Origin of the sequence: Micromonospora psammae, assembly GCF_036902725.1 — a bacterium.
In the GTDB taxonomy this organism is placed as follows: Bacteria; Actinomycetota; Actinomycetes; order Mycobacteriales; family Micromonosporaceae; genus Micromonospora.
On sequence record NZ_JBAKHM010000005.1, the window covers coordinates 56,746 to 113,782 of the forward strand.

Here is a 57,037-nt window from a genome sequence, read left to right on the forward strand (position 1 = left end):
GGCTGCGGCACCGGGTTGCGCGGCGGCGGGCCCTGCTTGCGCCAGTTCAACCGGCGTACGCACTGCCGGGCCAGCCGGATGCCGTCCCGCTCGTCAGAGGCCAGGAAATCGGCCAGGCCGGACTTCGCGGCGTGCATGGCGGCCCCGCCCAGCGACTCGTCGTCGGTCACCTCACCGGTGGCCATCTTCACCAGCGGCGGTCCGGCCAGGTAGACCTGCGACCGGTCCCGGATCATGATGGTGAAGTCGGACATCCCCGGCACGTACGCGCCGCCGGCGGTGGCGTTGCCGAAGACCACGCTGACCGTGGGGATCTTCGCCGCGGAGAGCCGGGTCAGGTCGCGGAAGACCCGCCCGCCGGGGATGAAGATCTCCGCCTGGGTGGGCAGGTCCGCCCCGGCCGACTCCACCAGGTTGACCATCGGCAGCCGGTTGGCGAGGGCGATCTCGCCGGCCCGCCGGGTCTTCGCGAGCGACCACGGGTTGACCGCGCCGCCGCGCACCGTCGGGTCGTTGGCGACGACCAGGCACTCCACGCCCTCGACCACGCCGATCCCGGTCACCACGCTCGCCCCGACGGGGAAGTCGGTGCCGAAGGCGGCCACCGGGGACAGCTCCAGGAACGGGCTGTCGGGGTCGAGGAGCAGCTCGATCCGCTCCCGGGGGAGCAGCTTGCCGCGCCGGCGGTGCCGGGTCACGTACTTCTCGCCGCCGCCCGCCCGGGCCTGGCCGAGCGCGGCGTCCAGTTCGGCGAGGCGGTCCAGCAGGGCCTCGCGGTTGGCCCGGTAGGCCGGCGAGGACGGGTCGATCGCGCTGTCCAGTGTGGTCACAGGCCCATGCCCTTCGCGATGATCTCGTTCATGATCTCGGTGGTGCCGCCGCCGATACCGAGGATCCGGGCGTCCCGGTAGTGCCGTTCCACCTCGGCGTCGCGCAGGTAGCCGAAGCCGCCGTGCAGTTGCAACGCCTGGTCGACCACCTGGTCGCAGGCGGCGACCGCGACGTTCTTCGCCATCGCCACCTCGGTCACCACGGGCTCGCCGGCCGCGACCCGGGCCGCCACGTCGTGCACGTACGCCCGGGCGGCCTCCGCCCGGGTGTGCATCTCCGCCAGCCGGTGCCGGACGAGCTGTCGACCGGCCAGCGGCCGACCGAAGGTGGTCCGGTCCCGGCACCACCGCACGGTCAGCTCCACGCAGCGCTGCGCCGTGGCGTACGCCTGGGTGGCCAGCGAGAGCCGCTCCGCGGCGAAGTGCTGCATGATCGCCAGGAAGCCGGTGTCCTCCTCGCCGATCCGGTTGCTCACCGGCACCCGGACGTCGACGAAGGAGAGCTCGGCGGTGTCCGAGCAGTGCCAGCCCAGCTTCTCCAGCCGGCGTCCCACGTTGAAGCCCGGCGTGCCCTGGTCGATCACCAACAGGGTCAGCTCGCCGCTGCCGGGGAAGTCGGCGCAGACCGCGGTGGTCACGAAGTCGGCCCGGACGCCGCTGGTGATGTACGTCTTCGACCCGTTCACCACGTAGTGGTCGCCGTCCCGGCGGGCGGTGGTGCGGATCGCGGCGACGTCCGAGCCGCCGTCCGGCTCGGTGATCGCCAGTGCGCCGATCATCGTCCCGGCCAGGGTCGGGCGGACGTACCGGTCGATCAGGTCGTCGTCGGTCGCCCGCTCCGTGCCGAGCCGGCCGCCGAGTGAGCCACCGAGCCGGCCGCCGGCCGCGGCGACCATGTGCGGCAGCGCGATGCCGTGCGTGAAGAGCGCCGCCACCAGCCCGGACGAGCCACCCGAACGGATGATCTCCTCGGTGACGATGATCGAGTCGAGCAGGTCACCGCCGCTGCCGCCGACCTGCTCGGGGAAGCCGATGCCGAGCAGGCCGATCTTCGCGGCGGTGGCGTGCAGCTCGCGGGGGACCTCACCGGCCCGCTCCCAGTCGTCCAGGTGCGGCAGCACCTCCCGGGTCACGAACGCCCGGGTCAGTTCCCGCAACTGCCGCCGCTCCGGCGTGTCCACGATGGTCATACCGCCACCTCCCGGGCGGTCCCGGAGCGGCTGGCGGCGGCCTGCTCGGGCGGGTCGGGTGACAGCTCGACCGGCAGCTCCACCACGCGGGAGCGCAGCAGCTCGCCCAACGCCTTGGCCTGCGGGTCGAACCGGGTGGAGGCGGCCACCCCCGGCCCGAGCAGCCCGCGGATCACGAAGTTCACCGCCCGCAGGTTCGGCAGTTCGTACCGTTCGACGGTCAGCTCGGCGGTCTCCGGCAGCAGCCCCGCCAGCCGCTCGACGGTGAGCCAGCCGCGCAGCCAGGCCCAGGTGGCGTCGGTGCGCGCCCAGACGCCGAGGTTGGCGTCGCCACCCTTGTCGCCCGAGCGCGCCCCGACCAGCTCACCCAGCGGCCCGCGCCGACCGGTGGTCGAGGACGGGGCCTCCGCCGACGCCTGCGGCTGCGCCGGCGGCTCCTGCGCGCAGGTGACGGGCGGCGGCGGGATCGGCACCCGCTCGCCGTCGGGCAGCACCGCGACGTGGGGCACCGCCTCCTGCGGCACGAAGTCGGCGGTGAAGACGCCGTACGGGGTGGCGTCGCCGGGCAGGGTGGTCAGCGTGCAGCCCGGGTAGGAGGCCAGCGCCAGCTCCACCGCGGCGGCCGAGAACGCCCGCCCGGCCCGCGCCTTGTCACCGTCGCGCAGGTGTACGTGCAGCAGCGCGCTCGCCGCCTCGGTGTCGCCGGTGTCCGGATGATCGGTGCGGGCCAGGGTGAACTCCAGCCCGTCCGCGCCGACCGCCTCCTCGAGCTGCCGGCGGACCAGGGCCGCCTTGGCCGGGATGTCGAGCCCGCAGAGCACGAACGTCATCGAGTTGCGGAAGCCGCCGAGGTTGTTGATCCCGACCTTCAGGGTGTCCGGCGGCGGGGTGCCCCGCACGCCGCTGACCCGTACCCGGTCGGGACCGTCCGGCCGGAGGGAGACGCTGTCCAGCCGGGTCACCACGTCCGGGCCCAGGTACGCCGGTCCGGCCACCTCGTACAGCAGTTGGGCGGTGACCGTCTCCACGGTGACCGCGCCGCCGGTGCCGGGGTGCTTGGTGAGCACCGAGGAGCCGTCCGGGTGGATCTCCGCGATCGGGAAGCCGGGCCGGTGGCCGCCGTCGGGTAGTTCGGTGAAGAAGCTGAAGTTGCCGCCGGTGGCCTGCGCCCCGCACTCGATCAGGTGCCCGGCGACGGTCGCCCCGGCCAGCGCGTCCAGGTCGTACCGTCCCCAGCCGAACCGGGCGATCGCCGGCCCGACCGCCAGCGAGGCGTCGGTGACCCGCCCGGTGACCACCACGTCCGCCCCGGCGTCGAGGCAGGCCGCGATGCCGAACGCGCCGAGGTAGGCGTTGGCGGTCAACGCGTCCGGCCGGGCCAGCGCGTCGCCTTCGACGTACCCGATCCGGGCGGTGAGGCCGAGCCGGTCGGCGAGCGTGCCGATCGCAGCGGCCAGGCCGGCGGGGTTGAGGCCGCCGGCGTTCGTCACGATCCGCACACCCCGGTCCAGGGCGGTGCCGAGGACGCCTTCGAGCTGGCGGAGGAAGGTCCGGGCGTAGCCGAGGGACGGATCCCGCATCCGGTCCCGGCCCAGGATCAGCATGGTCAGCTCGGCCAGGTAGTCGCCGGTGAGCACGTCCAGCTCGCCGCCGTCGAGCATCTCCTGCCAGGCGGCGAACCGGTCGCCGTAGAAGCCGGACGCGTTGCCGACCCGCAGCACCGCGCTCATGCCCGCGCTCCCGCCCGGCGCCCGGCCCCCGGCTTCCGCCCGGCGCCGGGCGGTCCCGCGAACGCCTGCGCCACGTCCAGCCACTCGTCGGCGGTCGGCCCGGTGGCGACCAGGGCGAGGTCGGCGCGGTGCCGGCGCTGGGTGACCAGCAGGCAGAAGTCGAGCGCCGGCCCGGCGACCTGGTCGGCGGCGTCCGCCGGCCCGAAGGCCCAGGTGGATCCGTCGGGCGCGGTCAGCGTGACCCGCACCGGCGCCGTCGGCGCCGCGCGGCCGTGGGCGGCGAAGCCGTGCCCGAGGGTACGGAAGCCGAGGTGTGCGACGTGCCGGAGCCGGGCCGTCGGAGTACGGGTGACGCCGAGCGCTTCGGCGACGTCCTCGCCGTGCGCCCAGGTCTCCATGATCCGGGCGGTGGCCATCGAGGTGGCCGACATGCGGGTGCCGTACCAGGGCAGCTTCTCTCCGGGCGGGACGGCGGCGAGGGCCTCGGCGAGCGCGGTGCGGCCGGACCGCCAGCGGGCGAGCAGTCGGGCCGAGGGCGCGAGGAACTCCGCCGCGCCGTCGTCGACCAGGCGGGCCGGGTCCGGCGCGGCGATGACCGAGCCGTAGAAGGCGGCCGGGTCGGTCGCGGCGAGTCGGGCCACGTGGTCGGTCCAGGCCAGGTGGGCGATCTGGTGGGCGATCGTCCAGCCGGGCGCCGGTGTGGGCCGCCGCCAGGCGTCCGGGGGCAGCGCGACGACCAGGGCGTCGAGCTGCGCGGACTCGGCGGCCAGGTCCGCGAGCAGTGCTGTCAGGTCGACCATGGTGCCTCCGGGCTGGTGATGCCGGTCAGGGCGGGTGGGTCACTGCCTCACACGGTCGACCCGGCCGGGCGGCGCGGCCGCTGCCGGCGCCGCCGCGTCCGGGACTCTCGCCGCCGATCGGTGCCCCTCGACCGGCGGTGAGTCGGGCGTGAGGAGGGTGGCGAGCTGCCGCTTCCAGGTGTGCAGCAGGGCGGTGCGGCGGGCCGAGTCGTCGTTGAGCAGGTTGGCGACGCCCAGCCCGCGGAGCAGGTCGAGGGTGGCCTGGACCGCCTCCCGTACGCCGGGCCGGCGTTCGTCCACATCGAGCAGCGCGACGGTGAGTCGGTGCATCTCCCGGCCGACCCGGGCCTCCAGCGGCACCAGGGCGTCGCGGAGTTCGGCGTCGGTGCGGGCGGCCACCCAGAGTTCGAGGGCGGCGACGAAGAGCGGCCCGGTGAAGGCCGCGCCGAGCAGGTCGATCACCCGGTCGAGTCGTTGCGGCCCGGCGGGCAGCCCCTCCGCCTCGGTGCGCAGCTCGTCCGCCCGCCGGTCGGCGAGGTGCGCGACGGCGGCGGTGACCAGGGCGGCCTTGGTGGGGTAGTGGTGCAGCTGGGCGCCGCGCGAAACCCCGGCCCGGGCGGCGACGACTGTGGTCGTGGTGCCGGACCAACCGTGCTCCACCAGGCAGTCGACGGTCGCCTCCAGCAGCCGGGCCTGGGTGGCGCGGCTGCGCTCCTGCTGAGGGACGCGCGTCGATGCGGTGGACACGGGGACAGCGTGCCGCCCCCGAAACAAACAGTCAAGACTGACTTTTTCCCACCCCGCCCGTCGCCCACCCCGCCCGTCGCCCAGCCCGCCCGTCACCCGCTCCGCCCGGCCATCGCCCTGCCGCCGCTGCTGCTCCGGCCCTTGTCGTGGTGTTGCCATCCTTTAGAGCTGATGACGTAAACGACTCAGCGGGCGATCCGTTTACGTCATCAGCTCTAAAGGATCCGCCAGTGAACTGGGCGATGGGATGAGCACCGGGCAGCCGCCCCCGCCCACTGCGCGCCGCGCTCCACCGCAGCGCCCGCGCGGGCCGGATCGGTCGCACGGCACGGCATCGGCCTTGCCACCGCGCCGCGCCGCTCTCACGCCGTCGCGCGGGCCGGCCGCCGTCGCACGGGCCGCAAAGCCATCGCACGGCCCACGCCATCGCACGGCCCACGCCATGGCGTGGGCCGCAAAGCCATGGCACGGGCCGCACGCCATGCACCCGCTCGGGAGGTCCGCCGGGGGTCAGCGACCGTCCCGGGGGCCGAAGGCGGTGAGTGCGTCGGCGTCGCTGTGCCGGGAGCGGAGGTACTCGTCGGCCCACTCGGCCGCGTCGGGGAAATCCGACTCGGCGGCGACGCGGACGCAGGCGGCATCCACGTCGTACGGGGTGCGGCGCAGTTGCACGCCCGGTCCGAGCAGGGCCCACCACGCCCCGGCGCCGCCGTACGGCATGCCGACGCTGCCCGGGTTGACCACCAGCCGGCGGTGAGCCAGGCGGGTGAACGGCATGTGGGTGTGCCCGCAGACGACGGTGCCCACCTCGGCCGGCACCCCGGCGAGCACCTCCGCCCAGCGGTCCATCCGGGAGTCGACGAGCACCACCTCCTCGTCGTCCCGGGGCGTGGCGTGGCAGAAGAGCACCGGACCGAGGCCGGCCACCTCCAGGGTCACCGTCAGCGGCAGCGCCGCCAGCCGGGCCACCTGGTCGTCACGGAGCTGCCCGGCGGCCCAGTTGGAGATCTCGATCGAAGCGGGTCGGCCGGCCCGGGCCCCGACCAGTTCCCGGTCGGCGTTGCCCCCGACCCAGCAGGCCCGGTCGCCGAGGCCGGCGAGCAGGTCCAGGACCTCGACCGGCTGCGGGCCGGCCGCGATGTCGTCGGTGAGCACGACCAGGTCGGCGGTGGCGACGTCCGGCTCGGCCAGCACGGCCGCCAGCGCCCCGTGGACGTCGGAGAGGACGGCTACGCGTTCCAGCATGCGGCCACCGTGCCGGGCGGGCGCCGTCGGTGTCGAGGAATTCTGCGGCCGGCAGAGCAGCCCGGACACGACGAGGCCAGGGACACCTCGCGGTGTCCCTGGCCTGGTCGTCGATCGGTCAGACCCGCGCGCGGCGGGCCAGGCGCTCCGGGTCGAGGATGATGATGCTCTTGCCGTCCAGGCGCAGCCAGCCACGCGAGGCGAAGTCGGCGAGCGCCTTGTTGACGGTCTCCCGGGAGGCGCCGACCAGCTGGGCGATCTCCTCCTGGGTCAGGTCGTGGGTCACCCGCAGCACGCCGCCGTCGCGGGTGCCGAAGCGGCCGGCCATCTGGAGCAGGTTCTTGGCGACCCGGCCCGGCACGTCCGTGAAGATCAGGTCGGCCAGCGAGTCGTTGGTCCGGCGAAGCCGGCGGGCCAGCACCCGCAGCAACTGCTCGGCGATCTCGGGCCGGTTGTTCAGCCAGGGCCGCAGCGCCTGCTTGCGCAGCCGCACCAGTCGGGTGTCGGTCACCGCGGTGGCGGTCGCCGTACGCGGACCGGGGTCGAAGAGCGACAACTCGCCGACCATGTCCGACGGGCCCATCACCGCGATCAGGTTCTGCCGGCCGTCGGCCGCCCGACGCCCGACCTTGATCTTGCCCGACAGGAGGATGTAGAGACTGTCGCCGGGCTCGCCCTCGTTGAACACGATCTCGCCCTTGCGGACGTCGATCGTCTCCATCTCCTTGGCGAGCGCCTCGGCAGCCTCCGGGTCGACACCCTGGAAGATCCCGCTGCGGGCCAGTACCTCGTCCATCGCGCACCTCCGGTTGCGCGTGCCGTCCGTCGGCCGGGTCCGCCGTCCGCTGATCCCTCGCGCGCCGCCAAGTCTAGGCGCACGTGAGCACGAATCAGACCCGCACCCCTGGAATCTTGATCGTTGGACGTAACCTCCGCGCCCTGATCAGGACTAGTATCGCCCGCTCCCGCCCGGGTGGTCACCGGCCGTCGCCGCCGCGGGTCGTAGGGTGACCGGCGTGCTGAGCGAGCCCGTGCTGACCACCCGCCCCGAGGACGGGTGCGATCCGCCGTTGCTGGTGTGGCGCGCCGACCGACCGCTGCGGGCGATCAGCTCCGCCGCGCTGGGCGGGGGCATCGGCGTACGGCGGTGGGTGGTCAACGCGACCGTGCCCATGTCGTACCACCGGGACGACCCCGCGGCCCACCTGGCCGGGCTGGCCGACGGCCTCGGCCTGGCCGGGCCCGGGGTCGGCCTGCTCACCGGGGTCGACGTCGCGGAGGTGGTGGCCCGGGCCGACACCGGCGTGCGGGCCTGGGCGACGGTCGGGCTCGGCACCCCGGTCTGGGCCGCGGCACCCGCCCCGGCGGCACCGGCCCAGCGAGTCGGCACGGTCAACATCGTGGTGTACGTCCCGGCGGCGCTCTCCGACGCCGCCCTGGTCAACGCCGTCGCCACCGTGACGGAGGCGAAGGCGCAGGCGATCTGGGAGCTGGGGCTGCCCGCCACCGGCACCCCCACCGACGCGGTCACCGTGCTCTGCCCGGTCGGCGGCCCGGCCGAGCCCTACGGCGGTCCCCGGTCCGCCTGGGGCGCCCCGCTCGCCCGTGCCGTCCACGCCGCCGTCCTCGACGGCGGTTCCGTCCCCTGCGTCCCCTGGTCCGACAAGCGGACGGGCTGAAGTTCCGTCCGATCGGCCCGTCGTCGGAGCGTTCACCGCCCGGTAGCGTCGCGGGCGATGTACGCTGCCGCCCCCCTCAGCCCCCGCCGTCGCCCGCGAGCCCTGCTCGCCCTCGGTGTGCTCCTCGCCGTGCTCGTCGCCGGATGCAGTGGGCCCGACACCACGGCCCCCGCCTGGCAGCCGGGCGGAGGTGGCGGGACCACCAGCTCCCCGGCGCCCGGCGACAAGCCGACCGACGCGCCGGCCGGCGGCGAGATCACGCTCTCTGCAACCGGTGACATCGTCATGGGCATGGCCCCCTCCCGGCTGCCCGCCAACGGCGGCAAGGGCTTCTTCGACGAGGTCAAGGGCGCGCTCGAGGCCGACCTCGTGATGGGGAACCTGGAGGAGCCGCTCACCGAGGACACCGGCGCGGGCAAGTGCGGTGCCGACTCCACCGCGTGCTTCCAGTTCCGGGCCCCGCCCGGCTACGCCGCCCACCTGCGCGACGCCGGCTTCGAGCTGCTCAACCAGGCCAACAACCACGGGTACGACTACGGCAAGGCCGGCTACGAGAACACCCGGCAGGCGCTGGAGGAGCACGGGCTCAAGCACACCGGCGCGCCGGACCAGATCACCGTGGTCGACGTCAAGGGCGTCAAGGTGGCCGTCCTCGGCTTCTCCTCGTACCCCTGGTCGAACAGCCTGACCGACATCGACGCGGCGAAGGCGGTCGTCGAGAAGGCCGCCACCCAGGCCGACGTGGTCGTGGTGCAGGTGCACATGGGCGCCGAGGGCGCAGACAAGACCCGGGTCAAGCCGGGCACCGAGATCTTCTACGGCGAGAACCGGGGCGATCCGGTGAAGTTCTCCCACGCGGTGATCGACGCCGGGGCCGACCTGGTGGTCGGGCACGGTCCGCACGTGCTGCGCGGGATGGAGTTCTACCAGGGTCGGCTGATCGCCTACAGCCTCGGCAACTTCGCCGGTGGCGCCCGGTCGCTGAACCCGTCCGGCCGGCTGGGCTGGGGCGGGGTGCTCAAGGTGTCGCTCAAGCCGGACGGCAGCTACGCCGGCGGCTCGTTCACCTCGACCCGGATGAACTCGGTGGGCAAGCCCACCATGGACCCGGCCGACCAGGGGCTCGGGTTGATCACGCAGGTCAGCCGCAGCGACTTCCCGCGCACCGGGGCCCGGTTCGACAGCTCCGGCAAGATCAGCGCGCCCTCGGCCGGCTGACCCGGCGGCCACCGGGCGTGGGCCCGGCGGGTGGTCGTCCCGGCGACGTAGGCTGGCCGGCGTGACCGAGAGCTTCCCCGGCCGGGCCGAGACGGACCTCGGCCGTACCCGTCGCGCCCGCCGGATCGGCCGGGCGCTGACCGAGGCGCACCCCGACGCGCACTGTGAACTGGACCACTCCAACGCCCTGGAGCTGGCCGTCGCCACGATCCTCTCCGCGCAGTGCACCGACAAGAAGGTCAACGAGGTCACCCCGAAGCTCTTCGTCCGCTACCCGACGGCGGCCGACTACGCCGGGGCCGACCGGACGGAGCTGGAGGAGCTGATCCGGCCGACCGGCTTCTACCGCAACAAGACCGACTCCCTGATCAAGCTGGGTCAGGCCCTCGTCGAGCGGTACGACGGACGGGTCCCCGGCAAGCTGGTCGACCTGGTGACGCTCGCCGGGATCGGCCGCAAGACGGCCAACGTCATCCTCGGCAACGCCTTCGACGTCCCCGGCATCACCGTCGACACCCACTTCCAGCGGCTGGTGCAGCGGTGGCGGCTGACCGCGCAGACCGACCCGGTGAAGATCGAACACGAGATCGGGGCGCTCTTCCCGAAGCGGGAGTGGACCATGCTCTCGCACCGGATCATCTTCCACGGCCGGCGGGTCTGCCACGCCCGCAAGCCCGCCTGCGGCGCGTGCACGCTGGCGAAGCTCTGCCCCTCCTACGGGACCGGGCCCACCGAGCCGGCCGCCGCCGCCAAGCTGCTCAAGGGCCCCCGCGCCCGGGACCTCGCGGTCGCCGCCGGGGTGGACCCGGAGCTGGTCCCGCAGCAGGCCGTCGCCGCGGAGGTGCCGTGAACCGCCGATTCGCCGCCCTGCTCGTCCCGGTGCTCCTCGCCGTCGCCGGCTGCACCGCCACCGAACAGGGCGCCCCGCCCCCATCGGCCACTCGGGCCGAACGGCCGTCCCCGTTCGCCGACTGCGCCACGCTCACCAGCGCGCCCGCGGCGACCGGCGCCGCCACCTCGGCCTCGACCGGCGACGCCGGTGCGCGCCTGCCCGAGCTCTCCCTCTCCTGCTTCACCGGCGGCGCCCCGGTGGCGCTGCGCGACGTGCGCGGCCCGCTCGTGGTCAACCTCTGGGCGTCCTGGTGCGCGCCCTGCCGCCAGGAACTGCCCGCCTTCCAACGGCTCAGCGAGCGCTCCGCCGGGAAACTCCAGGTGCTCGGCGTCAACAACCGGGACAGTCGGGGCGGCGCCCAGTCCATCGGGGAGGACTTCGGCGTGCGGTTCCCGATGCTGTTCGACCAGGGCGGTGCGCTGCAACGGGAGCTGAAGCGCAACGCCATGCCGCTGACCTTGCTCGTCGACGTCGGCGGGCGGATCCGCCACGTCGACTCCAGCGGCGCCCTCGACGACGCCCGCCTCACCGAGCTGGTGCGCCGGCACCTCGGCGTGGAGGTGGCACCGTGAGCGTGAGGAGTGAGCCGGGTTTGCGAGCCCCGCAGTCGCGAACCGAGGAGGCACCGTGAGCGGCCGCCCACCGGGCTGGATCGACCCGCTGCTGAACCGGCTCGGCACCGCCCGGACCGAGGACTTCACCCGGCTCACCACCCCCGAGGAGGGCGGCCGGGAGAGCGCGGTGCTGGTGCTGCTCGGCGAGGAACCCGCGACCGGCCCCGACGTGCTGGTGCTCCAGCGGGCCGCGACCCTGCGCAACCACGCCGGTCAGCCGGCCTTCCCCGGCGGCGCCGCCGACCCGGAGGACGCCGACGCGTCCGCCACCGCGCTGCGCGAGGCGAACGAGGAGGTGGGCCTCGACCCGGCCAGCGTCACCGTCCTGGCCGAACTGCCCCGGCTCTGGATCCCGGTGAGCGACTTCGTGGTGACCCCGGTGCTGGCCTGGTGGCACGCCCCGCACCCGGTGCACCCTCGGGAACCGGCCGAGGTGGCACACGTGGCCCGGCTGCCGGTCGCCGAGCTGGTCGACCCGGAGAACCGGCTGCGGGTACGCCATCCCAGCGGTTGGATCGGCCCGGCCTTCTCCGTCCGGGGGATGCTGGTCTGGGGCTTCACCGCCGGGGTGATCGCCACGCTGCTGGAGATGGGCGGCTGGGCCCGCCCGTGGTCGCGGCACCGGGTGATCGAGCTGCCGCCGCCCGTCGCCGCTCCGGCGCCCTCCGCCGGCACCGACGAGGTCGACGAGATGGCTGGTCCGCTTACCTGACGGTCACGTTCCGCAAGCGGTGGCCGTGCCCGGTGCCCGGTGCCCGTACCCTTGACCCGTGTCCGCCGTGGATCTCGTACTGCTCCTGCTCATGCTCGTGTTCGCGATCAGCGGATACCGTCAGGGCTTCGTCATCGGAGCGCTGTCGTTCTCCGGGTTCTTCCTGGGCGCGCTCGTCGGCCTCCAGGTCGGCCCGATGATGGCCCGCCAGTTCGTCGACAGCGGCACCCGGGTGCTGATCTCGCTGATCGCCGTCTTCGGGCTGGCCGTGCTCGGCCAGGCGCTGGCCGGCTGGCTCGGCTCGCACCTGCGCCGCACCATCACCAACGACGTGGCCAAGCGGGCCGACGACGTGGGTGGGGCGTTCGTCTCGATCTTCGCGGTGATGATGGTGGCCTGGCTGGTCGCCGTGCCGCTCGGCTCGTCGTCGTTGCCCTGGCTGGCCGCGTCGGTCAAGAACAGCGCCCTGCTGAACGTGGTGGACACCGTGCTGCCGGACCGGGCCCAGGAGCTCTCCACCGCCCTGCGGGACACGGTCGACACCAACGGCTTCCCGGAGGTCTTCAACGGACTCGGCCGTACCTCGGCGCGGCAGGTCTCCCCGCCGGACCCGGCGCTCGCCGGCTCCCAGGTGGTGGCGAACAGCCAGCGCGCGGTGGTCAAGGTGCTGGGCTCCGCGCCCAGTTGCGCCCGCCGCATCGAGGGCTCCGGTTTCGTGTACGCGGACGACCGGGTGATGACCAACGCGCACGTCGTCGCCGGCACCCGTTCCGTCGCGGTCGAGCTGCGCGGTGACCGGTACGACGGCCAGGTGGTCGTCTACGACCCGGACCGGGACCTCGCCGTGCTGTACGTGCCGGGGCTGCCCGGCCCGTCGCTGCGCTTCGCCGCCGGGCAGGCCGGCAGCGGCGCCGACGCGATCGTGCTGGGCTTCCCCCTGGACGGCCCGTACGACGCCCGGCCGGCCCGGGTACGTGACGTCGACCGGATCACCGGGCCCGACATCTACTCCTCCGGGGACGTGACCCGGGAGATCTACACGATCCGGGCGCTGGTGCGCAGCGGCAACTCCGGCGGCCCGCTGGTCTCCTCGAACGGCCTCGTCCTCGGGGTGATCTTCGCGGCCGCCGCGGACGACCCGAACACCGGCTTCGCGGTGACCGCCGCGGAGGCCCGGTCGGTGGCGCTGGCCGGCGCGGAGCGTACCCGTGGGGTGGGCACCGGCGAGTGCACCTGAGGCACGTTCCGGGTCACCAGCATCCGCCGGACTACGCTCGCGGCCCGTCCGGGTCGGCCAGCTCCGGCTCCACCCCCTCGGTGGCGGGTCGCGTCGGCCGCAACCCGACCTGCCCCCGCCAGGTGGTGAACGCGGCGGCGGTCCCGGCCACCACCGCCACCCCGAGCACCCAGCCGCCCACCACGTCGCTGGTCCAGTGCACGCCGAGCGCGATCCGGCTCCACCCGGTGACCACGGTGAGCAGCACCGCCGCCAGCCACAACGCGAGGCGCGACCCCGGCCGGTCCCGGGTGAACGGCAGGAAGACCAGCAGCAGCACCCCGGCGGCCAGCGCGGCGTTCAGCGCGTGCCCCGACGGGAAGGCGAAGCCGGCCGCCCGGGCCACCGGGTCCAGCAGGTCGGGGCGGTGCCGGCCGACGAGGAGCTTCAGCAGCGCGCCGAGCAGCCCACCGACGGCCATCGTGGTGACCACCCAGAGCGCCAGCCGCCGCGCCCGGCGATGCCACAACCAGACCACCACGGCGAGCGCGGCGATTCGCAGCGGCCCCGGACCGAAGACGTTCGTCCACACCGTCATCGCCCGCACCCAAGCCGGATGGTCGAGGGCGTAGCCGTGCAGCGCGTGGGTGACCGTGGCGTCCAGGTCGTGCAGCGGCGGCCACGCCCCCAGCACCAGCACGGCGAGCAGCCCGAACGGCACCAGCACGAGGAACGTCGCGACCGAGGCCAGGGTCAGCCGTAATCCCAGCGAATGGTCCGCGTCGAGGCGCCGCTCCCACCAGGACCGGTCGCCGGGGCGAACGGGTGTGTGCTGACCGGGCGAATTCATGCCGCGTCCACTACCCAGCCGGGAACCGGATCAGACCGGCTCTCAGCGACCTCGCAGCCGGAACCGGCGGATCATCAGCGCGGTGCCGGTGACCAGGGCGGCCAGGATGGCGACGCCGGTCCAGAGCCGCCGGGGAGCCGGTTCCTCGCCGGCGCCGGCCGGCTGAGCCGTCCACCGGGTCTGCTGCCGGGGAGCGGTGAAGCCGAGCGGGTCCGCGCCGGTGCCTCCGGCTTGGGCGTCGTCGGCGGAACCGGGCGCCGGGCCGAACCCGACCACGCCGGGGGAGTCGTTGTCGTCCAGGGGGTTGTGGTGCACCAGCGGCACGTCCGCCGTCAGCGCGGCGACCGGGTCGACGAGGCCGTACCCGAAGCGGTCGTCCCGGCCGGTGGGGCCGATGTCCCGCGCGGTGGTCAGCAGCCGGTTGACCACGTCCCCGGCGGACATCTGCGGGTAGCGGGACCGGATGAGCGCGGCGGCGGCCGCCACCAGCGGGGCGGCGAAGCTGGTGCCCTGCACCCCCCAGTAGCCGCCGGGCGGCCGGGCCCCGACCAGACCGGTGGCCGGGGCGCTGAGGATGGTGGCGCGCCCGGTGATCGACCCGGGCCAGAGGTTCTCGCTGTCGCGTTCCAGGCCGGCCACCGCGATCACGCCCGGCTCCCGGGCCGGGTACCAGACCTTCGGGCTGTCGGAGGTGGCGACGTTGCCGGTGCAGGCCACCACGACCACGTCCCGGGCGAAGGCGTAGTCGAGCGCGGCGGCGAGCGCCGGGCTGTCACCGCTGCCGCCGAGGGACAGGTTGATCACCCGGGCGCCGTTGTCGACCGCCCAGCGCACCCCCTTGGCGACGATCATCGCGTCGTCGTAGCGGTTCTCGTCGTCGAGGACCCGGACCGGCAGGATGCGCGCGTCGGGCGCCAGCCCGACCACGCCCCGCTTGTCGTCGCTGCGCCCGGCGATCAGGCTGGCCACCGTGGTGCCGTGACCCACCGGGTCCGGCTGGGTGGTGCCGCCCGGGGACACCAGGTCGGTGCCGGGCAGCACCTGGCCCACCAGGTCCGGGTGGGAGGCGTCCACCCCGGAGTCGACCACCGCGACCGTCACCCCACGACCGGTGGAGCTGCGCCACGCCGCTTCCGCCCGCAACTGGTCGAGCTGGAACTGGTCGTCGCGGACCCGGTCGGCCCGGGCCGTCGTGTCCACCGGCGCGAAGCGGGGCGCGGCCAACGCCGCGTGGGTGACCGGCGCGGCGACGCTGACCGGCGGGGACGCGGCGGCCGACGCCGGCGGCGGGGGCGCGCCGACGAGCGTCACGGCGGTCGCCGCCACCCCGATCAGCGCGCGCCCGGCGAACCGGTGCAGCGCCGCCGGGGAGCCGTGCCGAAGCCTGGTCACATCCTCCGCCATTCATCGCGACAGACACATGCTGCTGGGAGATTACCGGGTTTCACCGCCACCACGGGACGTTCCACTCACTCGCGTCACGGTGGCGGCAGGTGCGCCAGCTGGACCAGCCGTACGCCCTCGCGACGGGTGACCAGCCGGCCCCGCCCCGGGGGCAGCGGGCCGGGGCGGACCGGACCGACCAGCTGCCCCTCGTCCGGGCTGCCGCTCATCACCAGCCCGGCCGTCGACAGCTCCCGCAACCGCTGGATGATCGGCTCGTACTGGGCCCGGGCGGCGCCGCCGGAACGGCGGACCAGCACCAGGTGCAGGCCGATGTCGCGGGCCTGCGGCAGGTGCTCCGTCAGCCCGTGCAGCGGGTTCGCCGGGCCGCTGGCCACCAGGTCGTAGTCGTCCACCAGCACGAACAGCTCCGGTCCCGACCACCAGGACCGCTCCCGCAACTGCGCCGGGGTCACCTCCGGGCCGGGCATCCGGCGCTGCATGTAACCGGCGACCGACTCGACCAGCTCGGCGGTGTGCGCCGCGGCGCTGCCGTACCCGATGACGTGCGGCTCGTCGGTGAGGGGTTGGAGGCTGCGCCGGTAGTCCACCAGCAGGATCCGGGCCTGCTCCGGGGTGAACCGGTCGATGATAGAGGTGGCCAGCGCGCGGAGGAACGACGACTTGCCGCACTCCGCGTCGCCGAAGACCACGAAGTGCGGTTCGCTGGCGAAGTCCAGCAGCACCGGACGCAGGTCCGCCTCCGCGACCCCGATCGGGAAGGCCAGCCCGGTGGCGGCGGAGCGGTCCAGCTCGGCGTACGGCAGCACCGGCGGCAGCAGCCGCACCCGGGGGGCCGGCGGGCCGGCCCAGGCGCCACCGACCGCCTTGACCAGGTCGGTGGTCTCCGCCCCGGCGACCTGGGGCAGGGCGGTGAGGAAGTGCAGGCCCTGCCCGGTGATGCCCCGGCCCGGCGTCTTCTCCGGCACGGTCACCGCCACCGTCCGCTTCACCACCGTGTCCGACGGGTCACCGAGGCGCAGCTCCAGCCGGGAACCGAACAGGTCGCGGATCGCCGGGCGGAAGTCCAGCCAACGCACCGCGCTCGCCACCACGTGCACCCCGTACGACAGGCCCCGGGTGGCCACGTCGGTGACGAGGGGTTCCAGGTCGTCGTACTCGCCGCGCAGGGTGGCCCAGCCGTCGACGACGAGGAAGACGTCGCCGAACGGGTCGACGGCACGTTGTCCGGCCGCCGCCGGCACCGTGCGGCGCTGCCGCCAGGCCGCCATCGACTCCACGCCCAGCTCCGCGAAGCGGCGTTCCCGCTCGGCGAGGAGGGTGGCGATCTCACCGATCGTCCGGCGCACCACGGTCGGGTCGGCGCGGCCGGCGACCCCGCCGACGTGCGGCAGGTCGCGCAGCGCGGCCAGCCCGCCGCCGCCGAAGTCCAGGCAGTAGACCTGCGCCTCGGCAGGCGTGTGGGTGAGCGCCAGCGCGCAGATCAGCGACCGGAGCAGGTGCGACTTGCCGCTCTGCGGGCCGCCCACGACGGCGACGTGCCCGGCCGCGCCGTCCAGGGCCAGCCAGAGCAGGTCGCGCCGCTGCTCGTACGGCTTGTCGACGACGGCCACCGGCACCTGGAGGGCGCCGTGCAGCTCGGGATTGCCGACGGTGAGGCCGCGCGCCGGGTCGACGGCGACCGGCCCGAGCAGCTCGTCCAGGGCGGGTGCCCGGTCCAGCGGAGGCAGCCAGACCTGGTGCGCGGGCGGGCCCTGCCCGGCCAGCCGGCCGACCAGGACGTCGAGCAGGCTCTCGCCGCCGACCTCCTCCTCGGTGGTGGGCGGCGCCGGGGTGGCCGGTTCCGGCACCGGCACGAGGTGGGTGGAGAAGGTCAGCAGCCGGGCCGGTTCGCCCGCGCCGCCGCCGGCCGCGCCGACCCGCCGGCGGACCGGCCCGGAGACGTACGCGGCGCGGAACCGGACCAGCGGGTCGGTGCCGGCGCGCAGGTAGCCGTGCCCGGGGGAGCGGGGCAGCTCGTGCGCGTCGGGCACGCCGAGCACGGTGCGCGACTCCAGGGCCGAGAAGGTGCGCAACCCGATCCGGTACGACAGGTGGGTGTCCAGCCCCCGGAGCCGGCCCTCCTCCAGGCGCTGGCTGGCGAGCAGCAGGTGGACGCCGAGCGACCGGCCCAGCCGGCCGATCTGCACGAAGAGGTCGATGAAGTCCGGCTTGGCGGAGAGCAGCTCGGAGAACTCGTCGCAGATCAGCAGCAGGGACGGCAGCGGGGCGAGCGGGCTGCCGGCGGCCCGGGCCCGCTCGTAGTCGCGCAGGCTGGCGAAGTTGCCGGCCCGGCGCAGCAGCTCCTGGCGGCGGACCAGCTCGCCGTTGATGGCGTCGACCATCCGGTCGACCAGCGGCAGCGCGTCGGCCAGGTTGGTGATCACCGCGGCGGTGTGCGGCAGCCGGTCGAAGGAGGCGAAGGTGGCGCCGCCCTTGAAGTCGACCAGGACGAAGTTGAGCTGTTCGGAGCTGTGCGTGGCGGCCAGTCCGAGCACCAGCGTCCGCAGCAGCTCGGACTTGCCGGAGCCGGTGGCGCCGATGAGCAGCCCGTGCGGGCCCATCCCGTCCTGCGCCGACTCCTTCAGGTCCAGCTCGATCGCGCCGCCGTCGGCGCCGATGCCGATCGGCACGCGCAGCCGCTCCCGGGCGGAGCGGGGCGCCCAGCCCTGGTCGGCGGTGAAGCCGTCCGGGTCGCCGATGCCGAGCAGTTCGGGCAGGCCCAGCTCGGCGCCGGGCGCGCTCTCCGCCCCCCGTACGGTGGTGGCGATCCGCAGCGGGGCGAGCCGTCGGGCGATCGCCTCGGCGTCGGCGATCGCCAACCGGTCGGCGGTGCCGACCTCGGCGTGCCCCTCGGCGGACCAGGAGTGCAGCCGGTCGCCGCGCAGCTCCAGCAGGAGGGCGAAGCGGTCCAGCAGCCGGGGCGGCGGGGTGTCCAGATCGATCACGGTGACCGCGTCGATGCCGCCGTCGCCGGCCAGGTCGGTGGCGCCGGTGAGGTCGCCGCCGTCGAGCAGCACCACCACGTGCGGCCCGTCGGTGGCCGGCCCGGCCGGGCTGAACCGGGACCGGCTGGCCAGCACCTCGTCGAGCAGCCGTTCCAGCTCGACGGCCGAGCTGGTGACCAGGCGTACCGGACCGAGCGCGTCGACGCGGACCGGGTGGTGGGCGTGCGGCAGCCACTTCACCCACTCCCAGAGCGCGCGACGCTCGGGGCCGGCGCAGACGGCGATCAGCAGCTCGTCCGGGGCGTGGAAGACGGCCAGCTGGGTGAGCATGGCCCGGGCCAGCGCCTGCGCCGACGCGGAACCGGTGTCCGGTCGACCGGCGCCGGGTCGCGCCGGGCCGGCGGGCCGGACGAAGACCCGGGCGAAGCTGCGCAGCGAGAGCGCCACCGGCAGGTCCGGCACCACCGAGTACGCGTCGAGGAAGCGGCGCAGCGCCCCGGCGGTCATCGGTTCCAGCTCCTCCAGCGGCCGGGTGACCGGGGGGACCAGCGGGGTGGCGAGGGTCTGCGGCCCGACCGCGACCCGGACCACGGCGAAGTCCGGGTCGGCCGGCCGGCGCTCCCAGACCCGGTGGCTCTCCACCGTGGACCAGAGCTGCCCCGGGTCGGGGTGGCGGTAGTAGAGCCCGGCCCGCTGCTGGCCGGCGGTCTGCCGGACCCGGCGGCGCAGCGCCGTCAGGTGCCGCAGGTACTCCCGGCGGGCGGCCATCATCTCCGACTTCTTCGGAGTGCCGGAGGCGCTGCCCCAGGAGGTCATCAGCATCGCCAGCGAGGAGAGCCCGAACATGCCGCCCACCACGTAGGAGTACGCGCCACCGCCCCGGCCGAACATCATCGCCATGGCGACCGTGCCGCCCAGCATGGGCAGCACCATCAGCGCCTGCTGCCAGCGGCCGCCGGTGACGGCGGGGATCTCCGGCGGCGCCTCGACGGGCAGTTCACCGACCGGTATCTCCGGTGCCGGACGGCGTGGCGGCCGCTTGATGACGACAGTGGACACGGAGCCCTCCCCATGGCGCTCGGTAACCCGAGCCTGGCTCATCGTAGGTAAAGTCCTGTCGTCCGTCAGCCACCGCTCCCGATCGATATGGAGATCAGTCGATGACCACCGGACTGGCCCGGGTCACGATCAGCGCTCCGCAACGCCGGGTGGACGTGGCCCTGCCGGAGCAGGTACCCCTGGCCGAGCTGCTGCCGGAGGTGCTCCGGCACGCCGGAGAGGGGCTGGCCGACGACGGTGAGCGGCACGGTGGCTGGCTGCTCCGGCGGGCCGACGGGGCGGTGCTGGCGACCGCGCAGGCGCTGCTGCCCCAGGGCGTACGCGACGGCGAGGTGCTGCACCTGGTGCCGGCCCACGACCAGTGGCCCGAGCTGGAGTACGACGACGTGGTCGAGGCGATCGCCGACGGCGCCCGCCGGCGCGGCAGCGCCTGGTCGCCCCGGGCCACCCGGACCGCCGCGCTCGCCGGGGCGGGCGTGCCGCTCGCCGTCGGGCTGCTCGCCGTCCTGGCCGGCGGGCCGGCGCACCGCTCCGGCTGGGCCGTCGCGGGCGCGGTGGCGCTGCTGCTCACCCTCGCCGGCACGGTCGCCTCCCGGGCGTACGGGGACGGACCCGCCGGCGCGACCCTCGGCGGCTACGCCCTGCCGTACGCCGCCGCCGCCGGCGCCCTCGCGGTCAGCTCCGGCGACCCGGTCGGCGCGTTCCGGCCGCTGCCCTGGCTGGGCGCCCCCGAGCTGCTGGCCGGCGCGGTGGCGCTGCTGCTGGTCGCGGTGCTGGGCCTGCTCGGCACGGCCGCCCGGCTGCGCGTCTTCGTGGCCGGCGCGACGGCCGGCGCGGCCGGCGCGATGGCGGCGGCCGGGGGTTTCCTGCTCGACCCGGCGGGCACCGCGGCGGTGCTGCTCTGCGTGCTGGTCTTCGCCGTCGGCGCGCTGCCGCTGCTGGCGATCCGGCTCGGCAAGGTGCCGCTGCCGCCGATCACCCTGCCCACCGGCCCGACCGGCGGGCCGGACGGGGTGCGCGACCTGCCCGACCGGGCCCGGGTGCACGCCGCGGTCGCCCGGACCGAGGAGATGCTGACCGGCATGCTGATAGGGCACGCCGTGCTCGCCGTCGGCGCGGCGGTGGTGCTGGGCGCGACCGGGGGGACCGCCGGCCGGCTGCTGGTGGCGGTGGTCGCCGCGGTGCTGCTGCTGCGCTCCCGGCTCTTCGTGGCGGTCCGCCACCGGGTCCCGCCGGTGCTCGCCGGGCTGGCCGGGTTCGCGGTGCTCGGCGCGGTGCTGGCGGCTCGGGCGGGCGAGGCCGGCCTGCTCGCGCTGACCGTCGGCGGCCTGCTGGTCGCCCTGGCCGCCGTCGCGACCGGCACGACGTACGCCCGGCGCCCGGTGTCGCCGTACCTGGGTCGGGTGGCCGACCTGACCGACACCGCGCTGGTGGTCTCGGTGGTGCCGGTGGCCTGCGCGGTGCTGGACCTCTACGACGCCGCCCGCGGCCTGCTGGGCTGACCCGTACGACGAAGGCCCGGACCAACCGGCCCGGGCCTTCCTCGAAGAGTGGTGCGTCAGTGCGCGGACTCGCCGTGCTCCTCGGCGTCCTTGGCCCGCTGGTACGAGGCGCGGATCTCCGCCTCGGCCTCGACCCGACCGACCCAGGTGGCGCCCTCGACCGACTTGCCCGGCTCCAGGTCCTTGTAGACCTCGAAGAAGTGCTGGATCTCCAGCCGGTCGAACTCGCCCAGGTGGTGGATGTCGCGCAGGTGCTCCTGACGGGGGTCCTCGTAGGGCACGCAGAGGACCTTGTCGTCGCCGCCCTTCTCATCGGTCATCCGGAACATGCCGATGGTGCGGCACCGGATCAGGCAGCCGGGGAAGGTCGGCTCGGGGACGAGCACCAGCGCGTCCAGCGGGTCGCCGTCCTCGCCGAGGGTGCCCTCGATGAAGCCGTAGTCGGCCGGGTACTGGGTCGACGTGAAGAGGGTGCGGTCCAGCCGGATGCGGCCGGTCACGTGGTCCACCTCGTACTTGTTTCGGTGACCCTTGGGGATCTCAACCGTGACGTCGAAATCCATTTCCCACGCTCCCTCGTCTGCCCACGCTGGCTGAACGGAACCATAGCGCCCCCCGGACGGGTGAAAGGCCACCCCTCGGCTCCGGACGCCGCATAGTCTTCGGACCGAAGTAGTGTCACCCAGGCGGGTTTCGGCCGCAGGAGGAGGGGGTCGTGGGGAGGGAAGATTCACAATACCGTCCGGGTGGGGTTGACGGGCGCGGATCCGGCGGATCCGCCAGCGGGCGGGTTCCGGTGCCCGACGCCAACGTGCCCCGCCACCCCGGGCCCCCGCCGTCCCCCGCGTCGAGCCCGGCGGAGCGCCAGCCACCCCCGGCGTGGCGTCCGCCCGGCGCGCCTGCCTCGTCCGGTTCCGACCCCGCTCGTCCGGAATCCGGCACCGCACCCCGTCCGAACCCGCAGTGGGGCGCCCCGGTCGACGCCACCGCGCCCGTGTCGTCGCCGACCGGCGCCATCCCGGTCTCCCCGCCACCGGCCGGGGCCAATCCGCACCCGCCGGCGCCCGTCGCGCCGCCCCGCCGTCGTCGTCGGTGGCCCGCGCTGCTGGTCGTCCTGGTGCTGGTCGCCCTGGCCGGGGCCGCCTTCGTGGTCCGCCCCGGACCGGTCGCCGGCTGGCTGGGCGACGGGCGGCCCGCCCCCGCGGCCTCCGCGCGGGCGCCGGAACCCGACCCGTCCCCGGTGCTCGCCGGCCCCGACGCCGGTGCGCCCGAACCGACCCCCGACGGCGTACGCGCCGCGGTCGAGCCGCTGCTGAGCGCGCCCGAGCTCGGCACCCGGGTCAACCTGTCGGTGGTCGACGTGACGAGCGGGAACTCCCTCTACGCCCGCGGTGGCGACGACGGCACCACGCCCGCCTCGGTGACCAAGCTGGTGACCGGGGTGACCGTGCTGGCGGCCCGGGGCCCCGGCCACCGGATCCCGACCCGCGCGGTGGCCGGCGCGAACCCCGGCGAGGTGGTGCTCGTCGGCGGCGGCGACCCCACCCTGGCGATCGACGGGAAGGGCTTCTACCCGGGTGCGGCCCGCCTGGACGACCTGGCGAAACAGGTCAAGCAGGCGCTCGGTGGGACGGCGCCGACGAAGGTGGTCGTCGACTCCACGCTCTTCCCCGGCCCCGTCCACGGCCCGGGCTGGGACGAGGACATCCCGACCGAGGGGTTCGGCGCCTCGATCAGCGCGTTGATGACCGACGGAGCGCGGCGGGACCCGGTGTCGGCCCGGAAGAACTTCGACGACACCCACGGTGCGGCGGCACGCGACCCGCGGCCGGACCTGGCCGCCGGCCGGTCCTTCGCCCGGCTGCTCGGCCTCTCCACGACCGACGTGGCCAAGGGCTCGGCCCCGGCGGCCGGCGGCAACCCGGCGGCCGGCGCCCCGGCCCCCGGCACCGAGCTGGGCAAGGTCGAGTCGCTGCCGATGATCCGCCTGGTCGACATCATGATCAGCGACAGTGACAACGTGGTCGCCGAGGCGCTGGCCCGGCAGGTCGCGCTGGCCCGCAACCAGCCGGGCTCCTTCGCCGGTGGCGCGGCGGCGATGGACGCGGTCGTAGCCGAGCTGGGCCTGCCGGCCGACGAGATCAGCCTCGCCGACGGCAGCGGCCTGTCCCGCACCAACCGGATCAGCCCCTCCCTGCTCACCGACCTGATCGCGCTGGCCGGCAACGGCAGCCGTCCGGAGCTGGCGGCCGTCTTCGGCGGCCTGCCCGTCGGCGGCTGGTCCGGCACCCTGAAGGAGCGGTACCAGGTGGCGGCGACCTCCGCCGGGGCCGGCGTGGTGCGGGCCAAGACCGGGACGCTGACCGGGGTGCAGGCCATCTCCGGGCTGGTCACCACCGCCGACGGCCGGCTGCTCGCCTTCGCCGTGCTCACCGACCAGGCACCGGCCGGCGACCCGGACGTCCCCCGCCGGGCCCTGGACCGGATCACCGGCGCCCTGGCCGCCTGCGGCTGCCGCTGACCCCGTTCGCCGCGCACGCCCCCGGCCGGGGTGTCGCGGCGCGGGTACGGTGGGTGCATGGCGCAGTTCGTGGACTGGGATCTGGCCGCCGCCACCGCGGGGGCGCTGAGCAAGTCGGGCCCCCGGGTGTCGTACGCGGAGGCCACCGAGGTGGTCGGCGACCTGCGGCGGCTCACCGACGAGGCGGCCGGGCACGTGGCCGACTACACCGGGCTGCGCTCCCAGGTCAGCCATCCGCCGGTGCGGGTGGTGGACCGGCGGGACTGGGCGGCCACCAACATCGCCGGGCTGCGCGAGGTGATCACCCCGCTGGTCGACCGGCTCTCCGGCAACCGCCGGCCCGGCCCGCTCACCGAGGCGATCGGCTCCCGGCTGACCGGGGTGCAGGCCGGCACCGTGCTGGCCTACCTGAGCGGCCGGGTCCTCGGCCAGTACGAGGTCTTCTCCGGCGACCCCGGCCAACTGCTGCTCGTCGCCCCGAACATCGTCGAGGTGGAGCGGAAGCTCGGCGCGGACCCGCGTGACTTCCGGCTCTGGGTCTGCCTGCACGAGGTCACCCACCGCACGCAGTTCACCGCCGTGCCGTGGATGCGGGCGTACTTCCTCGGCGAGGTGCAGGCCTTCGTGGACGCCTCGCAGAGCAGCGAGCACCTCGTCGAGCGGCTGCGCCGCGGGGTGGCCACCCTCTCCGACGCGGTCAAGGACCCGGAGAGCCGCACCAGCGTGCTGGACATCGTGCAGACCCCGGGGCAGCGGGCCGTGCTGGACCGGCTCACCGCGCTGATGACCCTGCTGGAGGGGCACGCCGAGTTCGTCATGGACGGGGTCGGCCCGCAGGTCATCCCGAGCGTCGAGCGGATCCGGGCCGGGTTCAACCGGCGCCGCGAGTCGGGCAACCCGCTGGAGAAGGCGATCCGCCGGCTGCTCGGCGTGGACGTCAAGATGCGCCAGTACGCCGAGGGCCGCAAGTTCGTGCACGGCGTCGTCGAGCGGGTCGGCATGGACGGCTTCAACAAGATCTTCGGTTCGCCGCTGACCCTGCCCCGGCTGGAGGAGCTGGGCGACCCGGACGCCTGGGTGGCCCGGGTGCACGGTCCCGCCGCGGCCACCCCGACGGCCGGCTGACCGGACGCCCGTGGCCGCGCTCGCCCCGCCGGTCGCCGCGACCCGGGTCGCGGTCCGCCGCGCGCTGGCCGGTCTGCCCGGCGCCGGGCCGGTGCTGGTGGCCTGCTCGGGCGGGGCGGACTCGCTGGCCCTCGCCGCCGCCACCGCCTTCGTGGCGCCCCGGTTGGGTCGCGCCGCCGGCCTGGTGACCGTCGACCACGGCCTGCAACCCGGCTCCGCCGAGCGCGCCGCCGCCGTCGCCCGATGGGCGGTCGAGGCCGGCCTGGATCCGGTCGAGTCGGTCCCGGTGACCGTGGCCGGGCGACCGGGCGGCCCGGAGGCGGCCGCCCGCGAGGCCCGCTACGAGGCCTTGACGTCCGCCGCCCGGCGGCACGACGCGGTCGCCCTGCTCGTCGGGCACACCCGCGACGACCAGGCCGAGACGGTCCTGCTGGCGCTGGCCCGGGGGTCCGGCCCGCGGGGGCTGGCCGGGATGCCCGAGCGTCGCGACCTGGCCGGCGTGCCGCTGCTGCGCCCGCTGCTCGACGTCACCCGGGAGCAGACCCGCAAGGCGTGCGCCGCGCTCGGGCTGACCCCGTGGGACGACCCGCACAACGTCGACCCGTCGTACGCCCGGGCGCGGGTGCGCGCCGACGTGCTGCCGGCGCTGGCCCGGGCGCTCGGCCCGGCGGTGCGGGACAACCTCGCCCGGACGGCCCGGCTGGTCGGGGCGGACAGCGCCGCGCTGGACGAACTGGCCGCCGCCGCCCTCGCCGCCGCGCCCGCGGCAGCACCACCCCCGTCCGGGGTGCGGGCGGTCGAGGGTGGGCTGCGGGTGACGGCGCTGGCCGCGCTGCCGGCCGCGGTACGCACCCGGGTGCTGCACGCCTGGGCCCGGGAGCTGGGCGCCTACGGGGCCGCCCTGTCCCACCGGCACGTCGCGGCGCTGGACGCGCTGGTCACCGACTGGCACGGGCAGGGGGCGACCGCCCTGCCGGGCGGAGTGCGGGTGGTCCGCCGGGACGGGCGCCTCGTGCGCCTCGACTGAGGGCCGGAGCCGGCGACCTCGGCGCGCCGACCTGGACGCCCCTGGGGCATCCACCGGCTCCGGCGGACTGCCCGGGAGTCGCCGGAGGCGGTAGACATGGCGGATGGCGTACCCCCGCAAGCCGCTGTTCGCCCCGAACGGCGCCGTCGCGACCAGCCAGCCGCTCGCGGCGGCCGCGGGCCTGGCCGTGCTGCGGCGCGGCGGCAACGCCGTCGACGCCGCGCTGGCCACGGCGGTCGCGCTGACCGTGCTCCAGCCGCCCTCGAACGACATCGGCGGTGACCTCTTCGCGATCGTCTGGGACGGCGAGCGGCTGCACGGGTTGACCGCCGCCGGCCGGTCGCCGGCGGCGCTCACCCGGGAGATGGTGCTGGCCGCCACCGGGCGCCGGGCGGCCGAGCCGGTGGCGGCGCTCGGCGGCGCCCAGGCGCGCGGGCCGGCGATGCCGGCCCGGGGCTGGCTGCCGGTGACCGTGCCGGGGGCTCCGGCCGGGTGGCGGGACCTGCACGACCGGTTCGGCTCGCTGCCCTTCGCCGACCTCTTCACCGACGCGATCGGCTACGCCGAGCACGGCCACCCGGTCTCCACCGGCACGGCGACCGGCTGGGCCCGCGCGGTGGCCGGCCACGCCGGCCTGGTCGGTGCGGAGTTCGCCGAGTTCGAACGGGTCTTCACCGTGGGCGGGCGGGCCCCCCGCCCCGGTGAGCGCTGGCGCAACCCGGACGCGGCCCGGACGCTGCGTCGCATCGCCGAGACCGGCGCGGACGACTTCTACCGGGGCCGGATCGCCGAGGCGCTCGACGCGCACGCCGCCCGGACCGGGGGCCTGATCAGCGGCGACGACCTGGCCCGGCACACCTCCACCTGGGTCGACCCGGTCAGCGCCCGGTACCGGGGGCACGAGGTGTGGGAGCTGCCGCCGCCCGGGCAGGGGATCGCCGCGCTGCTCGCGCTGAACATCCTGGACGGGTGGGACCCGGCCGGCGCCGACCCGGTGGAGCGGCTGCACCGGCAGGTCGAGGCGGTGAAGCTCGGCTTCGCCGACGCGCACGCCCACGTCGCCGACCCGGAGCGGGCGCCGGTGCCGACCGCCGCCCTGCTCGACCCGGCGTACGCGGCGGCCCGGCGGGCCCTGCTGACCGAACGGGCCGGTGAGCCGGTGGCCGGCGACCCGGAGCGGGGCGGCACGGTCCACCTCTGCACCGCCGACGCGGGCGGGATGATGGTCAGCCTGATCCAGTCCACCTACCTGGCGTTCGGCTCGCACGTGGTGCTGCCCGGCCACGGCTTCGCCCTGCAGAACCGGGGCACCGGCTTCCGGCTCGACCCGGACCACCCCAACGTGGTGGGTCCGGCGAAGCGCCCGTTCCACACCATCATCCCGGGCTTCCTGACCCGCGACGGCGCACCGGTCGGGCCGTTCGGGGTGATGGGTGGGCACATGCAGCCGCAGGGGCACGTGCAGCTGCTCGCCGGGACGCTCGACGCGGGCCTCGACCCGCAGGCCGCGCTGGACGCTCCCCGCTGGTACTGGCACGCCGGCCGCACCCTGCTCGTCGAGCCGGAGCTGGCGGCGCGGCCCGGCCTGGTCGCGGGGTTGCGCGCCCGGGGGCACGAGGTCGCCGTCGCCGCCGAGCCCTCCGTGTTCGGCTACGGGCAGGCGCTCTGGCGCGGCGCCGCCGGCTGGGTCGGGGGTTCCGAGTCCCGGATCGACGGTGCTGCTGTCGGCTACTGACGCCGGTCCGGCTCAGCTGGCGGGCACGCGGTCGTGGAAGGTGGTCCGGTAGGCGTGCGGGGTGGTGCCGACCCGGCGGGTGAAGTGGTGGCGCAGCACGGCGGCGTCACCGAAGCCGGCCCGGTCGGCGACCGTGTCCACGCTGAGCCGGGTCTCCTCCAGCAACCGGCGGGCCAGCAGCACCCGCTGGTTGGTCAGCCAGTCGTGCGGGGTGGTGCCGGTCTCGGCGCGGAACCGGCGGGCGAAGGTACGCGCCGACATGCCGGCCCGGGCGGCCAGTTCGTCCACCGTGGTCGGCCGGTCCAGGTGCCCCATCAGCCACTCCAGCACCGGCTCCAGGGTGGGCGCCTCGGGCGCCTTCGGGATGGGGGCCTCGACGTACTGGGACTGTCCACCGTCGCGGTGCGGGGGGACCACCATCCGGCGGGCCAGCCGGGTGGCCGTGGCGGAGCCGTGGGCCTGGCGGACCAGGTGCAGGCTGGCGTCGATGCCGGCGGCGGTGCCGGCGCTGGTGAGCAGCCGCCCGTCCTGGACGTAGAGCGAGTTGCACCGGACCCGAGCGGCGGGGTGCCGGCGTTGCAGCTCGTCGACGTACCGCCAGTGGGTGGTGCACTCCCGGCCGTCGAGGAGGCCGGCCTCGCCCAGGATGAACGCCCCCGAGCAGACGCTGAAGAGGTACGCCCCCCGCTCGGCGGCGCGGCGCAGCGCGTCGAGCACGCAGGCCGGGGTGGCGCCGCTGCTCTGGTGGGCGGGGACGGCGACGAGGTCCGCCTCCTCGAGCGGGGCGAGGTCGGCGTGCGGAGCCAGGTCGAAACCCGAGGAGGTCCGCACCGGGCGACCGTCGGGGCTGCACACCTGGAAGCGGTAGGCGGGGAACCCGTCGTCCGTCCGGTCGGTGCCGAAGACCTCGGCGAGCACGCCGAGCTCGAAGGGGGCGACCTGGTCCAGCGCGAGGACGGCGACCGAGCGGAGCATGTGACGAGGGTAACCGCATCGGTGGCAGGAAATCGATGGGTGGTGGCATTCCTGCCACTGTCCGGTGTGGGGTGGTCCGCGCAGACTGGGTGCAGTCCGGTGCGCACCGGCGGCGAAACCGACATCAACTACGCGAAAGCGAGCGCCGCCATGGGAATCCTGCTGCTCCTGCTCCTGCTCGTCGTCCTGGCCGTGGCGTCGGCCGCCGGCCTCACCGCCGACACCCGCGACTCGGCCGACTGGAAGCCCTCCGACCAGGGCCGCCGCTGGCAGTCCGGCACCTGCTGAGGTGATTGGTCCGGGATTGCCGAAAAAATCCCTGGCGGGACCGCGCCAAAAGGGGCGGCCCCGCCGACGGGGGCGGGTCGGCGTACGGCAGGCTAGGAGTCATGGCTGACGGCTCCTGGTACGACGCCGACATCGATCACGTGATCATCTCCGAGGCGCAGATCCGCGAGAAGACCGCGGAACTCGCCAAGCAGGTCTCGGCGGACTACGCCGGAGTCGAGGACGGGCTCCTGCTGGTCTGCGTGCTCAAGGGCGCGGTCATGTTCATGGCCGACTTCGCCCGGGCGCTGGGACGGCACGGCCCGCCGGCCGAGCTGGACTTCATGGCCATCTCCTCGTACGGCCAGGGCACCACCTCCTCCGGCGTGGTCCGCATCCTCAAGGACCTGGACCGGGACATCGCCGGCCGGCACGTGGTCGTCGTCGAGGACATCGTCGACTCCGGCCTGACGCTCTCCTGGCTGCTGCGTTACCTGGAGTCCCGCTCCGCGGCCAGCGTCGAGGTGGTCGCGCTGTTCCGCAAGCCGGACGCGGTGAAGGTCCCGGTGCCGGTGAAGTACGTCGGCTTCGACATCCCGACCGAGTTCGTGGTCGGCTACGGCCTCGACTTCGGCGAGCGCTACCGCGAGCTGCCCTACGTCGGCGTGCTCAAGCCCGAGGTCTACGCCCGCGCCTGAGCCGCCCGTCCGGGCCGCGGTCACACCACCCGGCCCGGATCCGCGGTCCGCTCGTATCGGAGTCCATCGAGCGGACGTTCAGCGGGCTCTCAGCGATTCCGACTACGGTAGGTGTCGGTGGCGTGGAGTGATCTCCGCTCCCGGCCCCTCGACCCGCGTGACCGGGCGGTCGGGGCGGCCGGTCCGCGGCTCTCCGCCACGCCGGCTGAAACCCTGGTTCGCCGTACGCGTAAGTGCCGGGCTCGGAAGCTCACATCTGGCACCTACGGTGTACCGTCGAATGACCGCGGCGCGGCAGTTCGCGCGCCCCGGGGTCGAGGCCGGCCCGCACGGCGGCTCCGGCGCCGCCGAGGCGGCGACACCATTCAGACGGTCAGGACGTCGATCAGGAGGATGCGGGCGCCCCGGCGCTCGACAACAGTATGGAACGTACGCGTTTCTTCCGCCGACCGGTGGTCTGGATCATCCTGGTCATCCTCGGCGCCGTTGTGCTCAGTCAGCTGTTCACCGCTGGTCCCAGCTACCACCGCGTGGACACTTCCATTGCGCTCGACCACCTCAACACCGGCGAGCCCAAAATCGACAAGGTCGTCTTCCAGGACAAGGAACAGACGATCCAGCTCAACCTGTCGCAGAAGGTCAAGTTCGGTGACACCACCACCGACAAGATCGAGGCCCAGTTCCCGTACGAGGTCGGCGACGAGGTCTGGAACGAGGTCCTGGAGGCCAAGGCGAACAACCGGGTCACCGGCCCGGCCGACGCCAAGGTGTCCTCGGACAGCATCTGGGTGAGCCTGCTGGTCAACCTGCTCCCGATCGTCCTGCTGGTGCTCCTGCTGCTCTTCTTCATGTCGCAGATGCAGGGCGGCGGCTCCCGGGTGCTCAACTTCGGCAAGTCCAAGGCGAAGATGATCACCAAGGACACCCCGAAGACCACGTTCGCGGACGTGGCCGGGGCCGAGGAGGCCGTCGAGGAGCTGCACGAGATCAAGGACTTCCTGCAGAACCCGGCGAAGTACCAGGCCCTGGGCGCCAAGATCCCGAAGGGCGTGCTGCTCTTCGGTCCGCCCGGTACCGGTAAGACGCTGCTGGCCCGCGCCGTCGCCGGCGAGGCCGGGGTGCCGTTCTACTCGATCTCCGGTTCCGACTTCGTGGAGATGTTCGTCGGCGTCGGCGCCAGCCGGGTCCGCGACCTCTTCGAGCAGGCCAAGGCGAACGCCCCGGCGATCGTCTTCGTCGACGAGATCGACGCCGTCGGCCGGCACCGTGGCGCCGGCATGGGCGGCGGCCACGACGAGCGCGAGCAGACCCTCAACCAGCTGCTCGTCGAGATGGACGGCTTTGACACCAAGGGCGGCGTCATCCTGATCGCCGCCACCAACCGGCCGGACATCCTCGACCCGGCGCTGCTGCGCCCGGGCCGCTTCGACCGGCAGATCCCGGTCGACGCCCCCGACATGGAGGGCCGCAAGGCGATCCTGCGGGTCCACGCCAAGGGCAAGCCGTTCACCCCCGACGTCGACCTCGACTCGGTGGCCCGGCGCACCCCGGGCTTCAGCGGCGCCGACCTGGCCAACGTGATCAACGAGTCGGCCCTGCTCACCGCCCGCAAGGACCAGCGGGCGATCACCAACGACTCCCTGGAGGAGTCGATCGACCGGGTGATCGCCGGTCCGCAGCGCCGGACCCGGGTGATGAGCGACCAGGAAAAGAAGATCACCGCGTACCACGAGGGTGGCCACGCGCTGGTCGCCTGGGCGCTGCCGCACGCCGCGCCGGTGCACAAGGTGACGATCCTGTCCCGTGGCCGCTCGCTGGGCCACACCCTGGTCCTGCCGACCGAGGACAAGTACACCCAGACCCGCGCCGAGATGGTCGACACCCTGGCGTACGCGCTGGGTGGCCGGGCCGCCGAGGAGCTGGTCTTCCACGAGCCGACCACCGGGGCCGGCAACGACATCGAGAAGGCCACCCAGCTGGCCCGCGCGATGATCACGCAGTACGGCATGAGCTCCAAGCTCGGTGCGATCAAGTACGGCACCAGCGGCGACGAGCCGTTCCTCGGCCGCAACATGGGCCACGAGCGGGACTACTCCGACGCGGTGGCCGCCGAGATCGACGGCGAGATGCGGGCCCTGATCGAGCTGGCCCACGACGAGGCCTGGGAGATCCTGGTGGAATACCGGGACGTCCTGGACAACATCGTCCTGGAGCTGATGGAGAAGGAAACCCTCTCCACCGCCGACATGGCCCGGATCTGCGCCCGGGTAGCGAAGCGCCCGCCGATGGCCCCCTACCACGGCTTCGGCAAGCGTCAGCCCTCCACCGAGCCCCCGGTGCTCACCCCGGCCGAGAAGGACAAGCTCAAGGCGCAGGCCCAGGCCGACGGCGCGGTCGTCGGCGGCTCGAACAACTCGGACGGTACGCACTGAACACGGACGCCGCGGCCAGCCCCGACCACTCGGGGCTGGCCGCCTCGTCGACCGAGCCCGACGGCGACGAGGCCCTCGACTACGTGGCCGCTCGGCTGATCAGCGGCAAGCTCACCGGCCGTCCCGTCGAGGAGACGATGGACCTCGGCCGGATCGAGCGGGCCGTCCGGGAGATCCTCATCGCGGTCGGGGAGGACCCCGACCGCGACGGCCTCCAGCAGACCCCGGCCCGGGTCGCCCGCGCCTACGTCGAACTCTTCGCCGGCCTCCGGGTCGACCCGGCCCAGGTGCTCAGCACCACCTTCGAGGCCAACCACGAGGAGCTCGTCCTCGTCCGCGACATCGACGTGATGAGCCTCTGCGAGCACCACCTGCTGCCGTTCCGGGGCAGCGCCCACATCGGCTACATCCCCGGCCCCGACGGCCGGATCACCGGGCTGTCCAAACTGGCCCGGCTGGTCGAGGTCTTCGCCCGCCGGCCGCAGGTCCAGGAACGGCTCACCTCGCAGATCGCCGACCTGCTGATGAACAAGCTGGCGCCGCGCGGCGTGGTCGTGGTGCTGGACTGCGAGCACATGTGCATGGCGATGCGCGGCATCCAGAAGAGCGGCGCCAAGACCATCACCTCGGCGGTACGCGGCACCCTCCAGCACGACGCCAAGTCCCGCGCCGAGGCGATGGCCCTCATCATCCCCCGCTGACGGCGGAGGGGTCGGCGGCTCAGCCGGCCAGCAGCGCCAGCATGATCCCGGCCGCCACCAGCACCGCCGGGACCAGGCAGACCAGCGCCCCCAGCCGGGGCGTCCGGTCCAACCGCACGCCCGACTCCGGCGGGAACAGTCGGCCCACGCCCACCCAGCCGACCGCGAACGCGACCGCCGGCATCGGCAACCCGACCACCAGCGCGACGGCACTGGCCACCCCCACGCCGGTGACCAGGAAGACGACCAGCTGGAGCACCGGCACCACCAGCGCCAGCGGCCCGTACAGCAGCACGTTGCGCACCGCCGGCGGCCACGCCGCCGGGCGCAGCGGACCGCGCGCCACCAGCGCCGCGTCGGCGGCGTCCGCCCAGCCCCGGGCCGCGCGCAGCGCCGCCAGGACCGCCGCCGGACCACCCACCATCGACCGGGCCGCCTCGGTCACCTCCGGCGGCGTCGGGGCCAGCGAGATCGCGGGTACGCCCAGCTCCCGCAGCCGGGCCTGCTGCGGCGCCAGCCGGGCGTGCACCCCGGCGAGCTCCTCGCGGGCCGCCTCCACCGCCCGGGCCTGCTCGGCGGCGGCGGTCGCCGCACCCCGGCGTACCCCGTCCAGCTGCCGGGCGGCGGCCACGTAGTCGGTCCAGGCGGCGGCGACCGGCTCGTCGCCGCCCCGCGGCCGGACCGTCGGCACCGTGGACACGTCGTCGAGGCTCATGTGACCACCACCTCCTCGTCGGCGAACGGCACCAGCACCACGCCCCGCTCGCCCGGAGCGTCCCAGAGCACCGCGCGGCCCGGCCGGGGGCGCCACTGCACCGCGCGCCCGAAGAGCGGGGCGAGCTGGGCGGCCGGCACGTTCACGACCGCGACCGCGGCGAGCTTGTCGACCTCACCGTCGGGTTCGGTCAACGCAGCGAACGGCGGCACCGTACGCCACCAGCCCAGCAGGTGCGTCCCGGCCGGCGGACCCTCGCGCAGCAGCGTGCGCAGCCGCTCGACCGGCAGCTCACCCGGCGTCGGCACGTCCACCCCGAACACCACCAGGTACGCCGGCCCGCCGTCGTCCAGCGCCGCCAGTAGACCCGTACCGTCCACCATCTCCACCCGCTGCCGCCCGGCCAGCTCCGCCGCCAGCGCGGCGGCCAGGGGCGCGGACCCGTCGGCCAGCGGCGCGAGCACGAACCGGGCGGTGCCCGGCGGGTGGTGCGCGGCGGTGCTCCGGGCGGCCGTGACCAGCAGCCGGGCGGCCTCCTCGCCGGGACCCAGGACGGCGAGGTTGCGGCCCGCCACCGGGCCGAACGGAACGGCGACCGTCGTCCGGGAGACGTCCACGGCCCGGCCGAGCAGGGCGGCCGGCCCGCCCCCGCGCCCGGCCAGCGCCGCCCGCAGCCGGGGATCGTTGCGCAGCAGCGGGCGCGCCCAGCCGGCGAAGACCACCGGTGGCGCCGCCCCCTCCGGGCGGGCCTCGAAGAGCCGGCGGCGCAGCCGCTCCACCGTGCCCGGGTCGTCGTGCGGATCGGGGAAGCGGACCAGCCGTTCGTGGCCACGGGTGGCACCGCGCGGCCCGCCGAGCCCGCCGGCGGTGTTCACCACCGCGGAACCCACCGCCAGCCCGGCCGCCGCGTCGTTGGTCGGCATGAGCACCGCGCCGCCGCCGGAGAGCGCCACCCGCACCGGAAACTGGCCCAGCACCGAGTCACGGGGGGCCGGCCCGGCGCCGATGCCCAGGTCGCCCGCGCCGGCCAGGACCAGATGGACACCCCACGCCCGCCCGGCGCGGGCCAGCCCGTCCAACCGGGCCAGCACCTCGGCGGCGACCGGATCACGATCGGCCAGCAGCAACGGGAAATTGTCGAGCACACAGACGATCCGGGGCAGCCGCTGGTGCTGCCGCAGCTGCGCGAAGCGCTGCCCGCCGGCCCGGGCGCCGGCCTCCTCCCGGCGGCGGGTCTCCGCCTCCAGCTCGTCGAAGAGATCCCGCACGTACTCCGGATCCGCAGCCATCGCGGCGGCCCGGACCTGCGGTACCCAGGAACGGTCCCGCTCCGTCTGGAGGAACTCCACGAAGGACTCGCCGGCACCCAGGTCCACCAGGTGCAGGATCAGCTCGTCCGGGCCGTACCGGGCGGTGAGGCCGAGCAGCGCGGTGGTGAGGAAGGCGGCCCGGCCGGCGTCCGAGCGGCCGCTGACCAGCCAGTGCGGGGTCAACTCGGTGAAACCGACCGTCACCGGGCGGCCGTTGGCGTCCCCGACCGGGGTGGAGAGCCCGTCGGCGGAGTTCGTCACCCACAGGGCGTCGTCGGGCGGCGGCAGCAGCTCGGCCATGCCCAGCCGGGAACCCGCCTCCACCTGCTCGGCCAGCCGGCGGCAGACCGCCCCGATCAGCTCCGCGCCCGGGTCGTCGTCGACGAAGACCGGGGAATTCAGGCCGCCCGGCGAGTCCACGCCCGGCCCGCTGAGCGGGCTGCCCGGCGGATCACCGAGCAGCGCGTACGCGGTGCGCAGCTCCACCGGGGTCGCCCGGGGCAGCGGCGGCCGGGCGGCGTACGGGCCGGGTGGGGGCCAGCCGGCCACCACCAGGTGCAGGCCGGCCGCCGGGCCCTGCTCGGCCAGCGCCTCGATCCGCTCCAGGTCGCTCGACGCGGTCGGCTCGGGCAGGCCGGCGATCACCAGAAGCAGCGCCCGGTCGTGCCGGCGCGGCCGGCCGGTCCCCGGCGAAACCCACTGCTCGGCCTCGGTCAGCACCGCCCGCAGCCCGGCCACGTCGACCGCCGGGGGCGGCAGCAGACCCGCGTCGGCCAGCGCCGCGAAGGGCGCGAAGACCTCGCCCGTGCCCGCGCCGTCCACCGCACGGATCAGCAGGCAGCCGGCCGGCGTCGCGGCGAGCAGCCGCAACAGTACGGCCCGGAGCAGCCCCGCCGCGCGTGGCTCCCGCGCGTCCACGTCGAGCGTCAGGTGCCCGGCGGCGAGCAGCGGAACGAGCGCGGGAAAGCGGGCGTCGTCCAGCGGTGCCGCCGTGCCGATCCGGACGAAGGGCGGTGTCGCCTCGCCCGCCGGGGTGTCCGCCCGCAACGTCTCCAGCGGCGCCCCGGCCCAACCCGGTGCGAGCTGCGCGGCGGCGGTGCGGAGCCGGTCCGCCAGCTCGTACTGCCGGCGCTGGTCGGCGGGGGCGGGGCGGGTCTCGTCGAGCACGCCCGCCGCGGCGGCGGCGGTGGCGGCGGCGCGCCGGTGCAGGGCTGCGGCGCGGTTGGTGCGAACCTTCGGACCGGCCACCGCGTCCACCCCCTCTTTCCGAGGTTGGAAACCTCCCCGGGTGCAGACGGTATCCCAGGACCGACCGCTCACCCCGCAAGCGCTGCGGCGGTGCGCCGGGCTTGTCGCAAATGCGGACGCACTCTCACCTGCCGGGTTCGTCCTGTCACGATCCGCAGCATCTGGGGCATTGGGTACGAGGCGCTCAGCCGATAGCCTCAGGGGGTGGAATCAGTGCAGCCCCCCGCCGGTTCCCAGGTGTCCCGCGTACCGGCGCAACGGACCCCACCCGACCAGTTGGCGCCCCCCACCCCCGCCCCGGCGCCGCAGCGGCCGCGCCGCCGGACCCGCACCGTCCTCAGTGTCGTGGCCGGGGTGCTCGCACTGCTCTGCGTGAGTGGGGCGGTGATCGGCTACGTGCTGTACGACCGTGCGACGACACCGGACCGCAGCACTCCGGACGTGGTGGTCGCCAGTTACATCCAAGCGTTCCTCGCCGACCGCAACGATACGAGGGCAAGCGAGTTTGCCTGTAAAAGCGGCGCTGATGCCGATGAACTACGGCTCCTTCGCGATGATCTCCTAGCGCGGGAACGCCGCTTCGACACACCGATCTCGATTAGCTGGGAAAACCTCAACCTTCAGCAGCAGGGCGACCGCGCCACGGTCGAAGTCGACCTCATTCTCTCAGCCTTCGTGAACGGGATCTCGCAGAGCGACCGTCAAGGCTGGCGATTCGAGGCACAGCGTCAGGACGGCTGGCGGGTGTGTGCAGTGAGCCGTTCCTGACCGCCCTCACTCAACCCACAGCAGATGCACCGGCACTTCTCGGGTCGTCGGCGGCTGTCCGCGCCAGGCCCAGCGGTACCACTCCAGCTCCGGCGTCACCCGTACGCAGATGTCGCCCTCGGCCCCCGAGTAGGTCTCGGTCACCGCACGCAGGTCCCGGTGTTCCACCGAGTCCTCCACGTGCACCACGCGTCGGCCGCTGACCGAGTCGGCCTCGAAGACGGGCGTTGGTGCGCGATGGGCGGGAGCGTCCAGCGACACCAGCCGGATGCCCGGTTCCCGGGCATTTCCCTCCGGCGCCGGGCGGCCCCCGACCGTCTCCACCCAGACCCGTTCCACCGGGATCAGCGGTGCGAAGACCTCCACCTGGTCAGACTCGGCCCGGTACCACTCGTGTTCCGGGATGACCGGGACGTAGGTGCGGCTGCCCTGTACGACCCGTTCGTCGGCGCGCAGGTCACCCCGCCAGCCGAGGCCGGGCAGCCCGACCAGCACCCGCCGGCCCCGCAGCTCCACCCGTCCGGTGGCGGGCACGATCTCGATCGGACGCGGCGGCAGCGGCGCCCAGTCCGGTTGCCCGGCGAACGGGTCCGGGAGCGGCCCGGTCATCGTCGTGCGGACCTCATGCCGTGCCTTCCAGCGGTGCGCCCCGCTGCCGCATGAACGGCACGGGGTCGGTCGCCCCCTGCCAGCCCCGGTCGCCGTCCAGGTGCACCTCGAAGTGCAGGTGCGGCCCGGAGGAGTTGCCGCTGCTGCCGACCCGCCCGATCACCTCGCCGGCCTTCACCAGCTGGCCGGGGACCACCAGTGGCTTCTCGACCATGTGGCAGTACCGGGTGATGTAACCGCCCGCGTGCAGGATGTCGACGAACCAGCCGCAGCCCCCCTTGCCCGGAAAGCCGTCGACGTCGCAGTCGAGGCGTCCCCGACGGTCGGGGTCGCAGCGGGCGACGAGCACCCGTCCGGTCGAGGCGGCGTGGATCCGGGTGGTCCCCTTCGGGGCGCCGATGTCCACCCCGTTGTGTCGCGGCCGGCTCGCGGTCCGGAACCCGGAGCCCACCCCGCCGGGGATCGGCGCCGTCCAGCCCGAGGCGGCGATCATGGTGGCGGAGGCGCTGTCGCAGACCACCTTGTTGGCGATCCGGACGGTCCGGGCGGCGCCCCCGGCGAGCGCGTTGACGATCTGGCCGGCCAGCTCCTCGTGTTTGGCGTACGCGTCGGGGTAGGCGCTGACCTGTACCTTCTGGGCGGCCCGGGTCAGGGGGAGCCGTTCCCAGCCGTCGATCTCGAGCAGCTTCTCGTAGAACTTGCGGGCGGCGTAGTCGGGGCTCATCCGCTGCGCGACACTGCCCCAGCTGGCCCGTTGCTGGAAGAGTCCGAGTGAGTCGTGGTCCGCGCCGATGCCCTCGTTCGGGATGTCGCGCGACCCGGCGACGGTGCTGTTGGCGAGGTTGCGCAGGCCCGATTCCTGCATGGCCGTGGCCACCGCGACCACCCAGCCGCGGGGAGGCACCTTCATGTACTGGCCGACCTTGATGATGACGGCGGCGTTGCGCAGCTGACTCTTGCCGTAGGCGGACATCCGGGGCATGTCCCCGGTGACCTTGACCTGGTGGTTCAGGCCGCAGTCCTGCGTGGCGGCGACCGTCTTCTCCTCGTCACCCCCCAGGTTGGTGAGGAAGAAGGCGCTGGTGCCCCCTCCGCAGCAGAGCAGAACGAGGGTGGCGGTGAGCGCGACGGCCACGGCGCCGACCCGGAGTCGACGTCGGGGTGGCTGGTCCGCTCCAGAGATCTCAGCAGTCATTCCCGCTCCCAGTCCACCGCGTCCACCAACCAGCGCCCCTCCGGCGCCACGAGTTCCAGGCGCAGCCGGCCGTTCTCCAGCGGCACGAGCACCTCCGTGAACGCCGCCGTCCGTGCCCGGAGCGTCGGCGCTCCGGCCACCTTCGCCACCGGTACGCCCTCCGGGTCGACGCCGGCCAGCTTCTCGGTGAGCGCCGGCGTGGAGAGCGGACGCAGGCTCGCCTGCCACTCGTCCGCGGTGACGCCGGGCCCGCCGAGCCAGGCCGTGGTGAACCGCCCGGCGGTCTGCTCCGGCGTCAGCTCGCCGGTCCTCGTCCGTGGCGACTCCGGCACCGGCGTCGCGATGACCCCGTCGTCCGCCTCGCTGGGATCGACCGTGGTGATGGGTTCCCGCGGTCGGCTGCTCAGCCCACTCGTGGCGTCGACCGGCCCGGCGACCAGGCGGGCCGTCCCGATCACCCCGAAGACCAGCACGGCGATCAGCAGCGCCACCCCGAGCCGGGAGCGGAGAACCCGGGTCACCAGCATCTCGACAGCCCTACGCATCGCCGTCACCGCGCCTCGGAGCGCACCCGCGGGCTGGGCTTCGCGGGTGCCCGTTCGGCCGAGTCGGGACGGTAGACCGCGAAGTTCGGCGCCTCCTCCGGCACGTCCGGCTCCGTCCAGTCGGCCGCCTGGCGGCGCGGGCGTGGCGCGGTGGTGGAGGGCCTCGTCTCGCGCTGCGGCGTCGGCTCCGTCTCGTCGGCGCCGTCGCGACCGTCCGGGCGGTCCGGTGGGGCGGAGGTGCCGGTGGCGGAGTGCGACGGGTCCTCCCGCCGGGCTTCCGGGCGCAGCCGGGACGGCTCCAGCGCCAGCCCTCGCCGTCGGGCGATCGCCGGCTCGGTCGTGCCGCCGGGCTCCACCACGTCGAGCCGGGCGGCGATGCGCATGTCCCGGAAGAAGCGGCGGTGCCACGAGCCGGCCGAACTGACCGCCTCGCTGCTGTCCTTGCCGCCGAGCTGGGTGATCCGGCGGTAGGGACGCAGCAGCAACCAGCCGACCACGCCGCAGAGCCACACGAGCACCACCTGGAGCCAGCCGGCCAGGGTGGGCGTACTCATGATCAGGTCCACCGCGAAGAGGTAGATCGCGGCGCCGGTGCCGAAGATGGCGATGTTGAAGAGCGCGGCCACCACCGCGTTGCCGAGGCGGCGCAGCCCGGCGCTGGCCGGCCGCAGCAGGCCGACCGTGCCGAGGATCGGCGCCGCGATGACCGCCCACCGGAAGATCAGGAAGCCGAGCAGCACCAGCAGTGAGGCGGTCAGGTCGAACATCGCGAAGAGCAGCGCGGCCAGCACCGCGATGAAGCCGGAACCGATCCGGTCCATGTCCCGGGCGCCGGTGAGGTATTCGTACGCCTCTGGGTCCTCCTCCTTGATCTGGCCGGCTACCGTCATCCACTGCTGCTGCTTGGCCTTGATGACCACTCCACGAGTGGCGGGATTGGCGCGGATCGACTGTGCCTCGCCCCAGGAGAGCGACTTTGCGTCATAGAGCGCGGGCCCGTACTTCTTGGCGGTTTCGCTGTCTGCCGACCCGAGCACTCCACGCAGCCAGTTGCGATAGAGCATCGACTCGGTTGCCGTGTCGCTGGCCCGAACGGCCGGTGGCCGCTTGTCGACGCAGGCATCGGGATTCGGAAGCACGCACTTGTCGGCCGGAATGTCCCGCGAAGCGGGCCCTACCGCGTCGTGCACGACGCCAAGGGTGGTGATGAGCGTGCCGTCGGCGATGTTGGCGGACTTGACGGGCCAGGCGGCCAGTGCGGTCACCGCGACCATGACCAGCAGCGCCCAGCCCGCCGTGGTCATCGCGTTGCTCATGTCCGACTGGCGGGAGCGCCAGAGCAGGTAGAGGCCCACCACACAGAGGGTGACGATGCCGAAGACGCTGAACACCTTCTGGTAGACGGCTTTGGTCGACTTCTCCACCAGCGGGTCGGCCCAGCCCCACATCGAGCGCGGGTCCCAGGCCCGTTCACGCAGGGCATTCGAGGCGCCGATGATTGCCGTGGCAAACATGAACTCGCCGTTGGCGACCGTGTTGGTGAACTTGTAGTCCGGATGCAGCACCGTAGAGGCGCAGCCACCCTCGACGTCATAGGTGTTGAAGCTGTAGCCAGCGTAGCCGTAGTCGCTGTAGAGGCCCTTCGGACCGGGCAACTTGGACGAGTCCGGGCGGGACGCGAACCAACCGGCCAGGCCCGAGTCCGGTGCGGTGGGCACCGGCGGCTTCCGGCAGTCGATTTCCGCCTCACCGACCTGCTTCAACTTGGCGACGCAGGCCCTGAAGTCGGTCTGCCACTCCTTGGTGCTGCACAGCTCAGCCGCCGCCTGTGCCGCCGGAGGCGCCGCGACCGCGGGTGTGGCCCCGACGACCGGCCAGCCGATCGTGGCACCGGCGAGCACGCCGAGCGCGAGGAGGAGCGCCGTGATCCGTGCCCGGGCCCTCGCCATGTCACGCCTCCAGATCAGCCAGGACGGTCGGCAGTTGCCCGGCGGCCTGGGCCACCGCGGCGGGGGTGGTGTCCAGGTGTTCGAGCAGTCCGTCGACGTACGACACGTCCACCCGGACCTTCTGCACCCGGCCGTCGACGTCGCGCATGACGAATTCGCGGAAGCCGAGCCGGGCGGCCGACGTGGCGTCGACCGCGGAGAGGGAGGCGAGGGTGGCCTCGTATCCGTCGTCGACCGGCACCCGGAGCAGCCGCAGCGCCTCGGAGGCGATCTCGGTGTCCTCGGCGATCCGGCCGACGAAGACGGTGGAGACGAGGTTCTGCACGTCGAGGCCGAGGATGTCCTTCGGGTTCTGCGAGGCGACCAGCGCGGCGAGGTTCCACTTGCGGGAGTCGCGGGCGAGTCGGACCAGGAACGACCGACCGGAGCGCCAGCCCTCCATGAAGTGCGCCTCATCCAGGCCGACCAGCTTCCGGGAGGACATCGACCCGCCGTAGCAGCGGCGCACGGCGAGGCGGTGCGCGGTGTGCAGCATCGGCAGCGCGAGCGCCTCCTCGGCGGACCAGTACTCCCGTTCGATCTTGAGGTCGGGCAGCCGCAGGCCGGCCATGGTGATGACGGTGAGCGCCGCGTCGGCTCCGAGCAGCCCCTCCGGCGGACGGCCGAAGAAGAGCATCGCCAACGGCATCTCGGCGGTGTCGAGCAGCAGGTTGGCCAGCTCGCGACCGGCGTCGTCGTCCATGCCCTGAAGGCAGGCGACCACGTCGTCCAGGGTGGAGGTCTCCTCCGCCGGCACCTGGCGTACGGCGTGCCGGAACAGCGTCGCGGTGGACGCCTCCCGGGCCACCTGCGGCGGCACCAGCATCATGCAGATGTCCTGCACCAGCATCCGGCGCTCGGCCCGGGCATTGGAGACCGCGATCTCGAATTCCCGGTCACCGCCCGCGCCCCCGCCGAACTCGCTGCGCAGCGGGGTGGGGATCAGCGAGTACGGGGCGAGGGTCCCCTGTTCCGACCCGGTGAGGTTCAGCACCCGGGCGTACGGCCGCAGTTCGGGCATCGCGCAGAGCCGGGCCAGCGGGCCGGACGGGTCGAGCAGGGTCACCTGGACCCCGCGCCGGGCGGCCAGGTAGCCCAGCGCGCCGAGCAGGGTGGACTTGCCGCCGCCCGGCTCGGCGACGAACACCGCCAGGCCGGAGCGTTCCCGCACCTCCATCGGGAAGTGCAGGTCGAGGAAGACCGGCCGGCGGCAGGTGCCGGCGGTACGGCCGATCAGGTCACCCCGGCGGTCGCCGACGGTCGAGGCGGCCTGCGGCAGCGCGGCGGCGAGCAGCGGCACCGGCATCCGCCGGACGTAGCCGGTGTTGGCGATCGGCTCCCCGGGGATGAACTCGCGGGCCAGCCAGTCCTGGTTCTTCGGGTGCTGGAGCGAGATGCGCAGCTCCCGGCTGTACAGCTGGGTGAGCCGGCGGGCCCGTTCGAGGCACTCCTCGCGGGTCCGGCCGCCCACGGCGATCCGGTGCCAGCCGTGCGCCCGGGCCGAGTCGACCGGCAGCCCGGTGGTCATCTCGTCGCCGATCACCAGCGCCCGCTTCGCCAGCCGCTCCAGCTCGGGCGGGGCGTCGATGCCGTGCTCGGCGTAGTCGAGCTGCTGGGACCGGATCATCCGCAGTCGGTGCTCGAGGTTGCGGAAGGAGTCGCCCGAACCGAGGATGTCCACCCGGGTGGAGATCTCCATCGGCCAGGGCAGCCGCTCGTGGAAGTGCAGCCAGGGCTCGTGCCGTTCGGGGATCTCCAGCGGCTCCATCCGGCCGACGGCGAGCACGGCGACGTGCCGTTCCTCGCCGGTCATCCGGTTGACCAGCTTGACCGTGGAGCCGTACGGGGTGCGGTAGCGCTCCACCTGCTCGGTGAGGGCGAGCAGGTCGCCGCGTTCCCAGCGGCCGTTGGTCACCGGGGAGAGCGTGCCGGGCGGGGCCATGCAGAGCGCGACGGAGCGGTAGAGCAGCCACTCCAGTTCCTGCGCGGTGACCCGGCGGCCGCGCATGCCGAACGCGCCCAGCACCTCGTCGAACTGCTCGACGGTGCGGCTCAGCTTGCGGCGCTCACCGTCGGCGGTGCCCCGGCCGAAGGTGCGCAGCACCCGCTCGGTGAGCGAGTCGCCGAGCGAGCGCCGGGCGAAGGTGACCCCCAGGTAGGTCTGCCCCTCGGCGTGGTTGACGGACATCAGGTGCCGCTGCGCGGCGACCAGGTGGTCGGCCCAACCGGCGGTGCCGGGGACGTCGGGCAGCGGCGAGGCGGTGTGGGCGTCGATGGTGCGGGCCCACTCGTCGGCCGGGAAGGGCCGGGTGGTGCGCCGCAGGTGCAGCCGGAACCCGGCCAGGCCGGCGTACTGCTCGGAGATCGCCGAGAGCAGCGCCTCGCGCTCGGCGTCGGGGCGGAACGCCCACCGCACCTCGGGCAGCCAGTACCAGGCGGTGACGGTGTTGGGGGTGAAGGTGAGGTGGCCCGCGATCTCGGTGATGGCCAGGTCGATCGACGGGTCACGGTCCCCGAATTTGATCTTCGGCGGCTTCACCCGTACGGGCTTGGCGGTGCTCCGCTTGCTGGCGGCGCGCTCGCGCGGCGGCGCCAGTTCCCGGGAGACCCGCTCCGCCGGCTCCTTCGGGCCGGTCTCGGCGAGCTGCCGTCCGGTCGGCTCGACGGTCTCCCGCCGCGCGACGGACTCGGGAATGCCCCGTTCCGCCGGCTCGTGCCAGCTTCGCTCCGTCGGCTGCGGCCAGGCATCCTCCGCCACCTCCGGCCACGCCGGCGCGGGCCGGTCCTGCTCGGCAGGCTCCACAGAGGCCGGCGCGGCGGCCTCCCGCCGGGCGCGCTCGGCGGCCTCCCGCCGGGCCTGTTCGACGGCTTCCCGCCGGGCCCGGTCCGCGGCCTCGCGGGCGGTGCGCGGTTCTCCGACGTCGGTGGTGGTGGCGGGCAACGCGGTGACCCGACGCGGGGTCCGTGGCGGCGGCGTCTCCGCCGACCGTTCGGTGACCAGCTCGGCCTCGCTCGGCGGGCGGAGCGCCGGCAGTCGGTCACCCGACTGGTGCGGGACGCGGGCGCGGGGGGACCGGTCGATGGCGGTGGCGTCGATCCCGGGCGGCGGTTCGACGTCGATCGTGGGCGGCGGCACGGGGGCCGGTACGGCCGAGGCGGGGGGCGCCACCGGCTGGTGCGGGATCTGCGGATGCTCCCGCCCGGTGCCGCGCCGCGGTGACACCGCGGGCGGGGGAGCCGGCCGCGCCGGCACCGGGCCCGGGTGCGCGCCGCCGAAGAGGTCGAGGAACGGGGAGTCGATGTCGGTGCCGTCACCGGCCAGCATCGGCGGGGCCGACGCCGGTTCGGTCGGCGGCACCGGCCTGCCGGGTGCCGGCCGGGGGGCCTGGAACACCCCGACGCCGCCGTGACCGGGGCTGGCGACGAGGGCCGGGTCGTGGATCTCCTCGTCACCCACCTCCTCCGCCGGGTAGTCGAACGACCGCGCACGGTTACCGTGCGGGGCGTTGTGACGTCCGGCCGGGTATCCCGGCGTGGAAGAGCGACTCATTCGACCGCCTCACCCGCGTTGCTCGACTGCCCGATCGGCGTACGCCCGGTCATGCCAGTTCCTCCCGGATCCTGATCCGGCTGCCCACCAGGCGGGGGTCCCGCAGTTCGGCGGCCGGCTCCCGGGTACGTCGCCAGTCCGTCAGCGCGGTGCGGATGACCATCCGCGCCGGCCGGTCCGGGTCGACGTACCGGAAGATGAACGAGGTGCTCACGATGGCGAGGGCGATCTCCCAGGCGGGGAAGAGCTCGACCTGGAGCGTGAACAGCCAGTGGATGAACATGTAGAGGGGTACGAGCAGCATGAACAGGCCGTACTGGGCGTACGGGAGGTGGACGGGCAGGGTGTAGCCGGGCGGCCCGAGGTAGACCAGGCGGGCCCGGTAGATGTCGTCGTCGGTGCGCAGCCGCATCTCTCGCCCGCGCCTATTCGAAGATCAGGTCGATCAGGTAGTCACCGACGAAGAAGAGTGTGGCCGCGCCGGCGATGAAGGCCAGCCCGACGATCGCGATGGCGGAGCTCGTCAGCACCTTGGAGATCTCGCCCCGGCTGGCCCGGCCGATGAAGATGACACCGAGCACGGCCAGCAGGATCGGCGCGATCTTGCTGGCGAAGAAGGTCACGACGCTGTTGGTGTCGATGCCCTTCGGAGCCGGTTCGGCGAGCGGAGCGGCCGACGCCAGGGTGTGCAGGGCCTGTGTGACGCTGGACGACGCCGTCTCCATGAGCTCGAAGGCGATCACTGGAAACCTCCCCATAACGCGGCCGGCGGTGCCGCGGCGGTGCAGTAGGCAAGCCTGGCGGGAAATTCGGTCACTCTGCGCAGCGTCGGCGACGCTACGTCCGTTACTCACCACGGAGAGTGGCGAGCTTTGGGGGGGATTTTTCCCGCTTAGGCCCTCCCTCCAGGCTTCGCCATCTCGATGCTGGGCAATTCCACAGCGTACGGGCCGTCCACCTTTGCGACAACCCGCGAAGAGTCGGCCCGAAACCGCCCGGACGACCGATCGTACACCTGTTCCAAAGCCCACGTCAGGCCCCGCTGCGGCGGGGCCAACGGGGGCCGCCGGAGCCGTCGGTCACGACCGGTACCGTCTAGTCGTGACCGATCTGGTACGGGCGCAGGCCCCGGTGGTGATGGGCGTCCTCAACGTCACGCCCGACTCCTTCTCCGACGGTGGCCGGTACGCGGACCTCGACGCGGCGGTCGCCCACGGAGTGCGACTCCAGGGGGAGGGCGCGCACCTCGTCGACGTCGGCGGCGAGTCCACCCGGCCCGGCGCCGACCGGATCGACGCCGACACCGAGGCGGCCCGGGTGCTGCCGGTGGTCCGCGAACTCGCCACGGCGGGTGTGCCCGTCAGCATCGACACCAGCCGGGCCTCGGTGGCCGAGGCGGCCCTGGCCGCCGGCGCCGCCGTGGTCAACGACGTCTCCGGCGGCCTGGCCGACCCGGACATGGCCCGGGTCGTCCGCGACGCCGGCTGCCCCTGGGTGCTCATGCACTGGCGCGGCCACTCCCGGGGAATGGGCGAGCTGGCCAGCTACACCGACGTGGTCGCCGACGTCCGCGCGGAGCTGGCGCAGCGCATCGACGAGGCGCTCGCCGCCGGGGTCGCCGCCGACCGGATCATCGTCGATCCGGGCCTCGGCTTCGCCAAGACCGCCGCGCACAACTGGGAACTCAGCGCCCGCCTTCCGGAGCTGCTCGACCTCGGCCACCCGCTGCTCTTCGGGGCCAGTCGCAAGTCCTACCTGGGTCGGCTGCTCGCCGGCCCGGACGGCGAACCCCGACCCACCGCGGGGCGCGAGGCGGCCACCGTCGCCACCAGCCTGCTGGCGGTCGCCGCCGGCGCCTGGGGAGTACGTGTGCACGACGTCCGCGGCACCGTCGACGCGCTCACCGTCTGGCAGGCCACCGGCCGCCCCCGCCTCACGAGTCCCGGAGAGGGAACACGATGACCGACCGGATCGCGCTGACCGGCCTGCGGGCCCACGGCCGGCACGGCGTCTACGACTTCGAGCGCGCCCAGGGGCAGGAGTTCGTGGTCGACGCCGTGCTCGAACTCGACCTCGCCCCGGCGGCCCGCTCGGACGAGGTCACCGACACCGTGCACTACGGCGAGCTGGCCGAGCGGCTGGTCGCCGTGGTCACCGGCGAACCGGTCAACCTGATCGAGACACTCGCCGACCGGCTGCTCGCGGTCTGCCTCGCCGAGCCGCTGGTCGCCGCGGCCACGGTGACCGTGCACAAGCCGGAGGCCCCCATCCCGCACGCCTTCCGGGACGTGGCCGTGACCATGCGGCGGACCCGGTGACCCAGGCCGTGCTGTCGCTCGGCAGCAACCTCGGCGACCGGCTCGACCACCTGCGGACGGCGGTCACCGCCCTCGGCGACGCGGTGCTGGTCGTCTCCGGGGTCTACGAGACTCCACCGTGGGGTGACGCCGAACAGCCGGCGTACCTCAACGCGGCGGTGCTGGTCGCCGACCCGGCGGCGACCCCGCGCGACTGGCTGGACCGGGCCCGGGCCGCCGAGACGGCGGCCGGCCGGGTCCGTGACCCGCAGCGCCGCTTCGGGCCGCGCACCCTCGACGTGGACGTCGTCGCGGTCTGGGACGACGCCGGCGAGCCGGTGCTCAGCGACGACCCTGAACTCACCCTGCCGCACCCCCGGGCCCACCTGCGCGCCTTCGTGCTCCGGCCGTGGATCGACATCCAGCCGTACGGGCGACTGCCCGGGCACGGCTGGCTGACCGACGTGCTCAACGCCGAACCGGTGGCCGGTGACGCCCTGGAACTGCGCCCGCGGCCGGAACTGACGTTAGAGTCGGACACATGAACCACTGGAGCCGACCGGCATGACCCAGGCGCACCGTCCACCGCGCGGTCCGGAGCCCGACGGTTCGAAGATGGGCCCCACCCGGATCTCCACCCTGGTGGTCGCCGCGCTCGCCGCCGCGGCGCTGGCCTGGCTGCTGATCAGCGCCTTCTACTACGACGTCGCGCCGGAGCTGCCCTGGCTGCCCGTGGTCACGCTGGCCGGGCTCGCCGTGCTGGAGGCGTACGCCGCGGTCAACACCCGGGCCCGGATCGACCGCAAGCCCGGGCGGGAGCCGGTGAACGCGCTGCTGGTGGCCAGATTCGTGGTGCTGGCCAAGGCCTCCGCGCTGGCCGGCGCGATCTTCACCGGCTTCTACGCCGGGCTCACCGGATGGCTCCTGCTCGACGGCACCACCCGGGCCGCGGCCGAGGACCGGCCGGCCGCCTTGGGCGGTCTGCTCGCCTCGCTCGCCCTGGTCGCCGCCGCGCTCTGGCTGGAGCGCTCCTGCCGGGTGCCGGAGAAGGACGACGACGAGGACCGTGAGGGCCCGGACCTGCCCAGTCGTCGCTGACCAGGGGGTTACGCCCAGCCCCGCGCGCAGGTACCGTCCCTGGCGACCGGAGATAGCCGGCCGTCAACGGTGACGGCCGCGCATGTGGGAGGCGCTCGGCATGGCGTACGACGAACCGGGCCGGACCGCGTCGGGGGAGTCCACACCGAACGTGCCCGCGGCCGTGCTGGAGAACGTCTTCGACGACCCCGCCCACGGGGAGCCCGGCCGCGACCGGGTCGCCGTCCACCTGGTCTGGGAGACCGCGCTGCTGGTCGGGTTGGCCGTGCTGACCTTCCTGCTGTGGCGGGCGGACGCCGACGCCCTGCGCGGCGCCGGCCTGCGGACCCTCCTGGTCGACGTGGTCGCGCTCGGCCTGCTCGCCCTCGCCGCCGGGCTGAGCCTGCGTACCGGGGCGGTCAACCTCGCGGTCGGGCCGGTCGCGGTCGCCGCCGCGCTGCACTTCGCCGAACAGGGCGACCGGGGCGCGCCCGCCGCCCTCGTCCCGCTCCTGGTGGCCGCCGCGGTCGGCGGCCTCGCCGTGGCGCTGGTCGTGGTGGTGCTGCACGTCCCCGGCTGGGCCGCCAGCCTGGCCGCCGCCGCCGGCGTGGTGGTCTGGATCGAACGGCGGACCGCGCCCGTCACCGTGCAGGGCGAGTACGACCCGCGCCGCACCGCCTTCTACCTCTTCGCCGGCTTCGCCGCCGCCGCCGCGCTGGGTGGCATCTTCGGAGCGATCCGGGCGGTCCGGCGGCTGGTCGGCCGGTTCCGGCCGGTCTCCGACCCGGCCCGACGCCGGGGCGCGGTGGCGGCCGTGGTGACCGCCCTCGCGCTGGTCGGCTCGACCGTGCTCGCGGCGCTGGCCGGGGTGCTGATCGCGGCGAACGGCTCCGGCCCGGTCGTGCCCGGGGCCGGGCTGGACTGGACGGTGCTGGCGGTCGGGGTGGCCCTGCTCGCCGGCACCAGCGCGTACGGCCGCCGCGGCGGCATCTTCGGCACCCTGTTCACGGTCGGCCTGGTCGTCGTCTTCCTGGCCTGGCTGGCGGCGGAGGACCGCTCGGTCAGCCGCTGGGCGGTCGGCGCCGTGCTGCTCGGCGCCGGGCTGGTGGTGACCCGGCTCGTCGAGGCGTACGGGCGGCCGCGCAGGTGCGGTGTCGAGGCGGGCGAGCGGGCTCCGGCCGGCGACGGCACGATCAGCACCGGCTGGTCGCTGCACCGGCCCGGCCCGGCCCAGAACTGGCCGCCGGCGCTGCCGGCCCAGTCGACCGCCACCCCACCCGACCCGTGGGAGGCGCCGCGCTGGGACGCCGGGCCGGACCGCTGGGACGACGACCGCTGATCCCCGGACTCCGCGCCTGGTCCCGGCCCCGTCCGGCCGGCCGGAGGTGATCTCGCCGGTTAGGCTCGCGGGCATGAACGGAACTCCTTCCGCCGGTACCGGCCGCAGCTTCGACGAACTCGACGCGCTCTCCACCGAGGAGCTGCGGGAGCAGGCCTTCTCGCTGGCCCGGGAGCGCCGCGACGTGGGCTTTTTCTGGTCGGTGCTGCGGCACCTCCCGAACGCCGACGAGGCCGAGGTGCTCGACGGCGCCCCCAACTCGGTCGGACCCCTCATCGACGAGGCCTCGGCGCTGTGGCGGGAGCTGACCGGTCACGGCTACGAGGAGTCGGAGCCGCTGCTGCGGGCGGCGTTCATCGACTACCTGTCGAAGCACTGACCGGCCGTTCCGCCGGGCGGCGGAGGTTTGCCCCCCGCCCGGGCTCGGGAACTTCCCGCCGCATGGCCCTCACGAACCGCCCCCGGACCGTCAGCGGGCACGGCACCGCCGCGGGCACCGGCACCCTCGCCGCGCTCATCCTCGTCGCAGTCTGTGGCAGCCCGTGGTACGTCGGCTGGGCCGAGACCCACACCGACCCGAACTCCGCCGGTGGCTGGTTCCTGCGGCTGCTCGCCTGGCCGGCCTGGAAGTTCGACTCCGACGACCCGGCGCAGGGGGTGCTCGCCACCGACCTGCGGGCCATCCTGGTGCTGCTGCTCGCCGCGGCCTTCCTCTATCTGGTCCCCACCTCGCAGGTGGCCCGGGTGCCCGGCTCGGCCAGCCAGTTCCTCTCCGGCTGGGCCGCGTACGTCCTCGCCGCCGGTGCCGGCACGCTGGTGGCCACCCTGTTGACCGGCGGCGGTCCCCTGCTCGCCGCCTTCCAGACCACCGGGGCGGGCGCCACCTACGGCTTCTTCGCCGGTTGGATCATCGGCCTGGCCAGCCTCGGCGGCCGGGCCTGACGCCGCCGGCCCGACGTGGCCGGGCGGGCGAGGTTCAGCGCTGTCCGAGTTCGAGCACCCGGGCCCGGGTGAGCGTCCCGACCGGGCGGTCGTCGGCGGTCACCACGACCGCTTCCGCGCCCGAGGTGAGCATCGCGGCCAGCGCGTCGTACGCCGACCCGCCCAGCGGCACCGCCGGCAGGTCGGCGGCCGGGTCCACCGGGGGGTCGAGCACGTCCCGGCCGACCGGGGTCACGGCGAGCCGGCGGATGCCCCGATCGGCGCCCACGAACTCCCGGACGAACGGCGAGGCGGGCGCACCGAGCAGGACGGCGGGGCGGTCGTACTGCTCCAGATGACCGCCCTGGGAGAGCAGCGCGATCCGGTCGCCCAGCCGGACCGCCTCGTCCAGGTCGTGGGTGACCAGCACGATGGTCTTGCGGACCTCGGCCTGGAGCCGCAGGAACTCCTCCTGGAGGCGGGTCCGCACGATCGGGTCGACGGCCGAGAACGGCTCGTCCATCAGCAGCACCACCGGGTCGGCGGCGAGCGCCCGGGCGACCCCGACCCGCTGGCGTTGGCCACCGGAGAGCTCGTGCGGGTAGCGCCGGCCGAACTGCGCCGGGTCGAGACCGACCAGCTCCAGCAGCTCGCCGGTGCGCCGGCGGATCTGCTCCTTCGACCAGCCGAGCAGCCGGGGGACGGTGCCCACGTTGGTCTCCACCGTCTGATGGGGAAAGAGCCCGACGTTCTGGATCACGTAGCCGATCCGGCGGCGCAGCCGCACCGGGTCGACCCGGGTGATGTCCTCGTCGCCGAGGAGGATCCGGCCGCCGGTCGGCTCGATCAGCCGGTTGACCATCCGCAGCACGGTGGACTTGCCGCAGCCGGACGGTCCGATGAGCACCACCAGCTCGCCGGCCTTCACCTCCAGGCTCAGCTCCCGGACCGCCTCGGTGCCGTCCGGGTAGCGCTTCCGGATGCCGTCGAGGGTGATCGAGGCAGCGCTGTGCCCGGCGTCGCCGGTGCCTACCGGGGTAACGTCCACGTGTGTCCTCCCACCTGAGCTACCTGGCCGACCCGGGTAACCCGTGGTTCTCCTGGCAGTACGTGCGGGACAACTCTGACACGATCCTCGCCGCGTTGCGGGAGCACACGTCACTGACCGCCCGGGCGGTGCTGATCGCCGCCCTGGTCGCGCTGCCGCTGGCGGTGGCCGCGTACTGGTTCCGGGCCCTCGCCGGCCCGATTCTCGCACTCACCGGGGTGCTGTACACGATCCCGTCGCTGGCGCTCTTCGCCTTCATCGCCCCCTACCTGGGCATCGGCGCGGTCACCGTGCTGACCGTGGTGGTGCTGTACGCGCTGCTGGTGATCGTGCGCAACGCGGTGGCCGGGCTCAACCAGGTGCCCCCCGAGGTCCGGGACGCGGCCGAGGGCATGGGGTACGGCCGCTGGGCCCGACTGTTCCGGATCGACCTGCCGCTGGCCCTGCCCGGCATCCTGACCGGACTGCGGTTGGCCACCGTGTCCACCGTCGCGCTGGTCACGGTCGGGGTGGTGGTCGGTCGGGGCGGCCTCGGGCAGCTGATCTTCGCGGGCTTCCAGAACAACTTCTACAAGGCCCAGATCATGACCGGGACGCTGCTCTGCGTGCTGCTGGCGCTGGTGCTGGACCTGATCCTGGCCGGGGCGGGCCGGCTGCTCACCCCCTGGCTGCGCGGGCGGGCCCGATGAGCAACCCGTTCGCGCAGGCGGTGGTCTGGCTTAACGACCCGCTCAACTGGACCAACCCGGGTGGCGTCCTGGACCGGCTCGGCGAGCACCTCAGCATCTCCGCCGCCGCCGTGCTGCTCGGCTGCCTGGTGGCGTGGCCGGTCGGGCTCTGGCTCGGGCACACCGGGCGCGGCGGCGGGGCGGTCGTGCTGATCTCCAACCTCACCCTCGCCATCCCCACCCTGGCCCTGCTGACCATCCTGCCGCTGACCTTCCTCGGCTTCGGCCGGCCGGCGGTGGTGGTCGCGCTGGCCGTCTTCGCGGTCCCGCCGCTGCTGGCCAACGCGTACACCGGGGTGCGGCAGGCCGACCCGGAGGCCCGGGACGCGGCGCGGGGGATGGGGCTCTCCGGCGGGCAGGTGCTCCGCCGGGTGGAGTTGCCGCTGGCGGTGCCGTACCTGGCCGCCGGATTCCGTACCGCCGCCGTGCAGGTGGTCGCCACCGCCGCGCTCGCCTCGTTCGTCAACGGTGGCGGGCTCGGGCAGATCATCCGGGCCGGCTTCGGGCTGGACATCGCCGCCGGCGGTGGGCAGATCCTCGCCGGCGGTCTGCTGGTGGCCGGGCTGGCGCTGCTGGTGGAGGGGCTCCTGGCGGTGATCGAGCGGCTGGTCACTCCGCGCCCGTTGCGGCGTACCCGGAGCAGGGCGAGCCGGCGGGCGGCGGACGCGGTGGCCGGCGCCTGAACCGGTCGATGACGATCAGGTGACGAACGCCGCACGGGTTTGTCGGTCGGACCGGGAGGATGTTGGCTGAAGGTACGGGCGGCCGAGCGGATCGCCCGTCGGACACGCGGCCGGGGCGAAGGCCCCGCGCCGGGACACGGAAGGCGGGCACGATGCGCGTACGGACACGGCTGACGATCGGCGCGGTGGGCGCCCTGACGTTGGCGGGGCTGCTCACCGGCTGCGGGGACGCCGGATCCTCCGGCACCGACGCGCCGGAGCAGGGCGCCAGCGGTGCGGGCTGCGCCCCGGTCGCCGGTGACCGGCTGGTCGTGCTGACCGACGACAAGAAGCTCCAGAACACCGACAACGTCATTCCGGCGGTCAACGCGAGGGCCGCCAACCCCCAGTTGCTGGCCGCGCTGGACAAGGTCTCCGCCGCGCTGGACACCCCGAAGCTGATCGCGCTCAACAAGGCCGTCGACGTCGAGCGCAAGAGCCCGAAGGCCGCCGCCGAGGAGTTCGCCTCGGCCAACGGCCTCACCGCCGGCGTCGCCAAGGGCCCGGGCGGCGAGCTGGTGGTGGGCGCCGCCAACATCACCGAGAACCAGACCCTGGCGGAGCTCTACAGCATCGTCCTCACCGCGGCCGGCTACGAGGTCAAGGTGCAGACGATCGGCAACCGGGAGCTCTACGAGCCGGCCCTGGAGAAGGGCGAGATCCAGGTCGTCCCGGAGTACGCGGCGACGATGGCCGAGTTCCTCAACACCAAGGCCAACGGCCCGAACGCCACCCCGGTCTCCTCGCCGGACCTGGACAAGACCGTGACCGCGCTGAAGGCCGCCGGCGACAAGGCCGGCATCGTCTTCGGCGCCCCGTCCACGGCCCAGGACCAGAACGCCTTCGCCGTCACCTCGGCCTTCGCCGACAAGTACGGCCTGAAGACCCTCTCCGACCTGGCCGCCAAGTGCTCCGGCAAGGCGACCGTGCTGGCCGGCCCGCCGGAGTGCCCGCAGCGGCCCAAGTGCCAGGCCGGCCTGGTCGAGGTCTACGACTTCAAGGCCGGTTCGTTCAGCTCGCTGGACGCGGGCGGCCCGCAGACCAAGAACGCGCTGAAGACCGGTCAGGCCAGCGTGGGCCTGGTCTTCTCCTCCGACGGCGCGCTGGCGACCAGCTGAGCGTCGTCCGGTCGCGGTCGGCGTTTCGTCGACCGCGACCGGACCCGCACGGCCGGGAGATGAGCCTTGCGGACCGTTCCCCGCCAGGGCATCTCTCGGTAGGCTGCACAGCCATGCCCGCCCCGGTCCTCCCCGAGAAGTACAACCCGCAGCTGCTGAGCATCCTGTTCTGGATCGGCGTGGCGTTCGCGCCGATCGCGGCACTGATCCTGCTGATCGCCGACGGGAACGGGCCGCTGCGGTTCGCCGCGGTGCTGGCGATCATGGCGGTGGTCCTGATTGGCCTGTCGATCGCGCTGCGCGCCGACGGTGGTGGGCGGCCCGTCGGCGACGACCTGCTGGACGAGCTGGAGCAGCTGCGCCGTGAGCTGCGCAGCGAGATCGTCGCCGCCGCCCAGCGCGGCAACCAGGCCCTCGACCAGGCACAGCGGGTCGAGGACCAGATGACGGCGCTGCGCCGCCGGCTCGACGCCGCAGCGGCCGGGATCGCCGCTGCCGCCGGGATCAGCGCGCCCGTCGCCGAGCAGGCGGCGGGCGGCGGTCGGGCGCGGGTGCCGTCCGTGGAGAGCCACCACGAGGAACCGGGCCGGCGACGTGCGGCCGCGCCCGAGGAGACCCCGGTCGCCAGGGGCCGGTCCTACGGGGACGACGACGAGGCGGCCGGCCGTCGCTACGGCACGGAACGCCCGTCCGCCGGCCAGGCGGGGGTGTACGGCGCGCCGGCGCGCGAGGCGTGGAGCGCCGCCTCCGACCCGGCTCCCCGCCCGGTGGTGCGGCACACCGAGACCGTGCACGTCACCACCCGGCACACCGTGGTGGACGGCGCCGATCCGGCCGCCGGCAACCGCTACGGCGGCGGGTACGCCGGCCGTTGGTCGTCCGGCGCGGAGGAGCCGGCCTGGGGCGAGGGCGAGTCGGAGCCCTGGCCGGGACCGACCGAGCCGGTCGACCGGGGCTGGCCGGATCCGGCGGACGACCGTTCCCGGGCCGGCGCCGGTCACCGTGAGGAGCGGCCCTGGGCGGGTGGTCACCGTGAGGAGCGGCCCTGGGCGGGGGGTCACCGCGAGGAGCGGTCCCAACCGGCCGACGAGCACGCCGAGCAGCCCTGGGGGGAGCGGTCGTACCCGGCCGAGGCGGGTTGGTCCGGGGTGCGGGCCGGCGACCGGTGGGCCGAGGTGCGCGACGACGGGCACGGCCGGGAGGTGCGCGTCGGCGAGCGGCGGGCGGAGGTGCACGCCGACGGCGCCCAGTTCCGGGTCTCCGACCGCTGGGCGGCGGTGCGCCAGGACGAGCCGCGCCGGGACCACGACCGTCCGGGTGAGCAGTGGGGTGGTGGCGGCTGGTCGGATCCGGCGGACCGGGCGCTGCCGGCCGGCGGGGTGCCGGTGCCGGACGAGTGGCGACCCTCGGGGCGGGGCGAGCAGCCGGCCGAGGAGTGGCGTTCCGCCGGGCGGGGCCAGCGGGCGGCCGAGGAGTGGCGGGGTGCGCCGGGCCGGGAGCCGGTGGTGGAATGGCGCGGCCAGCAGTCGACCGACGAGTGGCGACCGCCGGCGCAGCGGGACCGCCGGGCGGCCGAGCCGTCGGAGTCCCGGCAGTGGGGGCAGGGCTACCCGGCGCAGGACGACGTGCCGCGCGCCGGCGGGGGCTGGCGCTGACGGTGCGGGGCTGACGGCGACCGGGCCGTCACTTGTCGATGTCGCCGACCACGAAGAACATCGAGCCGAGGATGGCGATCAGGTCGGGCACCAGGCAGCCGGGGAGCAGGGTGGCCAGCGCCTGGACGTTGGCGTACGACGCGGTGCGCAGCTTGAGCCGCCACGGGGTCTTCTCCCCCCGGGACACCAGGTAGTAGCCGTTGATGCCGAGCGGGTTCTCCGTCCAGGCGTAGGTGTGCCCCTCGGGCGCCTTGACGACCTTGGGCAGCCGGGTGTTGACCGGCCCGGTCAGCCGGTCGACCCGGTCCAGGCACTGCTCGGCGAGGTCGAGCGAGGCGTACACCTGGTCGAGCAGCACCTCGAAGCGGGCGTGGCAGTCTCCGGCGGTGCGGGTGACCACCGGCACGTCCAGCTGGTCGTAGGCCAGGTAGGGCTCGTCCCGGCGCAGGTCCAGGTCGAGGCCGGAGGCGCGGGCGACGGGGCCGGACGCGCCGAAGGCGGCGGCGTCGGCGGCGGAGAGCACCCCCACGCCCACGGTGCGGGCCAGGAAGATCTCGTTGCGCCGGATGAGGTTGTCCAGGTCGGGCAGGCGGCGGCGGACCTCGCCGATCGCGGCGCGGGCCCGGCCGGTCCAGCCGGCCGGCACCTCCTCCTTGAGCCCGCCGACCCGGTTGAACATGTAGTGGACCCGGCCCCCGGAGACCTCCTCCATCACCGCCTGGAGGGTCTCCCGTTCCCGGAAGGCGTAGAAGACCGGGGTGATCGCGCCGATCTCCAGCGGGTACGAGCCGAGGAACATCAGGTGGTTGAGCACCCGGTTCAGCTCTGCGAGGGCCATCCGCAGCCAGACCGCCCGTTCCGGCACCTCCATGCCCATCAGCCGCTCGACGGCGAGCACCACGCCCAGCTCGTTGGAGAACGCCGACAGCCAGTCGTGCCGGTTGGCCAGCACGATGATCTGCCGGTAGTCGCGGACCTCGAAGAGCTTCTCCGCGCCCCGGTGCATGTAGCCGACGATGGGTTCGGCGGAGACCACCCGCTCGCCGTCGAGGACCAGCTTCAGCCGGAGCACGCCGTGCGTGGACGGGTGCTGCGGGCCGATGTTGAGCACCATGTCGGCGCCGAGCTGCTCGCCGCCCGCGCCGGTGCCGACGGTCAGTTGGCGGAGGTCGCCGGCGTCGGTGGTCATGCCCGTCATCGTGCCATGAACGGGGTCGGGTCGACGCCGACCGGTTGCCGTAGCCACCAGTGCCCGCCGAGGCCGGTCGGGTCGGCCAGCTCGGCCACCGCCGACGCGGCGGCCAGCGCCCGGACGTAGCCGGCCGGGTCGCGGGCGGCCAGGCCGAGCGGCGGTCGGCCGCCGTCGGCCCCCAGCGCCCGCAGCGCCTCCCGCTGCGAGACCAGGGAGTACGCACACCGGGCGACCCGCTCACCGGCGGAGGCGACCGAGTCCATGGCGACGTGCGCGGTGACGTCGGTCGACCCGTCGGGCACCGGCGGCACCTGCCGCCCGTGCCGGTACCCGGTCAACGTCCCGTGCCACGGCCGCCCGTCGCGAAGGTGTCCGTAGTCCACGGCCAGCGCCAGTCCCCGGTCGACGTGCCGGACGGCGTCGGCCCAGGCTTCGTCCCGGGTCCTTCCGATCTCGGCCCTCTCGCCGACCGCCCGGGACGCCGACCCGGTCGGGGTGGGCCACCACCGGTCGAGCCAGTCGGCGTCGGCGGCGTCGACCGGCTCACCGACGGTCTCCTCGCCGGTGGCCGGGTCGACCAGCAGGTACCGCCAGCCGCCGGCGGTGGGTACGGCGATGTCCAGCGGGACGTTGTCCAGCCACTCGGTGGCGAGCAGCAGCCCGGTGATCCCGTGGGGGAGGTGGTCCGACCATTCGATGCGCCCGGGGAGGTCCTCGGGCCGGGGGGCCTTCTCCACCGCGGTGAGCCGTACCCGGTCGGCGAGCGGGACCGGGGCGGCGGGCGTCGGGTCGGCGGGGGCCGACGGACGGGCCACGGCCTCCAGCAGCGCTCGCAGCAGCTCCCCGCGACCGGCCC

At 74.5% G+C, this 57,037-nt stretch carries 50 protein-coding genes and 1 pseudogene (2 of these 51 running past the window's edge); 27 read left to right on the forward strand and 24 right to left on the reverse strand.

Going from position 1 to position 57,037, the window contains the following annotated elements:
* The 7 genes and pseudogenes from V6U79_RS10215 to V6U79_RS10245 form a co-directional block, all read right to left on the reverse strand.
* Positions 1-830: the 5' portion of an acyl-CoA carboxylase subunit beta gene (locus tag V6U79_RS10215; protein WP_334521325.1), read on the reverse strand. Its footprint begins 772 nt before the window's first position; 830 of the gene's 1,602 nt are visible here — the first part of the coding sequence; the start codon lies at positions 828-830; its stop codon lies off the left edge, out of view.
* Positions 827-2,020, reverse strand: coding sequence for an acyl-CoA dehydrogenase family protein (locus V6U79_RS10220; RefSeq protein WP_334614445.1), 1,194 nt, complete (start codon positions 2,018-2,020; stop codon positions 827-829). The genes V6U79_RS10215 and V6U79_RS10220 overlap by 4 nt, the downstream gene beginning before the upstream one ends.
* Entirely contained in the window at positions 2,017-3,750 is a 1,734-nt protein-coding gene (locus V6U79_RS10225; protein ID WP_334614446.1) for an acyclic terpene utilization AtuA family protein, read from the reverse strand. Before V6U79_RS10225 ends, V6U79_RS10220 begins: the two co-directional genes overlap by 4 nt.
* Positions 3,747-4,550, reverse strand: a complete 804-nt coding sequence (locus V6U79_RS10230) for a TIGR03084 family metal-binding protein (RefSeq protein ID WP_334521317.1) — start codon at positions 4,548-4,550, stop codon at positions 3,747-3,749. Before V6U79_RS10230 ends, V6U79_RS10225 begins: the two co-directional genes overlap by 4 nt.
* Positions 4,551-4,694: 144 nt before the next feature.
* A pseudogene (locus tag V6U79_RS10235) lies at positions 4,695-5,297 on the reverse strand (TetR/AcrR family transcriptional regulator); the annotation flags it as partial.
* Positions 5,298-5,807: 510 nt separating this feature from the next.
* Positions 5,808-6,542, reverse strand: a complete 735-nt coding sequence (locus V6U79_RS10240; RefSeq protein ID WP_334614447.1) for a metallophosphoesterase family protein — start codon at positions 6,540-6,542, stop codon at positions 5,808-5,810.
* Between the two features lie 118 nt (positions 6,543-6,660).
* Positions 6,661-7,338: a Crp/Fnr family transcriptional regulator gene (locus V6U79_RS10245; protein ID WP_067306583.1), complete on the reverse strand. Its 678-nt coding sequence runs from the start codon at positions 7,336-7,338 to the stop codon at positions 6,661-6,663.
* Positions 7,339-7,558: 220 nt separating this feature from the next.
* Between V6U79_RS10245 and V6U79_RS10250 the strand changes: the two genes are divergently transcribed.
* From V6U79_RS10250 to V6U79_RS10275, 6 genes are all read left to right on the forward strand, one after another.
* Entirely contained in the window at positions 7,559-8,221 is a 663-nt protein-coding gene (locus V6U79_RS10250) for an adenosylcobinamide amidohydrolase (RefSeq protein ID WP_334614449.1), read from the forward strand.
* Between the two features lie 57 nt (positions 8,222-8,278).
* Positions 8,279-9,439: a CapA family protein gene (locus tag V6U79_RS10255; RefSeq protein ID WP_334614451.1), complete on the forward strand. Its 1,161-nt coding sequence runs from the start codon at positions 8,279-8,281 to the stop codon at positions 9,437-9,439.
* Positions 9,440-9,500: 61 nt separating this feature from the next.
* Positions 9,501-10,289 carry an endonuclease III gene (gene nth, locus V6U79_RS10260; RefSeq protein WP_334614453.1) on the forward strand — a complete coding sequence of 263 codons (789 nt, stop codon included), beginning with the start codon at positions 9,501-9,503 and terminating at the stop codon, positions 10,287-10,289.
* On the forward strand, positions 10,286-10,903 hold the full coding sequence (locus V6U79_RS10265; protein WP_334614455.1) for a TlpA family protein disulfide reductase: 618 nt from the start codon (positions 10,286-10,288) through the stop codon (positions 10,901-10,903). The genes nth and V6U79_RS10265 overlap by 4 nt, the downstream gene beginning before the upstream one ends.
* Positions 10,904-10,958: 55 nt before the next feature.
* Positions 10,959-11,657: an NUDIX hydrolase gene (locus tag V6U79_RS10270; RefSeq protein WP_334521300.1), complete on the forward strand. Its 699-nt coding sequence runs from the start codon at positions 10,959-10,961 to the stop codon at positions 11,655-11,657.
* Between the two features lie 58 nt (positions 11,658-11,715).
* Positions 11,716-12,894, forward strand: coding sequence for a MarP family serine protease (locus tag V6U79_RS10275; RefSeq protein ID WP_334521298.1), 1,179 nt, complete (start codon positions 11,716-11,718; stop codon positions 12,892-12,894).
* 31 nt (positions 12,895-12,925) lie between these two features.
* On the opposite strand, the gene V6U79_RS10280 is transcribed toward V6U79_RS10275, so the two are convergent.
* The 3 genes from V6U79_RS10280 to eccCa all read right to left on the reverse strand — a co-directional run bounded on the left by V6U79_RS10280 (position 12,926) and on the right by eccCa (position 19,173).
* Positions 12,926-13,723, reverse strand: coding sequence for a phosphatase PAP2 family protein (locus V6U79_RS10280; protein ID WP_334521296.1), 798 nt, complete (start codon positions 13,721-13,723; stop codon positions 12,926-12,928).
* Between the two features lie 42 nt (positions 13,724-13,765).
* Positions 13,766-15,127, reverse strand: a complete 1,362-nt coding sequence (gene mycP, locus V6U79_RS10285) for a type VII secretion-associated serine protease mycosin (protein WP_334521294.1) — start codon at positions 15,125-15,127, stop codon at positions 13,766-13,768.
* 74 nt (positions 15,128-15,201) lie between these two features.
* Positions 15,202-19,173 (reverse strand): type VII secretion protein EccCa, encoded by a 3,972-nt coding sequence (gene eccCa, locus V6U79_RS10290; protein ID WP_334521291.1) that lies wholly within the window; start codon positions 19,171-19,173, stop codon positions 15,202-15,204.
* 101 nt (positions 19,174-19,274) lie between these two features.
* Between eccCa and eccD the strand changes: the two genes are divergently transcribed.
* Positions 19,275-20,675 (forward strand): type VII secretion integral membrane protein EccD, encoded by a 1,401-nt coding sequence (gene eccD, locus V6U79_RS10295; RefSeq protein WP_334521288.1) that lies wholly within the window; start codon positions 19,275-19,277, stop codon positions 20,673-20,675.
* Positions 20,676-20,731: 56 nt separating this feature from the next.
* Here the strand turns inward: eccD and V6U79_RS10300 are convergent, their stop codons facing one another.
* Positions 20,732-21,238 (reverse strand): inorganic diphosphatase, encoded by a 507-nt coding sequence (locus tag V6U79_RS10300; RefSeq protein ID WP_334521285.1) that lies wholly within the window; start codon positions 21,236-21,238, stop codon positions 20,732-20,734.
* Between the two features lie 539 nt (positions 21,239-21,777).
* On the opposite strand from V6U79_RS10300, the gene dacB reads away from it, so the two are divergent.
* From dacB to V6U79_RS10320, 4 genes are all read left to right on the forward strand, one after another.
* Positions 21,778-23,196, forward strand: a complete 1,419-nt coding sequence (gene dacB / locus V6U79_RS10305) for a D-alanyl-D-alanine carboxypeptidase/D-alanyl-D-alanine endopeptidase (protein WP_442933274.1) — start codon at positions 21,778-21,780, stop codon at positions 23,194-23,196.
* Positions 23,197-23,253: 57 nt separating this feature from the next.
* The gene (locus V6U79_RS10310) at positions 23,254-24,321 is read left to right on the forward strand and encodes an Rv3626c family coenzyme F420 biosynthesis-associated protein (RefSeq protein ID WP_334521281.1); all 1,068 of its coding nucleotides are present in this window, start codon (positions 23,254-23,256) and stop codon (positions 24,319-24,321) included.
* A gap of 10 nt (positions 24,322-24,331) precedes the next feature.
* A complete protein-coding gene (gene tilS / locus V6U79_RS10315; RefSeq protein WP_334614456.1) occupies positions 24,332-25,348 on the forward strand; it encodes a tRNA lysidine(34) synthetase TilS in 1,017 nt (338 codons plus the stop codon).
* Between the two features lie 103 nt (positions 25,349-25,451).
* On the forward strand, positions 25,452-27,083 hold the full coding sequence (locus V6U79_RS10320; protein ID WP_334614458.1) for a gamma-glutamyltransferase family protein: 1,632 nt from the start codon (positions 25,452-25,454) through the stop codon (positions 27,081-27,083).
* Between the two features lie 12 nt (positions 27,084-27,095).
* Here the strand turns inward: V6U79_RS10320 and V6U79_RS10325 are convergent, their stop codons facing one another.
* Positions 27,096-28,058, reverse strand: a complete 963-nt coding sequence (locus V6U79_RS10325; protein WP_334521273.1) for a GlxA family transcriptional regulator — start codon at positions 28,056-28,058, stop codon at positions 27,096-27,098.
* Between the two features lie 150 nt (positions 28,059-28,208).
* Here V6U79_RS10325 and V6U79_RS10330 point away from each other — a divergent pair, with 150 nt between their 5' ends.
* The 4 genes from V6U79_RS10330 (at position 28,209) to folE (ending at position 32,156) form a co-directional block, all read left to right on the forward strand.
* Positions 28,209-28,346 (forward strand): hypothetical protein, encoded by a 138-nt coding sequence (locus V6U79_RS10330; RefSeq protein WP_334521270.1) that lies wholly within the window; start codon positions 28,209-28,211, stop codon positions 28,344-28,346.
* A gap of 101 nt (positions 28,347-28,447) precedes the next feature.
* The gene (gene hpt, locus V6U79_RS10335; RefSeq protein ID WP_334521267.1) at positions 28,448-29,023 is read left to right on the forward strand and encodes a hypoxanthine phosphoribosyltransferase; all 576 of its coding nucleotides are present in this window, start codon (positions 28,448-28,450) and stop codon (positions 29,021-29,023) included.
* Between the two features lie 422 nt (positions 29,024-29,445).
* Complete coding sequence (gene ftsH / locus V6U79_RS10340) at positions 29,446-31,455, forward strand: ATP-dependent zinc metalloprotease FtsH (RefSeq protein WP_334521264.1); 2,010 nt, start codon at positions 29,446-29,448, stop codon at positions 31,453-31,455.
* Between the two features lie 35 nt (positions 31,456-31,490).
* Positions 31,491-32,156: a GTP cyclohydrolase I FolE gene (folE, locus tag V6U79_RS10345; RefSeq protein ID WP_334521344.1), complete on the forward strand. Its 666-nt coding sequence runs from the start codon at positions 31,491-31,493 to the stop codon at positions 32,154-32,156.
* 19 nt (positions 32,157-32,175) lie between these two features.
* On the opposite strand, the gene V6U79_RS10350 is transcribed toward folE, so the two are convergent.
* Together V6U79_RS10350 and V6U79_RS10355 are read right to left on the reverse strand one after the other, a co-directional pair.
* Complete coding sequence (locus V6U79_RS10350; RefSeq protein ID WP_334614459.1) at positions 32,176-32,871, reverse strand: hypothetical protein; 696 nt, start codon at positions 32,869-32,871, stop codon at positions 32,176-32,178.
* Positions 32,868-35,438: an FtsK/SpoIIIE domain-containing protein gene (locus V6U79_RS10355; RefSeq protein ID WP_334614460.1), complete on the reverse strand. Its 2,571-nt coding sequence runs from the start codon at positions 35,436-35,438 to the stop codon at positions 32,868-32,870. The genes V6U79_RS10350 and V6U79_RS10355 overlap by 4 nt, the downstream gene beginning before the upstream one ends.
* A 204-nt stretch (positions 35,439-35,642) precedes the next feature.
* Here V6U79_RS10355 and V6U79_RS10360 point away from each other — a divergent pair, with 204 nt between their 5' ends.
* On the forward strand, positions 35,643-36,197 hold the full coding sequence (locus V6U79_RS10360) for a hypothetical protein (RefSeq protein ID WP_334614594.1): 555 nt from the start codon (positions 35,643-35,645) through the stop codon (positions 36,195-36,197).
* A 6-nt stretch (positions 36,198-36,203) separates the two neighbouring features.
* Here V6U79_RS10360 and V6U79_RS10365 read toward each other — a convergent pair whose 3' ends face one another.
* The 7 genes from V6U79_RS10365 to V6U79_RS10395 are packed head-to-tail and all read right to left on the reverse strand — an operon-like array spanning position 36,204 to position 44,827.
* Positions 36,204-36,806, reverse strand: coding sequence for a hypothetical protein (locus tag V6U79_RS10365; RefSeq protein WP_334614461.1), 603 nt, complete (start codon positions 36,804-36,806; stop codon positions 36,204-36,206).
* Positions 36,807-36,819: 13 nt separating this feature from the next.
* Complete coding sequence (locus V6U79_RS10370; protein WP_334614595.1) at positions 36,820-37,989, reverse strand: M23 family metallopeptidase; 1,170 nt, start codon at positions 37,987-37,989, stop codon at positions 36,820-36,822.
* An 8-nt stretch (positions 37,990-37,997) separates the two neighbouring features.
* Positions 37,998-38,555, reverse strand: coding sequence for a hypothetical protein (locus V6U79_RS10375; RefSeq protein WP_334614462.1), 558 nt, complete (start codon positions 38,553-38,555; stop codon positions 37,998-38,000).
* Positions 38,552-40,495, reverse strand: coding sequence for an MFS transporter (locus V6U79_RS10380; protein WP_334614463.1), 1,944 nt, complete (start codon positions 40,493-40,495; stop codon positions 38,552-38,554). The genes V6U79_RS10375 and V6U79_RS10380 overlap by 4 nt, the downstream gene beginning before the upstream one ends.
* 1 nt (position 40,496) lies before the next feature.
* A complete protein-coding gene (locus V6U79_RS10385) occupies positions 40,497-44,084 on the reverse strand; it encodes an ATP-binding protein (RefSeq protein ID WP_334614465.1) in 3,588 nt (1,195 codons plus the stop codon).
* A gap of 49 nt (positions 44,085-44,133) precedes the next feature.
* Positions 44,134-44,496: a hypothetical protein gene (locus V6U79_RS10390; RefSeq protein ID WP_067302246.1), complete on the reverse strand. Its 363-nt coding sequence runs from the start codon at positions 44,494-44,496 to the stop codon at positions 44,134-44,136.
* A gap of 13 nt (positions 44,497-44,509) precedes the next feature.
* Positions 44,510-44,827 (reverse strand): hypothetical protein, encoded by a 318-nt coding sequence (locus V6U79_RS10395; protein ID WP_334521247.1) that lies wholly within the window; start codon positions 44,825-44,827, stop codon positions 44,510-44,512.
* Positions 44,828-45,185: 358 nt separating this feature from the next.
* Here V6U79_RS10395 and folP point away from each other — a divergent pair, with 358 nt between their 5' ends.
* The 7 genes from folP to V6U79_RS10430 all read left to right on the forward strand — a co-directional run bounded on the left by folP (position 45,186) and on the right by V6U79_RS10430 (position 49,739).
* Positions 45,186-46,046, forward strand: a complete 861-nt coding sequence (folP, locus tag V6U79_RS10400) for a dihydropteroate synthase (RefSeq protein ID WP_334521245.1) — start codon at positions 45,186-45,188, stop codon at positions 46,044-46,046.
* Positions 46,043-46,402, forward strand: a complete 360-nt coding sequence (gene folB / locus V6U79_RS10405) for a dihydroneopterin aldolase (RefSeq protein ID WP_334521244.1) — start codon at positions 46,043-46,045, stop codon at positions 46,400-46,402. The genes folP and folB overlap by 4 nt, the downstream gene beginning before the upstream one ends.
* On the forward strand, positions 46,399-46,926 hold the full coding sequence (gene folK / locus V6U79_RS10410) for a 2-amino-4-hydroxy-6-hydroxymethyldihydropteridine diphosphokinase (protein ID WP_334614467.1): 528 nt from the start codon (positions 46,399-46,401) through the stop codon (positions 46,924-46,926). Before folB ends, folK begins: the two co-directional genes overlap by 4 nt.
* 70 nt (positions 46,927-46,996) lie before the next feature.
* Positions 46,997-47,479, forward strand: a complete 483-nt coding sequence (locus V6U79_RS10415; protein WP_442933272.1) for a DUF3180 domain-containing protein — start codon at positions 46,997-46,999, stop codon at positions 47,477-47,479.
* A gap of 100 nt (positions 47,480-47,579) precedes the next feature.
* Complete coding sequence (locus tag V6U79_RS10420; RefSeq protein WP_334521334.1) at positions 47,580-48,797, forward strand: ABC transporter permease; 1,218 nt, start codon at positions 47,580-47,582, stop codon at positions 48,795-48,797.
* Positions 48,798-48,870: 73 nt separating this feature from the next.
* Positions 48,871-49,176, forward strand: coding sequence for a hypothetical protein (locus tag V6U79_RS10425; protein ID WP_334614469.1), 306 nt, complete (start codon positions 48,871-48,873; stop codon positions 49,174-49,176).
* Between the two features lie 62 nt (positions 49,177-49,238).
* Positions 49,239-49,739 (forward strand): hypothetical protein, encoded by a 501-nt coding sequence (locus tag V6U79_RS10430; RefSeq protein WP_334614471.1) that lies wholly within the window; start codon positions 49,239-49,241, stop codon positions 49,737-49,739.
* A gap of 34 nt (positions 49,740-49,773) precedes the next feature.
* Here the strand turns inward: V6U79_RS10430 and V6U79_RS10435 are convergent, their stop codons facing one another.
* Positions 49,774-50,766, reverse strand: a complete 993-nt coding sequence (locus V6U79_RS10435) for an ABC transporter ATP-binding protein (protein WP_334521235.1) — start codon at positions 50,764-50,766, stop codon at positions 49,774-49,776.
* Between the two features lie 2 nt (positions 50,767-50,768).
* Here V6U79_RS10435 and V6U79_RS10440 point away from each other — a divergent pair, with 2 nt between their 5' ends.
* From V6U79_RS10440 to V6U79_RS10455, 4 genes are all read left to right on the forward strand, one after another.
* Entirely contained in the window at positions 50,769-51,455 is a 687-nt protein-coding gene (locus tag V6U79_RS10440) for an ABC transporter permease (RefSeq protein ID WP_334521233.1), read from the forward strand.
* Positions 51,452-52,177 carry an ABC transporter permease gene (locus V6U79_RS10445; protein WP_334521231.1) on the forward strand — a complete coding sequence of 242 codons (726 nt, stop codon included), beginning with the start codon at positions 51,452-51,454 and terminating at the stop codon, positions 52,175-52,177. Before V6U79_RS10440 ends, V6U79_RS10445 begins: the two co-directional genes overlap by 4 nt.
* A 152-nt stretch (positions 52,178-52,329) precedes the next feature.
* Positions 52,330-53,334: a glycine betaine ABC transporter substrate-binding protein gene (locus V6U79_RS10450; protein ID WP_334614473.1), complete on the forward strand. Its 1,005-nt coding sequence runs from the start codon at positions 52,330-52,332 to the stop codon at positions 53,332-53,334.
* Positions 53,335-53,447: 113 nt separating this feature from the next.
* Entirely contained in the window at positions 53,448-54,989 is a 1,542-nt protein-coding gene (locus V6U79_RS10455) for a hypothetical protein (RefSeq protein ID WP_334614475.1), read from the forward strand.
* Between the two features lie 28 nt (positions 54,990-55,017).
* On the opposite strand, the gene V6U79_RS10460 is transcribed toward V6U79_RS10455, so the two are convergent.
* Complete coding sequence (locus V6U79_RS10460) at positions 55,018-56,187, reverse strand: NADH-quinone oxidoreductase subunit D (RefSeq protein ID WP_334521227.1); 1,170 nt, start codon at positions 56,185-56,187, stop codon at positions 55,018-55,020.
* A protein-coding gene (locus tag V6U79_RS10465) for an SAM-dependent methyltransferase (protein WP_334614596.1) crosses the window boundary here: on the reverse strand, positions 56,184-57,037 show its 3' portion. It continues 175 nt past the right edge of the window; only the last 854 of its 1,029 coding nucleotides appear in the window; the start codon falls outside the window, past its right edge; the stop codon is at positions 56,184-56,186. The genes V6U79_RS10460 and V6U79_RS10465 overlap by 4 nt, the downstream gene beginning before the upstream one ends.

Coding starts and splice junctions, on each gene's coding strand:
- V6U79_RS10445 (WP_334521231.1), top strand. CDS start 51,452: ATGAGCAACCCGTTCGCGCAGGCGGTGGTCTGGCTTAACGACCCGCTC.
- V6U79_RS10325 (WP_334521273.1), bottom strand. CDS start 28,058: ATGCTCCGCTCGGTCGCCGTCCTCGCGCTGGACCAGGTCGCCCCCTTC.
- V6U79_RS10450 (WP_334614473.1), top strand. CDS start 52,330: ATGCGCGTACGGACACGGCTGACGATCGGCGCGGTGGGCGCCCTGACG.
- V6U79_RS10430 (WP_334614471.1), top strand. CDS start 49,239: ATGGCCCTCACGAACCGCCCCCGGACCGTCAGCGGGCACGGCACCGCC.
- V6U79_RS10350 (WP_334614459.1), bottom strand. CDS start 32,871: ATGAGCCTCGACGACGTGTCCACGGTGCCGACGGTCCGGCCGCGGGGC.
- V6U79_RS10330 (WP_334521270.1), top strand. CDS start 28,209: ATGGGAATCCTGCTGCTCCTGCTCCTGCTCGTCGTCCTGGCCGTGGCG.
- mycP (WP_334521294.1), bottom strand. CDS start 15,127: ATGGCGGAGGATGTGACCAGGCTTCGGCACGGCTCCCCGGCGGCGCTG.
- V6U79_RS10320 (WP_334614458.1), top strand. CDS start 25,452: ATGGCGTACCCCCGCAAGCCGCTGTTCGCCCCGAACGGCGCCGTCGCG.
- V6U79_RS10255 (WP_334614451.1), top strand. CDS start 8,279: ATGTACGCTGCCGCCCCCCTCAGCCCCCGCCGTCGCCCGCGAGCCCTG.
- V6U79_RS10460 (WP_334521227.1), bottom strand. CDS start 56,187: ATGACGGGCATGACCACCGACGCCGGCGACCTCCGCCAACTGACCGTC.
- V6U79_RS10230 (WP_334521317.1), bottom strand. CDS start 4,550: ATGGTCGACCTGACAGCACTGCTCGCGGACCTGGCCGCCGAGTCCGCG.
- V6U79_RS10280 (WP_334521296.1), bottom strand. CDS start 13,723: ATGAATTCGCCCGGTCAGCACACACCCGTTCGCCCCGGCGACCGGTCC.
- V6U79_RS10385 (WP_334614465.1), bottom strand. CDS start 44,084: ATGAGTCGCTCTTCCACGCCGGGATACCCGGCCGGACGTCACAACGCC.
- eccD (WP_334521288.1), top strand. CDS start 19,275: ATGACCACCGGACTGGCCCGGGTCACGATCAGCGCTCCGCAACGCCGG.
- V6U79_RS10415 (WP_442933272.1), top strand. CDS start 46,997: ATGGGCCCCACCCGGATCTCCACCCTGGTGGTCGCCGCGCTCGCCGCC.
- V6U79_RS10225 (WP_334614446.1), bottom strand. CDS start 3,750: ATGAGCGCGGTGCTGCGGGTCGGCAACGCGTCCGGCTTCTACGGCGAC.
- V6U79_RS10300 (WP_334521285.1), bottom strand. CDS start 21,238: ATGGATTTCGACGTCACGGTTGAGATCCCCAAGGGTCACCGAAACAAG.
- V6U79_RS10365 (WP_334614461.1), bottom strand. CDS start 36,806: ATGACCGGGCCGCTCCCGGACCCGTTCGCCGGGCAACCGGACTGGGCG.
- V6U79_RS10455 (WP_334614475.1), top strand. CDS start 53,448: ATGCCCGCCCCGGTCCTCCCCGAGAAGTACAACCCGCAGCTGCTGAGC.
- folB (WP_334521244.1), top strand. CDS start 46,043: ATGACCGACCGGATCGCGCTGACCGGCCTGCGGGCCCACGGCCGGCAC.
- V6U79_RS10310 (WP_334521281.1), top strand. CDS start 23,254: ATGGCGCAGTTCGTGGACTGGGATCTGGCCGCCGCCACCGCGGGGGCG.
- V6U79_RS10245 (WP_067306583.1), bottom strand. CDS start 7,338: ATGGACGAGGTACTGGCCCGCAGCGGGATCTTCCAGGGTGTCGACCCG.
- hpt (WP_334521267.1), top strand. CDS start 28,448: ATGGCTGACGGCTCCTGGTACGACGCCGACATCGATCACGTGATCATC.
- V6U79_RS10425 (WP_334614469.1), top strand. CDS start 48,871: ATGAACGGAACTCCTTCCGCCGGTACCGGCCGCAGCTTCGACGAACTC.
- V6U79_RS10390 (WP_067302246.1), bottom strand. CDS start 44,496: ATGCGGCTGCGCACCGACGACGACATCTACCGGGCCCGCCTGGTCTAC.
- V6U79_RS10220 (WP_334614445.1), bottom strand. CDS start 2,020: ATGACCATCGTGGACACGCCGGAGCGGCGGCAGTTGCGGGAACTGACC.
- ftsH (WP_334521264.1), top strand. CDS start 29,446: ATGGAACGTACGCGTTTCTTCCGCCGACCGGTGGTCTGGATCATCCTG.
- V6U79_RS10240 (WP_334614447.1), bottom strand. CDS start 6,542: ATGCTGGAACGCGTAGCCGTCCTCTCCGACGTCCACGGGGCGCTGGCG.
- V6U79_RS10420 (WP_334521334.1), top strand. CDS start 47,580: ATGGCGTACGACGAACCGGGCCGGACCGCGTCGGGGGAGTCCACACCG.
- V6U79_RS10380 (WP_334614463.1), bottom strand. CDS start 40,495: ATGGCGAGGGCCCGGGCACGGATCACGGCGCTCCTCCTCGCGCTCGGC.